At 73.9% G+C, this 56,461-nt stretch carries 56 protein-coding genes (1 of these 56 cut by a window edge); 22 read left to right on the top strand and 34 right to left on the bottom strand.

What is annotated here, in order from left to right:
• Window positions 1-712, top strand: the 3' portion of a protein-coding gene (locus tag GC722_RS03150; protein WP_156608756.1) for an aldo/keto reductase. The gene continues 239 nt to the left of window position 1, outside the view; 712 of the gene's 951 nt are visible here — the last part of the coding sequence; the start codon falls outside the window, past its left edge; the stop codon is at window positions 710-712.
• Between the two features lie 20 nt (window positions 713-732).
• Here the strand turns inward: GC722_RS03150 and GC722_RS03145 are convergent, their stop codons facing one another.
• Window positions 733-1,158: a VOC family protein gene (locus GC722_RS03145; RefSeq protein ID WP_197429732.1), complete on the bottom strand. Its 426-nt coding sequence runs from the start codon at window positions 1,156-1,158 to the stop codon at window positions 733-735.
• Between the two features lie 33 nt (window positions 1,159-1,191).
• On the opposite strand from GC722_RS03145, the gene GC722_RS03140 reads away from it, so the two are divergent.
• Entirely contained in the window at window positions 1,192-1,914 is a 723-nt protein-coding gene (locus tag GC722_RS03140; protein ID WP_156607920.1) for a helix-turn-helix domain-containing protein, read from the top strand.
• Window positions 1,915-2,063: 149 nt separating this feature from the next.
• Here the strand turns inward: GC722_RS03140 and erm are convergent, their stop codons facing one another.
• The 3 genes from erm to GC722_RS03125 form a co-directional block, all read right to left on the bottom strand.
• Entirely contained in the window at window positions 2,064-2,837 is a 774-nt protein-coding gene (gene erm, locus GC722_RS03135; RefSeq protein ID WP_156607918.1) for a 23S ribosomal RNA methyltransferase Erm, read from the bottom strand.
• Window positions 2,838-3,124: 287 nt separating this feature from the next.
• Window positions 3,125-3,964 carry a class I SAM-dependent methyltransferase gene (locus tag GC722_RS03130; protein ID WP_156607915.1) on the bottom strand — a complete coding sequence of 280 codons (840 nt, stop codon included), beginning with the start codon at window positions 3,962-3,964 and terminating at the stop codon, window positions 3,125-3,127.
• A 38-nt stretch (window positions 3,965-4,002) separates the two neighbouring features.
• The gene (locus GC722_RS03125) at window positions 4,003-5,022 is read right to left on the bottom strand and encodes an EamA family transporter (protein ID WP_156607913.1); all 1,020 of its coding nucleotides are present in this window, start codon (window positions 5,020-5,022) and stop codon (window positions 4,003-4,005) included.
• An 87-nt stretch (window positions 5,023-5,109) separates the two neighbouring features.
• Here GC722_RS03125 and GC722_RS03120 point away from each other — a divergent pair, with 87 nt between their 5' ends.
• From GC722_RS03120 to GC722_RS03110, 3 genes are all read left to right on the top strand, one after another.
• Window positions 5,110-5,655: a CGNR zinc finger domain-containing protein gene (locus GC722_RS03120; protein ID WP_331714338.1), complete on the top strand. Its 546-nt coding sequence runs from the start codon at window positions 5,110-5,112 to the stop codon at window positions 5,653-5,655.
• A 49-nt stretch (window positions 5,656-5,704) separates the two neighbouring features.
• On the top strand, window positions 5,705-6,607 hold the full coding sequence (locus tag GC722_RS03115) for a mechanosensitive ion channel family protein (protein WP_156607912.1): 903 nt from the start codon (window positions 5,705-5,707) through the stop codon (window positions 6,605-6,607).
• A 61-nt stretch (window positions 6,608-6,668) separates the two neighbouring features.
• Window positions 6,669-7,283 carry a malonic semialdehyde reductase gene (locus GC722_RS03110; RefSeq protein ID WP_156607910.1) on the top strand — a complete coding sequence of 205 codons (615 nt, stop codon included), beginning with the start codon at window positions 6,669-6,671 and terminating at the stop codon, window positions 7,281-7,283.
• 94 nt (window positions 7,284-7,377) lie between these two features.
• On the opposite strand, the gene GC722_RS03105 is transcribed toward GC722_RS03110, so the two are convergent.
• From GC722_RS03105 to GC722_RS03095, 3 genes are all read right to left on the bottom strand, one after another.
• Window positions 7,378-7,974 carry a mycothiol transferase gene (locus GC722_RS03105; RefSeq protein WP_197429731.1) on the bottom strand — a complete coding sequence of 199 codons (597 nt, stop codon included), beginning with the start codon at window positions 7,972-7,974 and terminating at the stop codon, window positions 7,378-7,380.
• Between the two features lie 75 nt (window positions 7,975-8,049).
• Window positions 8,050-9,006, bottom strand: coding sequence for a hypothetical protein (locus GC722_RS03100; RefSeq protein ID WP_156607906.1), 957 nt, complete (start codon window positions 9,004-9,006; stop codon window positions 8,050-8,052).
• A 25-nt stretch (window positions 9,007-9,031) separates the two neighbouring features.
• Window positions 9,032-9,586: a TetR/AcrR family transcriptional regulator gene (locus GC722_RS03095; RefSeq protein ID WP_197429730.1), complete on the bottom strand. Its 555-nt coding sequence runs from the start codon at window positions 9,584-9,586 to the stop codon at window positions 9,032-9,034.
• 118 nt (window positions 9,587-9,704) lie between these two features.
• Here GC722_RS03095 and GC722_RS03090 point away from each other — a divergent pair, with 118 nt between their 5' ends.
• From GC722_RS03090 to GC722_RS17545, 3 genes are all read left to right on the top strand, one after another.
• Complete coding sequence (locus tag GC722_RS03090) at window positions 9,705-10,271, top strand: hypothetical protein (RefSeq protein WP_156607902.1); 567 nt, start codon at window positions 9,705-9,707, stop codon at window positions 10,269-10,271.
• Entirely contained in the window at window positions 10,268-11,701 is a 1,434-nt protein-coding gene (locus GC722_RS03085; RefSeq protein WP_156607900.1) for a dihydrolipoyl dehydrogenase family protein, read from the top strand. The genes GC722_RS03090 and GC722_RS03085 overlap by 4 nt, the downstream gene beginning before the upstream one ends.
• Window positions 11,702-11,867: 166 nt before the next feature.
• Window positions 11,868-12,053: a hypothetical protein gene (locus tag GC722_RS17545; protein ID WP_197429729.1), complete on the top strand. Its 186-nt coding sequence runs from the start codon at window positions 11,868-11,870 to the stop codon at window positions 12,051-12,053.
• Window positions 12,054-12,063: 10 nt separating this feature from the next.
• On the opposite strand, the gene GC722_RS03075 is transcribed toward GC722_RS17545, so the two are convergent.
• From GC722_RS03075 to GC722_RS03030, 11 genes are all read right to left on the bottom strand, one after another.
• Complete coding sequence (locus GC722_RS03075; RefSeq protein WP_156607898.1) at window positions 12,064-13,401, bottom strand: serine hydrolase domain-containing protein; 1,338 nt, start codon at window positions 13,399-13,401, stop codon at window positions 12,064-12,066.
• 41 nt (window positions 13,402-13,442) lie between these two features.
• Window positions 13,443-16,526, bottom strand: coding sequence for a LysM peptidoglycan-binding domain-containing protein (locus GC722_RS18815; protein ID WP_156607896.1), 3,084 nt, complete (start codon window positions 16,524-16,526; stop codon window positions 13,443-13,445).
• Entirely contained in the window at window positions 16,526-16,957 is a 432-nt protein-coding gene (locus GC722_RS17540; protein ID WP_197429728.1) for a TadE/TadG family type IV pilus assembly protein, read from the bottom strand. Before GC722_RS17540 ends, GC722_RS18815 begins: the two co-directional genes overlap by 1 nt.
• Window positions 16,954-17,301 (bottom strand): TadE/TadG family type IV pilus assembly protein, encoded by a 348-nt coding sequence (locus GC722_RS03065; protein ID WP_156607894.1) that lies wholly within the window; start codon window positions 17,299-17,301, stop codon window positions 16,954-16,956. The genes GC722_RS17540 and GC722_RS03065 overlap by 4 nt, the downstream gene beginning before the upstream one ends.
• A 29-nt stretch (window positions 17,302-17,330) precedes the next feature.
• Complete coding sequence (locus GC722_RS03060; RefSeq protein WP_156607892.1) at window positions 17,331-17,513, bottom strand: hypothetical protein; 183 nt, start codon at window positions 17,511-17,513, stop codon at window positions 17,331-17,333.
• Window positions 17,514-17,593: 80 nt separating this feature from the next.
• Window positions 17,594-18,502: a hypothetical protein gene (locus GC722_RS03055; RefSeq protein WP_156607890.1), complete on the bottom strand. Its 909-nt coding sequence runs from the start codon at window positions 18,500-18,502 to the stop codon at window positions 17,594-17,596.
• A complete protein-coding gene (locus tag GC722_RS03050) occupies window positions 18,499-19,377 on the bottom strand; it encodes a type II secretion system F family protein (RefSeq protein WP_156607888.1) in 879 nt (292 codons plus the stop codon). Before GC722_RS03050 ends, GC722_RS03055 begins: the two co-directional genes overlap by 4 nt.
• Window positions 19,374-20,843, bottom strand: a complete 1,470-nt coding sequence (locus GC722_RS03045) for a CpaF family protein (RefSeq protein WP_331714337.1) — start codon at window positions 20,841-20,843, stop codon at window positions 19,374-19,376. Before GC722_RS03045 ends, GC722_RS03050 begins: the two co-directional genes overlap by 4 nt.
• On the bottom strand, window positions 20,840-21,625 hold the full coding sequence (locus GC722_RS03040; protein ID WP_156607887.1) for a hypothetical protein: 786 nt from the start codon (window positions 21,623-21,625) through the stop codon (window positions 20,840-20,842). Before GC722_RS03040 ends, GC722_RS03045 begins: the two co-directional genes overlap by 4 nt.
• Before the next feature lies 1 nt (window position 21,626).
• Complete coding sequence (locus GC722_RS03035) at window positions 21,627-22,337, bottom strand: SAF domain-containing protein (protein ID WP_197429727.1); 711 nt, start codon at window positions 22,335-22,337, stop codon at window positions 21,627-21,629.
• Window positions 22,338-22,668: 331 nt separating this feature from the next.
• Window positions 22,669-23,448: an exodeoxyribonuclease III gene (locus GC722_RS03030; RefSeq protein WP_331714336.1), complete on the bottom strand. Its 780-nt coding sequence runs from the start codon at window positions 23,446-23,448 to the stop codon at window positions 22,669-22,671.
• 98 nt (window positions 23,449-23,546) lie between these two features.
• On the opposite strand from GC722_RS03030, the gene GC722_RS03025 reads away from it, so the two are divergent.
• Window positions 23,547-25,385: a gamma-glutamyltransferase family protein gene (locus GC722_RS03025; RefSeq protein WP_156607883.1), complete on the top strand. Its 1,839-nt coding sequence runs from the start codon at window positions 23,547-23,549 to the stop codon at window positions 25,383-25,385.
• Window positions 25,386-25,387: 2 nt separating this feature from the next.
• On the opposite strand, the gene GC722_RS03020 is transcribed toward GC722_RS03025, so the two are convergent.
• From GC722_RS03020 to GC722_RS03010, 3 genes are read right to left on the bottom strand one after another with little or no spacing between them, the layout of a single operon-like run.
• Window positions 25,388-26,203 (bottom strand): ABC transporter permease, encoded by an 816-nt coding sequence (locus GC722_RS03020; protein WP_156607881.1) that lies wholly within the window; start codon window positions 26,201-26,203, stop codon window positions 25,388-25,390.
• A gap of 1 nt (window position 26,204) precedes the next feature.
• Window positions 26,205-27,071 carry an ABC transporter permease gene (locus GC722_RS03015; protein WP_156607879.1) on the bottom strand — a complete coding sequence of 289 codons (867 nt, stop codon included), beginning with the start codon at window positions 27,069-27,071 and terminating at the stop codon, window positions 26,205-26,207.
• Complete coding sequence (locus GC722_RS03010) at window positions 27,064-28,083, bottom strand: ABC transporter ATP-binding protein (RefSeq protein WP_156607876.1); 1,020 nt, start codon at window positions 28,081-28,083, stop codon at window positions 27,064-27,066. Before GC722_RS03010 ends, GC722_RS03015 begins: the two co-directional genes overlap by 8 nt.
• Before the next feature lie 212 nt (window positions 28,084-28,295).
• On the opposite strand from GC722_RS03010, the gene GC722_RS03005 reads away from it, so the two are divergent.
• The 3 genes from GC722_RS03005 (at window position 28,296) to GC722_RS18810 (ending at window position 32,635) form a co-directional block, all read left to right on the top strand.
• A complete protein-coding gene (locus GC722_RS03005; RefSeq protein WP_156607874.1) occupies window positions 28,296-30,023 on the top strand; it encodes an ABC transporter transmembrane domain-containing protein in 1,728 nt (575 codons plus the stop codon).
• On the top strand, window positions 30,020-31,852 hold the full coding sequence (locus tag GC722_RS03000; protein ID WP_156607872.1) for an ABC transporter ATP-binding protein: 1,833 nt from the start codon (window positions 30,020-30,022) through the stop codon (window positions 31,850-31,852). The genes GC722_RS03005 and GC722_RS03000 overlap by 4 nt, the downstream gene beginning before the upstream one ends.
• 429 nt (window positions 31,853-32,281) lie before the next feature.
• On the top strand, window positions 32,282-32,635 hold the full coding sequence (locus tag GC722_RS18810; protein ID WP_197429726.1) for a cupin domain-containing protein: 354 nt from the start codon (window positions 32,282-32,284) through the stop codon (window positions 32,633-32,635).
• 440 nt (window positions 32,636-33,075) lie between these two features.
• Here GC722_RS18810 and GC722_RS02990 read toward each other — a convergent pair whose 3' ends face one another.
• The 4 genes from GC722_RS02990 to GC722_RS02975 all read right to left on the bottom strand — a co-directional run bounded on the left by GC722_RS02990 (window position 33,076) and on the right by GC722_RS02975 (window position 36,270).
• Window positions 33,076-33,270, bottom strand: a complete 195-nt coding sequence (locus tag GC722_RS02990) for a hypothetical protein (protein WP_156607868.1) — start codon at window positions 33,268-33,270, stop codon at window positions 33,076-33,078.
• Window positions 33,271-33,452: 182 nt separating this feature from the next.
• Window positions 33,453-34,451, bottom strand: a complete 999-nt coding sequence (locus GC722_RS02985; protein WP_156607866.1) for a hypothetical protein — start codon at window positions 34,449-34,451, stop codon at window positions 33,453-33,455.
• Between the two features lie 39 nt (window positions 34,452-34,490).
• Window positions 34,491-35,336, bottom strand: coding sequence for an alpha/beta fold hydrolase (locus tag GC722_RS02980; RefSeq protein WP_156607864.1), 846 nt, complete (start codon window positions 35,334-35,336; stop codon window positions 34,491-34,493).
• 70 nt (window positions 35,337-35,406) lie between these two features.
• Window positions 35,407-36,270: an aminoglycoside phosphotransferase family protein gene (locus tag GC722_RS02975; protein WP_156607862.1), complete on the bottom strand. Its 864-nt coding sequence runs from the start codon at window positions 36,268-36,270 to the stop codon at window positions 35,407-35,409.
• Window positions 36,271-36,386: 116 nt separating this feature from the next.
• Here GC722_RS02975 and GC722_RS02970 point away from each other — a divergent pair, with 116 nt between their 5' ends.
• From GC722_RS02970 to GC722_RS02940, 7 genes are all read left to right on the top strand, one after another.
• Window positions 36,387-37,229, top strand: coding sequence for a carbon-nitrogen hydrolase family protein (locus GC722_RS02970; protein WP_156607860.1), 843 nt, complete (start codon window positions 36,387-36,389; stop codon window positions 37,227-37,229).
• 167 nt (window positions 37,230-37,396) lie between these two features.
• A complete protein-coding gene (gene bglX / locus GC722_RS02965) occupies window positions 37,397-39,652 on the top strand; it encodes a beta-glucosidase BglX (protein WP_156607858.1) in 2,256 nt (751 codons plus the stop codon).
• A gap of 106 nt (window positions 39,653-39,758) precedes the next feature.
• A complete protein-coding gene (locus tag GC722_RS02960; RefSeq protein ID WP_156607857.1) occupies window positions 39,759-40,808 on the top strand; it encodes a CPBP family intramembrane glutamic endopeptidase in 1,050 nt (349 codons plus the stop codon).
• Between the two features lie 9 nt (window positions 40,809-40,817).
• Window positions 40,818-42,266, top strand: coding sequence for a magnesium chelatase (locus GC722_RS02955; RefSeq protein WP_156607855.1), 1,449 nt, complete (start codon window positions 40,818-40,820; stop codon window positions 42,264-42,266).
• 11 nt (window positions 42,267-42,277) lie between these two features.
• Complete coding sequence (locus GC722_RS02950) at window positions 42,278-44,251, top strand: vWA domain-containing protein (protein ID WP_156607853.1); 1,974 nt, start codon at window positions 42,278-42,280, stop codon at window positions 44,249-44,251.
• A 58-nt stretch (window positions 44,252-44,309) separates the two neighbouring features.
• Window positions 44,310-45,599 (top strand): sensor histidine kinase, encoded by a 1,290-nt coding sequence (locus tag GC722_RS02945; RefSeq protein ID WP_197429725.1) that lies wholly within the window; start codon window positions 44,310-44,312, stop codon window positions 45,597-45,599.
• Complete coding sequence (locus GC722_RS02940; protein ID WP_156607849.1) at window positions 45,596-46,210, top strand: response regulator transcription factor; 615 nt, start codon at window positions 45,596-45,598, stop codon at window positions 46,208-46,210. The genes GC722_RS02945 and GC722_RS02940 overlap by 4 nt, the downstream gene beginning before the upstream one ends.
• Before the next feature lie 432 nt (window positions 46,211-46,642).
• Here GC722_RS02940 and GC722_RS02935 read toward each other — a convergent pair whose 3' ends face one another.
• Window positions 46,643-46,867: a hypothetical protein gene (locus GC722_RS02935; RefSeq protein WP_156607848.1), complete on the bottom strand. Its 225-nt coding sequence runs from the start codon at window positions 46,865-46,867 to the stop codon at window positions 46,643-46,645.
• A 1,127-nt stretch (window positions 46,868-47,994) separates the two neighbouring features.
• The gene (locus GC722_RS02930; protein ID WP_156607846.1) at window positions 47,995-48,231 is read right to left on the bottom strand and encodes a hypothetical protein; all 237 of its coding nucleotides are present in this window, start codon (window positions 48,229-48,231) and stop codon (window positions 47,995-47,997) included.
• A 25-nt stretch (window positions 48,232-48,256) separates the two neighbouring features.
• Here GC722_RS02930 and GC722_RS02925 point away from each other — a divergent pair, with 25 nt between their 5' ends.
• On the top strand, window positions 48,257-48,529 hold the full coding sequence (locus GC722_RS02925; RefSeq protein ID WP_156607844.1) for a VHS/ENTH/ANTH domain-containing protein: 273 nt from the start codon (window positions 48,257-48,259) through the stop codon (window positions 48,527-48,529).
• Here GC722_RS02925 and GC722_RS02920 read toward each other — a convergent pair.
• Window positions 48,526-49,053: a GNAT family N-acetyltransferase gene (locus GC722_RS02920; protein WP_197429724.1), complete on the bottom strand. Its 528-nt coding sequence runs from the start codon at window positions 49,051-49,053 to the stop codon at window positions 48,526-48,528. The genes GC722_RS02925 and GC722_RS02920 overlap by 4 nt on opposite strands.
• A 201-nt stretch (window positions 49,054-49,254) precedes the next feature.
• On the opposite strand from GC722_RS02920, the gene gdhA reads away from it, so the two are divergent.
• Complete coding sequence (gdhA, locus tag GC722_RS02915) at window positions 49,255-50,592, top strand: NADP-specific glutamate dehydrogenase (protein WP_331714335.1); 1,338 nt, start codon at window positions 49,255-49,257, stop codon at window positions 50,590-50,592.
• 72 nt (window positions 50,593-50,664) lie between these two features.
• Complete coding sequence (locus GC722_RS02910; RefSeq protein WP_156607842.1) at window positions 50,665-51,105, top strand: VOC family protein; 441 nt, start codon at window positions 50,665-50,667, stop codon at window positions 51,103-51,105.
• 42 nt (window positions 51,106-51,147) lie between these two features.
• Here the strand turns inward: GC722_RS02910 and GC722_RS02905 are convergent, their stop codons facing one another.
• From GC722_RS02905 to GC722_RS02880, 6 genes are all read right to left on the bottom strand, one after another.
• Window positions 51,148-52,170: a Gfo/Idh/MocA family protein gene (locus tag GC722_RS02905; RefSeq protein WP_156607840.1), complete on the bottom strand. Its 1,023-nt coding sequence runs from the start codon at window positions 52,168-52,170 to the stop codon at window positions 51,148-51,150.
• Window positions 52,167-53,057, bottom strand: a complete 891-nt coding sequence (locus GC722_RS18060) for an NAD(P)-dependent oxidoreductase (RefSeq protein ID WP_231747380.1) — start codon at window positions 53,055-53,057, stop codon at window positions 52,167-52,169. Before GC722_RS18060 ends, GC722_RS02905 begins: the two co-directional genes overlap by 4 nt.
• A complete protein-coding gene (locus tag GC722_RS02895) occupies window positions 53,054-53,809 on the bottom strand; it encodes an SDR family NAD(P)-dependent oxidoreductase (RefSeq protein ID WP_156607838.1) in 756 nt (251 codons plus the stop codon). Before GC722_RS02895 ends, GC722_RS18060 begins: the two co-directional genes overlap by 4 nt.
• Before the next feature lie 41 nt (window positions 53,810-53,850).
• The gene (locus GC722_RS02890) at window positions 53,851-54,723 is read right to left on the bottom strand and encodes a carbohydrate ABC transporter permease (RefSeq protein WP_156608744.1); all 873 of its coding nucleotides are present in this window, start codon (window positions 54,721-54,723) and stop codon (window positions 53,851-53,853) included.
• On the bottom strand, window positions 54,720-55,730 hold the full coding sequence (locus GC722_RS02885) for a carbohydrate ABC transporter permease (protein WP_156607836.1): 1,011 nt from the start codon (window positions 55,728-55,730) through the stop codon (window positions 54,720-54,722). Before GC722_RS02885 ends, GC722_RS02890 begins: the two co-directional genes overlap by 4 nt.
• A gap of 12 nt (window positions 55,731-55,742) precedes the next feature.
• A partial coding sequence (locus GC722_RS02880; protein ID WP_156608742.1) for an extracellular solute-binding protein occupies window positions 55,743-56,461 on the bottom strand: 719 nt, incomplete at its 5' end.

The raw sequence follows: 56,461 nt of genomic DNA, 5'->3' as shown, positions 1-56,461 counted from the left end.
GTTCGGGCTGGACATGCGCGGCGCCAACGGCGACGACCACGGCGTCCGCGGCTCGCGGCGCTACGTGCGCCGGGCCGTGGAGGCCAGCCTGCGCCGGCTCCGCACCGACCACATCGACCTGTACCAGCTGCACCGCCCCGACGACGTCACCCCGCTGGAGGAGACGCTGTCGGTGCTCAGCGACCTGGTGCACGAGGGCAAGGTCGGCTACATCGGCTGCTCCAACTTCGCCGGCTGGCAGCTGGCCGACGCCGACTGGACGTCGCGCACCGCCGGGCTGGAGCGCTTCGTCTCGGTGCAGAACCGCTACTCGCTGCTGGACCGCAGCATCGAGGCGGAGGTGGCCCCGGCGGCCGAGCGGTTCGGGCTGGGGATCCTGCCCTACTTCCCGCTGGAGTACGGCCTGCTGACCGGCAAGTACCGCCGCGGCCAGGCCGCCCCGCAGGGCTCGCGGGCCGCCGTCGACACCCGGGCCGACTGGCTGGCCGCGGCCGACTGGGACCGGATCGAGGCCGTCGAGGCCTACGCCCGCGAGCGCGACCTGTCCGTCCTCGACGTCGCGGTGGCGGGGCTGGCCGCGCAGCCGTGCGTGTCCTCGGTCATCTCGGGAGCCACCTCGGGCGAGCAGGTGCGGGCCAACGCGGCCGCGCTGCGCTGGCAGCCCAGCCGTGACGACCTCGCCGCCCTGGACGAGATCACCGCCGGCGCCTGAGCCGGCGGAGGCGTGCCACCTCAGGGGAGGAAGCAGACGACTTCCCACAGGTGACCGTCGGGATCGGCGAAGTAGCCCGAGTAGATCCCCCACGGCCGCTCGCCCACCCGTCCGACGACCGTGGCCCCAGCCGCCTGAGCCGCGGCGAGCAGCCGGTCGACGTCGCGCGGTGACGGCACGCGGTGGCCGAGGGAGAACCCGTGTCCGGACGTGTAGGAGCCGGGGACACCGGCGTCCTTGGCCAGCTCCCCGGCCGGGTACAACGACAGCGTGACGTCGCTGGCGAGCTGGAACATCGCCACCCGTCCGGCCGGTTCGGTCTCCGACCCGGGGAACTCGGTACCGACGATCCCGGCGGTTGGCAGACCGAGACCGTCACGGTAGAAAGCGACGGAGGCGTCGAGGTCCTCGACCGCCAGCGTGATGGCGAAGATGTGGGGCTCCACGAGAGCGTGACTCCTTCCGGACGGGGGTTGGGTGTGACCTACGACGAGGTGCGGGACCCGCGGACGGGGCTCGTGGCCTGGCGGGCGTCCCACGAGGGCCGGGCGACGGTGCTGCCCGACGCGGAGGCGGACCTGATGTGGTGGCGCGACGGCCTGTGGCTGGCCGGGATCGACACGACCGCGCACACGTTCGAGGAAGCCAGCGGCAGCCGTACCCACGGTGTCCGGCTGCCCGCCGGCACCATCCCGGCTGTGCTGCGCGACTCCGCCGCCGTCGCCGTGGACCAGCGCCTGGAGCTGAGCCAGGTGCTGACGCCGTCGACGGTGGCCCGGCTGACCGACGCGTTCCGCTCCTGGCCCGACGAACGCGGTGGGCTGCTGGTGGCGGTGTCCCGGCTGCTGCAGGAGGCGCCCGTCGACGGGGACGCGGTCCGCGCCTCCCGCCTGCTGGTGGCCGCCTCGGCCCGAGGGGTGCCTGTCGCCGAGACGGCCAGGGAGCTCGGGTGGTCGCCGCGGCGGCTGCACCGCTTCGCCGTGACGACGTTCGGGGTCTCGCCCGTGATGCTGCGTCAGCTGGTCCGCCTCCGCCGCGCACGACGCCTGCTCGCGTCCGGGAGGGCAGCAACTGAGGCCGCGACGATCGCCGGGTACAGCGACCAGGCGCACCTCACCCGTGAGGTGGTGCGCTTCACGGGCATGACCCCGGCTCGACTGCATGCCGGTCAGCGTGCCCCACGCACCCACCCGGGGTCTTGAACGGATCGGCGCGCGCCCGCGTGGCGGTCGGTGACGCCTGGAGTCAGAGCCGCACCGGGGGCGGCGGCAGCGACCAGGCAGACGGTCGCCGACCGGATGGTGAGCGCCGTAGCCGACAGCGTGCCGGAGCGGAAGGTGCCCAGGCGCGTTCAGTCCCGGAGCCGTCCGGTCCGCAGGACCCACAGCGCCGCCCACTGCGTCGGGGTGATCTGGCGGGGAAGACCCTCGGTCGGGATCCCGGCGCGCGCCAGGAGCCGCGCCGCGGTGCGGTGGTCGGTGCCGAGCACACCGGCGACGACGCGGTCCAGGCTCCTTCCGGGACCGGTGAACACCGCGCGGACGAAGCGCTCGTAGGAGGACCGTTCCTCCGACGGCACGAGCGGCGATCCGCGCCGCCTGATGCTGAGGACGCCGCCGTCGACGCTGGGTCGGGGGGTGAAGGCCCACGCCGGGACCCGCCCGTGCAGGTCGAAGTGGAACCACGGGGCGCTCTGGGCGCTCATCATCGTCCGTCCTCCCACGCCGGCACGCTTGCGCGCCACCTCCCACTGGGTGAGGAGGATGGCGTCCCGCCACCGGGAGGCGGCGAGCAGGCGGCGCAGGATCGGTGTGGTCAGGTGGAAGGGGACGTTGCTGACCACCACGTCCAGGCGGATCGGGTACGTCAGGGCGTCACCGTGCTCGACCCGCACGCCGGGCAGTCGCCGTCGCAGCCGCCGTACCCGGTGCTCGTCGAGGTCGATGGCGGTGAGGGGGCGCTCCAACGTCGCGAGCGCGGACGTCAGGGCGCCGTCACCGGCTCCGATCTCCAGCACGGACCCTTCGGTGGCGGCGACGAGGCCCATGATGCGGTCGATGGTCGGTCGGTGGTGCAGGAAGTTCTGGCCGAGCTCGTGACGGCCCCCGTGACGGGAACGAGGCATGGGTGTGCTCCAGGAGGTGACTGGGTGAGCACCCCGGCGGCAGCGGGCGGGGAAGGGCGGAGGCGACGCTGCCCTCCGAGGCGTGGGACGACATCTCGGAGGCGGCGGCTGAGCGTGCGAGGGTGCGCCTGAGGCGGCGGCAGCCGCACACGGGTCAGCTCGCCGGAGGGGCTGTCACATGGCGCGGACGCTAGCAGCAGGAGGTCGCGGGGGCAGCGTGGTTTACCGCGACCCCGCCGGCTGCGACGCGGTGGAGCTGGTTCGCACGAGGCGGTGAGAACCGCTCCTCAGAAGGCGTAGCGGAGCAGCCGGCCCATCCGCCGGAAGGCCGGGACGGCCAGCGCGGTCCGCAGCCGCAGCCGCAGCCGCGGCGACATCTGGTCGCGCAGGTCGGGGGTCAGCATCTGGCCGGCGTCCAGCTGCTCCAGCAGGCTGAGACCCAGCGCCTCGAGGGAGCGGGGGTCGTCCACGCCCCAGCCGAGCCGGGCGCCGCTGCGGCGCACCACCGGGTTGGCGCCCTGCAGCCGCACCCCCAGCGTCGAGTAGACGTCGAAGACCATCTCCCCGCCCGCGCCGGCACCGGCGCCGAACCGGTCGACCAGCCGACCCAGCAGGGCGCCCCCGGTCTCGGGCCGCAGGTACATCGTCAGCCCCTCGGCCACCACCAGCGTGGGCCGGCCGGCGGGGACGGCGTCCAGCCAGCCGCGGCTGGTGACGTCGGCGGCCACGGTGTGCTGGTGCTCACCGGCCGGCGGCAGCAGCTCCTGCCGCAGGGCCACCACCTCGGGGTGGTCGACCTCGTACCAGTCCACGCCCGCGCCGGGGGCCAGCCGCTGGTAGCGGGTGTCCAGCCCGCAGCCCAGGTGGAGCACCACGGCGTCGGCGTGCCGGTCGAGGAAGGCCCCGGCCCAGCGGTCGAGCAGCAGCGCCCGGGCCGCGACCGAGAGCGCGAGGTCCTCGTCGACGCCGGCCCACTCCAGGTCGGCCGGGTCGATCCGCTCCACCGCCGCCAGGGCGGCCCGGTCGGCCAGCAGCGGACGCGCGCGACGGGCGTCCACCGCCCGGCCGAGCAGCGTCCCGAGCATCGTCGCCTGGGTCCCTCGCAACCTCACCCGCTGGTGCGCCATGGCCACACGGTAGGACGCCGGCGGGCTGCCCGGGAGGGTCAGGAGAGGACGGGGACCGGTGGCGCGCTGCCGTCGAGGCGGCCGCGACGGGCGGCGCGGACCTCGTCGGCCTTGACCGCGACGACGCCCAGCAGGATCACCAGCCCGCCGACCAGCTGCCCCGAGGTGGGCAGCTGACCCACCAGCAGCCAGGCCCAGACCACCGCGACGACGACCTCGAGCAGACCCACGAACGAGGCCAGCGTGGCGCCGAGGCGGCGGCTGGCGGCGATGCCGGTCAGGTAGGCGAGGACGGCGGCGACCAGCGCGATGCCCAGCAGCGGCACCAGCGGGCTGACCTCGGCTCCGACCAGCACCACCGGGTCGGCGGACCAGGCCGTCGGCACCAGCCCGAGGGCCGCCACCACCCCGAGCACCACCGCCGCGCTGGCCAGCCCGCCGCCGGCCAGCACCAGCGGCGGCAGCTCGTCATCGGCCCGGGAGGACATCAGGAAGTAGGCGGCGCAGCAGACGGCCGAGGCCAGCCCGAAGGCGACGCCCACCGGGTCCAGCCGCATCCCGTCGGCCACGTCGAGCACCAGCGCGAGCCCGACCATCGCGACCCCCGCGCCGGCCAGCCGCAGCCAGCCGGGCCGGGTGCGGGTGCGCAGCCACACCAGCGCGACGATCAGCACCGGGGCGGTGTACTCCAGCAGCAGCGCCACCCCGACCGAGAGCCGGCTGACGGCGTAGAAGTAGCAGAGCTGGCAGGCGGCCATGGTGACCGCGCCGTAGGTGACGATCCGCAGGCCGTGACGGCGCAGCAGGTGCATCCGACCGCGGAGCTGCCACAGCGCCGGTGCGAGCAGCACCAGCGCGGCCAGGCTGAGACGGACGGTCACCAGCGCCGCCGGCGTCCACCCGGTGGCCAGCAGCGAGGCGGCGAAGGCCCCGGAGGTCGAGAACGCCGTGGCCGACAGCACCGCCAGCAGCAGGCCGGTGGCCGGGGCCGACGCCGCGCGCGACGGCCGGTCTCGCCGGAGCGGCGCGCTAACCTCGGGAACCGGAACAGCAGTCATGTGTCGCCTCTGGGGTGATGGACGGCTTGTCAGGACCGAAACCGGTCTACACCCATGACACTAGGACGCACCGCGTAAGGAGTCAACGTGATCTTCGCTGCTGACACGGAGGTGTCGCTGGCCAGTGCCGCGGCCCTCGTGGCCAGCGACGACCCCGACACCCTGCTGACCGTCGACGACCTGGTGCGCTTCGTCGAGCGGTGGCAGTTCACCGGCCGCTTCGACCGGAGCGAGCAGGAGCTCGCGGAGGTGCGGGCGCTGCGTCCGGTGCTGCGCCGGCTCTGGCAGGCCGAGGAGGTGGCGGCGGTGGAGCTGACCAACCAGCTGCTGGCCGAGTACCGCGCCACCCCGCAGCTGGTCCGCCACGACCACTGGGACTGGCACCTGCACGCCACCACCCCGGACGCGCCGCTGGCCGCCCGGATGGTGGTGGAGGCGGCGATGGCCTTCACCGACGTCATCCGCTCCGGCGAGCTCGACCGGCTGCGCACCTGCGCGGCCGAGGACTGCGACAACCCCGTGCTGGACCTGAGCAAGAACCGCTCCCGGCGCTACTGCGACGCCGGCTGCGGGAACCGCGCCAACGTCGCGGCCTACCGCGCCCGCCGCAGCGCCGGCCAGACCGCCTCCTGACCGCCCGCCCGCACCCGACCGCCCGTCCCCGTCCCCGAGGAGCTGACCCGTGCCGATCCCCCACCTGCCCGTCCCCCAGGCGCTGACCGTCGTCTGGCCGGACACCCTCATCACGATCGCCATCGTGGTGGTGGCGGCGGTGGTGCTGCGGCTGCTGCTGGCCCGGGCCATCACCCAGGTGGTCACCACCGCGGTGCGGCGCAGCGAGCGGCACAGCCAGGCGGGACGCGCGACCAAGCTGCTCAAGCACGCCACCGGGCTCGGCTCCGAGCGCTACCGGCAACGGGCGGAGACCCTCGGCTCGCTGCTGCGCAGCGTCACCACCGGCGCGATCGCGGTGATCGCCGTGCTGACCATCATGTCGGCCATCGGGCTGCCGCTGGGCCCGGTGCTGGCCTCGGCCGGCATCGGCGGCATCGCGCTCGGCTTCGGCGCCCAGGCCCTGGTGAAGGACGTCTTCGCCGGCATCTTCATGATCATCGAGGACCAGTACGGCGTGGGCGACCTGGTCGACACCGGCGAGGCCGTCGGCACGGTCGAGGAGGTCACCCTGCGGATCACCCGGCTGCGCGACGCCAGCGGCGTGGTCTGGTACGTCCGCAACGGCGAGATCGTCCGGGTCGGCAACCAGTCCCAGGGCTGGTCGACCGCGGTCGTCGACATCCCGGTCGCCGCCACCGAGGACCCGGCGAAGGTGATCGGGCTGCTGCAGAGCGTGGTGAGCGCGGTGGCCGCGGAGGAGGAGTTCGCCGAGAACATCATCGAGGACCCGACGGTGGTGGGCGTGGAGTCCATCGTCGGCAACACGATGACCATCCGCATCATCGGCAAGACCCAGACCAACACCCACTGGGGGCTGCAGCGCGAGATCCTGGAGCGGGCGACCACCGTGCTGCGGGCCAACGGGGTGCAGGGCCCGCCAGTCATGCCGGGCATCCCCGCCACCGCCTGACGTGACACGCACCACGTGGCCGGCGGGAATCCCGCCCCGGGTGGTTGACGCTTCAACCGTCATGAGCACCATGACGTCGACCGCCCTGCTGGCCCTGTCCGAGGAGGCCCAGGACCTGCTCTTCCGCGAGGCCCGGACCGCCAACGCCTTCACCGACGAGCCCGTCACCCCCGAGCAGGTCGAGGCCGTGCACGACCTGGTGAAGTGGGGTCCGACCGCCATGAACACCCAGCCGCTGCGGGTGGTGCAGGTGCGCTCCCGCGCCGCCCGCGAGGACCTGGTCGCCGCCATGGCCGAGGGCAACCGGGCCAAGACGCTCGCCGCCCCGCTCACCCTGCTGATGGGCGCCGACGAGCGCTACCACGAGCAGATGGCCACCCAGTTCCCGCACTTCCCGCGGGCGCTGGAGGTGCTGGAGCCGCAGCTGGAGCAGCGCCGCCGGACCGCCACGCTCAACGCCGCGCTGCAGATCGGCTACTGGATCACCGGCATCCGCGCCGCCGGGCTGGCCGCCGGGCCGATGACCGGCTTCGACGCCGCCCAGGTGGAGGCCCGCTTCTTCCCCGACGGCCACACCCGGGCCCTGGTGGTGGTCAACGTCGGCCACCCGGCGGCGGACGCCTTCCGGCCACGTGGACGTCGACTTGAGGTGAAAACGGCGTTGTCGACAGTCTGAACCTTTTCCTATACGCTGACGCACGTCGGATCCGCCTATCCCCCGAGGGCGGATCCGACCTTGCGTTTCCGGGCTTTCTCCGGCCCCGCTGCCCTCAGGACAGCGGCGTCCAGGGGGTCAGCCACTCGGTGGCGGGCCAGCCCTCGCGGGCGGCCATCAGCTCGTACATCGTGGCCCCGTCCAGGGACTCGCGGATGATGTCGGCGTGCCCGGCGTGCCGGGCCACCTCCTGCACCAGGTGCAGCAGCACCCAGCGCACCGACCAGCCGTCCACGCCGGCCGGCCACCACGGGGAGTCGTCGGGCACCGGGACGTGGGCGGTGAGGTCGAGCCCGGCGACCACGCTGCGGACCCGCCGGGCGAGGGCGTCCAGCCGGGCGTCCAGCGAGGCCACGGTGTCGGTGTCGCGGACGGTGAAGTCGTCGGCGTAGTTGGCCTGCCAGTCCTCGGCGGCCTCCTGGTCCGAAGCCGCCCGCCCGGGAGCGGCCTCGGCGCGGTCGAGCCAGCCGGAGGTGGTGTGGAGGGCGTGCACCATCAGCGCGCCGACGCTCAGCGCGGAGGCGGTGGGGGTGCGACGGAGCTGCTCCTCGGTGAGGCCGTGGGCAGCCCCGCGGATGCCGTCGAGCTGGGCGACGACGAACTCGGCGAGCAGGGTGTTCTCGGAGGTGCTGGGAGCGACGGTGCCAGGCATGGGGAGGGTCCTCTCGGTCGGTGGTGATCTCATTCCACCGGACCTTCCGGTCAGTTCCTGTCCGCTAGTCACCGGTCAGTACCCGCGCTGCACGATCTTCTCGAGCGCTCGCCGGGCCGCGGCGTCGAAGGCGGGGTCGCGCAGCGCCTCGGCGGCGACCTCGGCGACCGGGCGGCCCTCGTGGTCGGCCCGGATCCTCAGCCACCCCCGCAGCGCGGGGCCGTTGCCCGGCGTGTGCGCGTACCGGCCGGGGGTCAGCGCCAGCTGGCGGAGCAGCGGCAGCCGGGCGGGGTCGCCGAGCTCGGTCAGGAAGTGGGCCAGCCCGGCCTGGAACCTCCAGCCCCGGCGCGAGGCGCTGGTGGCGACGGCCTCCTCCAGCTGCGGCAGCCCGCGACGGTGCAGCACCCGCAGGAAGGCCCAGACCAGCACGTCCGCGGGAGCGGCGCCGTAGATCTGCGGCCAGCGGGCCAGCAGCACCTCCAGCGCCTCGTCGCTCAGCCGGTCGGGGTCGACGAGGTGGCGCACCACGTAGCCCTGGGCGGCCAGCTCGCCACCGACCAGGACCGCGTTGAGCCAGCTCCACTCGGCCTCGCTGCGCTCGGCGACCGGGCGGGCGGCGACCAGCTCCACCCGCGCCTTGACCGCTGCGGTGTCCTGCACGTCGGGGAAGGGTGCGGCGGCCCGCTCGCCGATGCGGGTGCTGGTGACCAGGAAGACGCCGTCGGGGCCGGTGCTGGTGACCTCGAAGGGCTCGGGGAGGCCGGCCAGGACCTCGGCGACCCGGGCGTGGTCACCGCCCCAGTTGATGCGCAGCGCCGACGTCAGCTGCCCGTCGGCGTCGAAGGCGGTGGCCGCCTGGCTGTGCCAGAACAGCCAGTGCGGCCGGGCGATGCCGCGACGTCGCGCCACCTCGCGGGCCTCGTCGTGCCCCTCGGACTGGTCGAGGCGGGCCGGGTCCGGCGGCAGCGCGACGACGTCTCCGACGTCCACCGACCGCAGGAAGCTGGTCAGCAGGGCACGTTCGCTGGGCACGCCGGCAGGCTACGACGCCCTGGGCTCAGCGGCCGGTGACGGCCCGGCAGCTGCGCAGGAAGGAGGCGGCGACGGCCTCACCGGCGTCCAGGTAGCCGGCGACCATGGCGCCGTCGCGGATCAGCATGAGGTCGTCGGCGACCCCGTCGGGGTCGGCCAGCTGCAGGGGTTCGACGATCCGGGCGAAGGCGGCCTTGCACCAGGCGCGGTGTGCGTCCACGGTCCTGCGGACGCTGCTGGTGGGTTCGGGGTACTCGGCGGCGGCGTTGATGAACGGGCAGCCGCGGAACCCTGGCTCGCAGGCCATCGTGCCCAGCGCCTCCGAGATCAGCTGGAACGCCCGGTCCGGGTCGCCGCCGGCGCGCTCGACAGCCGCGGTGATGCCCTCCCGCTCCTGCTCGGCACGGCGCTGCAGGTGGGCGACGACGAGGTCGTCCTTGCTCTTGAAGTGCCGGTAGAAGGTCACCTTCGTCGTCCGGGCCCGCTCGATCACCTTGTCCACACTCACGGCGCGGAGCCCGTCGGCGTAGAACAGCTCGGTCGCGGCGTCGACCAACCGGTCCCGCATCGACCCCGTCACGGCCCCGATCATAGGCGCTCCTCCCTCCCCGGCCTTGCGCATCGAACACCGCAGGGCTACCGTCCTGCTTAGTAGAGTGACTAGTCATTCTACCTCCGATCCGACTGACAGGACCTCCATGACCACCTCCACCGAGCAGCGTCCGGCGACGATCTCGACCGCGCTGCGCAACCTCTACCTCGTCCGCTTCGGCTTCGCCGTCGTCTGGGCGGCTCTGCTGGCCCTGACCGCCTCGCCCACCATCGGCGCGGTCACCACCGTGCTCCTGCTGCTGTACCCGACCTTCGACCTGGCCGCCGCGGTGGTCGACCACCGCGCCTCCCGCGCCAGCCGTCCGGCTCCCCTGCTGCTGGTCAACATGGGCCTCAGCCTGCTCACCGCCGTCGGTCTCGCCGTCGCGGTCGGCTCCGGGCTGCGCGGCGTGCTCGTCGTGTGGGGCGTGTGGGCCGTCACCGCCGGAGCCGTGCAGCTCGCCGTGGCCATCACCCGCCGCTCCCTCGGCGGGCAGTGGGCCATGATCCTCAGCGGCGGCATCTCCGTCCTCGCCGGCACCGGGTTCGTCCTGCAGTCGGGCGGACCCTCGGCCTCGCTCGTCGGCCTCGCCGGCTACGCGACCCTCGGCGGCGTGTTCTTCCTGGTCTCCGCCGTCCGCCTGCACCGCGTCTCGAAGGGCTCGGACCGATGAGCGAGTACGACGTCGTCGTCATCGGCGCCGGTCCGGTCGGGGAGAACGTCGCCGACCGGGTCGTGCAGGGCGGTCTCACCGCCGCGGTCGTCGAGTCCGAGCTGGTCGGCGGCGAGTGCTCCTACTGGGCGTGCATGCCCACCAAGGCGCTGCTCCGGGACGCCGCCGCCCTGCGCGCGGTCCGCCGGCTGCCGGCTGCCGCCGCGGCGGTGACCGGCGAGCTGGACCCCGCGGCCGTCCTGGCGCGACGGGACCGGTTCGCCTCCGGCTGGCAGGACGACGGCCAGGTGTCCTGGCTGGAGCAGGCCGGCATCACCCTGGTCCGCGGCCACGGCCGGATCGCCGGCCGCAGGGAGGTCGCCGTCACGGCCGCGGACGGCTCCACCGTCACCCTCACCGCCCGGCACGCCGTCGTGGTGGCCACCGGCAGCAGCCCGGCGCTGCCGCCGGTCCCCGGTCTGTCCGACGCCGCGGTGTGGACCAACCGGGAGGCGGTCTCGACCGACCACGTCCCGGCCCGGCTCGCCATCATCGGCGGCGGGGTGGTCGGCACGGAGATGGCGACTGCGTTCAACGCCCTCGGCTCCGACATCACCTTTCTCGCCCGCGACGGCGTCCTTCCCACCGTGGAGCCGTACGCGTCCGCCGCGGTCGTCGCCGCCCTCGAGGAGGCGGGGGTGCGGGTGATGATCGGCGCCACGCCGACCGCCGTGACCCGCGACCGCTCGGGCAGCGTGCACATCGCCCTCGCCGACGGGGAGACGGTCGTCGCGGACGAGGTCCTCGTCGCCACCGGCCGCAGGCCCAACAGCGACGACCTCGGGATGGAGGTCCTGGGCCTCACGCCCGGGGCCTGGCTGCCGGTCGACGACACCCTGCGCGTGGTGGACGCGGACGGCCGTCCGGTCGACGGCGGCTGGCTGTACGCCGCCGGCGACGTCAACCGGCGGGCGCTGGTCACCCACCAGGGCAAGTACCAGGCCCGCGCCGTCGGCGACGTCATCGTGGCCCGCGCGACCGGCGCCGCGGTGGAGGACGCCCCCTGGGGGCGCCACACGCCGACCGCCGACAGCCGGGCGGTCCCGCAGGTCGTCTTCACCGACCCCGAGATCGCCTCGGTCGGCCACACCGTGGCCAGCGCCGCGGCGGCCGGGCTCGCCGTCCGCGCGGTCGAGTACGACCTCGGCGCGGTGGCCGGCGCCGCCCTGCACGCCGACGGCTACACCGGCCGGGCCAGCATGCTCGTCGACGAGGACACGGACCGGCTCGTCGGGTTCACCGCCGTCGGACCCGACGTCGGCGAGCTGCTCCACGCCGCCACCATCGCCATCACGGCCGAGGTGCCCCTCGACCGGCTCTGGCACGCCGTCCCCGCCTACCCCACCGTCAGCGAGATCTGGCTGCGCCTGCTCGAGACCGCCGGCCGCTGACCAGACCCACGACCACCCACGACCACCAGCAGGAGGACACCATGACCACCAAGATCACGTTCATCGTCGACAACCCACCGACCCGGCGGCGTTCGAGGCCGCCTACGCCGGGGTCGCCGACCTCGCCGGGCAGCTCCCCCGGCTTCGGCGCCAGGAGGCGGCCAAGGTGTGGCCCAAGGAGGACGGCACCCCCACCCCGGCCTACCGGACGCTCGACCTGTACTTCGACACCTACGACGACGCCGCCGCGGCGGTCACCACGCCCGCGGCCGCGGAGCTGGTCGGCAGGCTCACCGCCACAGGCACGACCTTCACCGGCCTGTTCTCCGACGTGGAGCCCGCCGCCTCGTAGGCGGGCCGGCTCAGCCCCACTCCCCCGTGACGCCACCGGGCAGGTCGGCGTCGGGGTCGTAGGGGGTGCGGGTGAAGCGGAACGAGGCCAGGTCAAGGTGGTGGGGGACGCCGTCGCGGCGGACCACGGCCAGCGTCTCGCCGTCGTAGTAGCCGCTGGTGCCGACCCACCGGTCCGAGCCGGTCGGCCGGAACCTCGAGCCGCGGCCGAGCCCCACCGGGGACAGGTCGATCCAGCCGTCGGCCAGCGTGGACAGGTGGTAGGGCGCCGGGCCCCAGTACCAGGGCCCGGCCAGCTCCAGCAGCTCGGTCTGCGCGGGGTCGGCGTACCAGGGCTCGACCGGGACGGGCAGGTGCTCCTCGACCAGCTCCCACAGCGACGGCAGCAGCGTGGCGGACAGCCCGGCGGTGGTGTTGGTCATCACCAGCACCCCGCGGCCGGACTCGACGTCGACCCGCAGCGCGGCCAGGAAGCCCGGCATCGACCCGCCGTGGCCGATCCGGCGCCGCCCGGCCACGTTGGCCACCTCCAGCCCGAGCCCGTGGGCGGAGCCCCAGGGCTGCCCCGGCAGGTCGTGCAGACCGATCGGGCGCCGCATCTCGGCCAGCGTGTCGGCCGACAGCACGTCGGGGTGGCCGGAGCGCAGGAACTCCGACCAGGTGGCGAGGTCGGCCACGGTGGACCACAGCTGCCCGGCGGCGGCCATCGAGCCGTGGTGGTGCTCCGGCTCGGGCATCAGCAGGTCGGCGTGGGGGTGGCGGGCGCGGCCCTCGGCGTGCGGGGCCTCGGGACGGGCGGACGTCCGCGTCATCCCCAGCGGCTCGAGCAGCTCGGTGCGCACCGACTCGTCCCAGGACACCCCTCGGTGGCGGGCCACCACCTCGGCCAGCACGCCGAAGCCGACGTTGGAGTAGTGGTGGCGCGAGCCCGGCGGGTGCACCAGCCGCAGCTGCGGCACGAGCTCGTCGAAGGGGTAGCCGGCGCTCCGCTCCCACCACGGCGGCTCGGTCTCGGCCCGCAGCCCCGAGGTGTGGCTGAGCAGCTGGCCCAGCGTGACGGAGCCGATGGGTGTGCCGGGGACGTGGCGCTCCAGCGGGTCCTCGACGGCGAGCACGCCCTCGTCACGCAGCCGCATCACCAGCGCCGCGGTGAACGTCTTGGAGATGGAGCCGATCCGGTACTGGGTGTCGGCGTCGGCGGGCGGGCTGCCGCGCCGGCCGTCTCTCGACCCCGCACTGGCGCTGGCCACCACCTTCCCGTCGGCGACGAGCGCGGCCGTGACCGAGGGCGCGCGCTGCTCGCGCTGCGCCTGGGACACCAGGGTCTGCAGGTTCTGCTCCAGGTCCATCCGACCATCCTCTCCGACTTACGGGTCCGGCGTCTTCTGCGTCAGGCGTCGCGGGCACGCAGCCGCCCCTCCATCACCTGCTGCAGCACGAGCACCGTCTCCTCGTCCAGGTCCACGCCGAGCACCCGTGCGGAGCGGGTGATCCGGCGGGCCAGCCGCTCCACCTCGCCCCGGTTGCCCGCCTGGTGCTCCGTGCGGAGCCGCGCGGTGAGCAGCCGCTCGTCGTCGGGGCTGACGGTCAACCCGCGCGCCGCCGCCCACCGGGCCAGGTCGAGGTCACCGGCGGCCAGCGCGCGGTCGGCGACCACGAGGGCGATGTCGCGGACCGTGCAGAGCATCTCGACCCGCAGCTCCTCGGCCCATCCCCACTGCCCGGGGGCGGCGTCGGCCAGCGGGGCCCCGCGGACCAGGCGGAGCGCGGTGACCAGGGCCTCGGTGCGGGCGGTGGGCACCCCGCCGCCGACCAGGGCGCGGAGCTCGTCCCAGTCCGAGCCGACCCCGGGGTGCAGGGAGATGCGGCCGGAGTAGGCGTCGGGCAGGTAGGGCTCGCCGTCCTCGTCCGTCCCCAGCCAGCTGCGCAGCCGGCTCATGTTCGAGCGCCGGGTGCCCTCGGCCACCACCAGCGAGGCAGCCATGGCGGGGGCGGTCCGTCCGGGGTTCTCCAGCAGCCAGGCGCAGTACTCCACGCACTGCTTGACCGCCCGGCTCGGCGGCGTGCCGCGGGCGCCCACCAGCTCGACGGGGCCGAGCAGGAGCACCGTCGGCCCCGCGGCGGTCATCGCCGCGTGAGCGGGGGCGCTGCTCACGACCGGGACCTCCTCGGGGTGGGTGCTGGGCAGGCGGGACAGGGGCGCTGCTGCACCGGACTGGAGGCCGCCTGCCATGAGCTCGGGCGCGTCCGGTGCCGACCGGGCCGGCGGTGGTCCCGCCCCTCTGCGGGCGGCCACGTCGTCCTCGGCCGCCCACCAGGGCCCCGGCTGGGTGCTGTCGCTGCCGGTGACCCGGAGCAGCTCGGCCACCGCGGCACGCACCTCGGGCGCCACGAGCTGCGGGACCAGGACCAGCGGGGGGTGCCCCGGCCGCACCAGCTCGGCGCGGTCGCCGTCGCCCGCGAGCGCGAGCCGGGAGGTGGCTGCGCTCCGGGGACCGCCGGCCTCGGGCCCGCCGGTGGTGGCGACCACGACCCCCAGCGGGGCTCCCTCGTCCACCAGGCGCCGCAGCCGCGCCCACTGCGAGGGCTCCGGCGGCGTCGAGACCAGCAGCACCTCCGGCGCCCAGGCGGTGTCGGCCTCCGGGTGCAGCCGGCGCACGTCGGGATGACCCTGGGCCACCCGCTGTGCCTGCCAGCGCCGCTCGGCGGCCGAGAGCACCGGCTCAAGGTGGTCGTGGACGGTCAGCGAGGGCAGGTCGGCGGCGGCGGCCACGTCGCGTCCGGTGCGGCCCACCACGCCGACCCGGACCTGCCCCGCCCAGCCGCTGCAGCCGAGCTCGAGCAGCAGGGCGGCGACCGCCGACTCGACCACGCCGGCCGAGGGGCCGACGACCTCGGTCAGCCCCAGCCGGCGCAGGCAGACCAGCACCGTGGCGTCGTCCTGCACACCGAGGGACACCAACGCCGGCCAGGCGACGTCCTCGTCCTCCGCCGGCAGCCGGTCCCGCTGCTGCTGCCAGCGGACGGCGTCCAGCTCCCAGGTGGTGAGCAGGCGGGGGCCGTCCGGCCCGGGCACCAGCTCGGTCCGGGAGTCGAACCCGGGCGGCGCCGGCACAGGGGTGCTGGTGAGCAGCAGGCTGATGCGCTCGGCCTCCACCCGCACGTGGTCCAGCTCCGGCACCGGCGCGGCGGCCCGGCGGCAGTGCCCGGCCACCGCCCGCTGGACCCAGCCGAGGTGGGCGAGGGTGAGCGGCTCCTGGTGCTGCGCCAGCGCGGCGCGGACCCGCTGCGCGGCCGCTGCCGGGACGAGCGGGCGTCGTCCGGCCGGCCGGGTGGCGAGCTGGACCGAGCGGCGGTAGGCCAGGCCACCCACCACGGCCGCGGCCAGCAGCCCGCCGGTGCTGCCCACGATCCCGACGCGGGCCAACCGGTCCAGGTCGTCGTCGGACCGTCCGGGCCCGGCCTCCACCGGCGCAGGTGCCGTCCCGGGCTCCGGTGCCGGCCGGTCGGGGGCCGGGGTTGGCCTCGCCTCCGGGGTCGGCCTCGCCTCCGGGGTCGGCCTCGCCTCCGGGGTCGGGGTCGCTCCCGGGGTGCGGGGAGCCGTCGGGGTGCGAGGAGCCGTCCGGGTGCTGGGAGCCGTCGGGGTCGGCTGGGCGTCCGGCTGCTCCTCGACGGCGGGGGCGGCGGCCGCGTCGGGGAGCCGGAGCACCAGCCCGACGGGCAGCAGGTCCGGGTCGTCCAGCACCTCGCGGTTGGCGGCGGCGAGCTCGGGCCACCGCCCGGGGTCACCCAGGTGCTGCCGGGCCAGCCCGCTGAGCGTGTCACCGGCGGCCACGGTGACGGTCCCGGCCGCCGGACGGGCGGCCCCTGGCACCACGAGCCGCCAGCCGGGTTCGAGGTGGTCGGCGCCGCCGGTCAGCAGGGTGGGGTTGGCCTCCGCGATGCGGCGCCACCGGGACCCGTCGCCGTAGTACTGCTCCGCCAGGCTCCACAGGTCGTCGCCGGCCACGACCTGGTGCACGGTCTCGCCGGGACGGCTGCTCTCCGCCGGCGGGTCCACCGGCCGCGAGGGTCCGGCGAGGACCGGGTCCGGACCCGGCGGCGGGCCCGTCACGGGGGTCGCCGCCGACGAGCTGGCCGAGGGGCTCAGCGCCAGCCCGAGGACCGCCACCAGCAGCGGCCGCACCAGCTGCTGGGGAAGGGCCAGTCCGGGCAGCCGCACCCGGTGGCCGCGGGTCAGCGCCACCAGCTCCGCCCCGGTCGAGGCCAGCAGCGCGCACCACGCCAGCCACCCGAGGACGGTGAGGACGCCCAGCACCCAGGAGCCGTCGTCGACGGCCGTCAGCGACTGCCGCAGCGAGGACCAACCGGTCGGGACCTCGGGGAGCCGTCCGCCGGCGAGCAGCAGCGCCGGGGCGCCGACCAGCAGCGCCAGCAGCGCCGTCAGGGCGGCCAGACCGCGCAGCAGCCTCATCACCGGCTCCGGAAGGTGTCGAGCGCCGACTCGCCGTCCGCGCTGAGGGTCATGGCGCCGGGCAGCCCGGGGACGGCCACGTCGGACAGCGAGATCCGGCAGGTGACCGTCGTGGTCACCGACGCCGGCACCCCGGGCGCGACGGCGAAGCCGGACGTGTCGACGTCCAGCACCATCGGGGCGCAGGTCATCCCGGCCGTGGTCACGTTGGCCTGCACGGACTCCTCGGCCAGCTGCCGGGCCGAGGCGGCGCTGCGCGCCAGCGAGGCGGCGCGCGCCCCGCCGGCGGCGGCCTCCTCCAGCGACTGCCGCGCCAGCCAGATCCGCCCGCCGGCCACCAGCAGGCCGACCACCACGACCAGGGACGGCACCAGCAGCACCAGCTCGGTGGCCACGGCACCGCGCTCGCCGCGGTGGGTCGCGGCCGTCACGAGACCCGCTCCCGGGGTGCGGCGGCCTGGGCCGAGACCGAGCCCAGCCCCAGGTCGACGACCAGGGCCACGTCCCCGGTGACGGCCACCTCCACCCGGTCGGGATGGCTGCGGACCACGACCTGCACCGCGTCCAGGCCGCCGGCCGCCGCCACCTGCTCGGCCACCCGGGACGCCTCCGCGCCGGCGGCACCACCGGTGGACACGGCCGCCGCCTCGGCGGCGGCGGCCGCCGCGTGCCGCACGGTGTTGCGTCCGTGCACCCAGGTGGCGACCTGGACGGCGCCGAGCAGGGTCGCCAGCACGACGGGGACGACCAGAGCCCACTGCACGGACTCGGTCATGCCCCGCTCGTCGCGGCGACCCGGGCCGGTCACTCGCCGCCCGGCATCCTGGCGCGCACGTAGAGCGTCACCGCGGTGACCACGATGGTGGCCACCGCGATGGCGCCCGCGAGCAGGATGGCGTTCTCGGTCGACTGGGAGAGCCCTCGCTCGTCGCGGCGCGGGCCGGGCTCCAGCCAGAACCCGACCACCAGGGCCAACAGCTTCTGCATCTGCTTCCTCCTCGAGCTCGAAGTCTGCACGGGTCGACGGGGCGGCAGGGCGCCCCGGGGGAGTTGTCCACAGGCGGATGTCACGGGCCCACCAGCCGCAGCAGCGGGGGCACCAGGAAGATCAGCCCGAAGACCATGGCCGGCACCACCATCACCACCGACATCCGCTCCGAGACCTCCTGCGCGGCGATGGTGACGTCGTTGCGGTGGGCGTCGCGCAGCTCGCGGACGCGGGCCCGCAGCGTCGCCGCGAGCGGCGCGCCGGTCTCGTCCAGGCTCATCACGTCGGCCAGGTCGGCCAGCTGCGGCAGGTCGAGCTGCTCGGCCAGCCGGGACAGCCCCGGCCAGGGCGGACGCTGCTCGAGCCTCGCCCGCTCCAGCGCGGCCTGGATCCGCAGGAACAGCGGGCTGCTCGACATGGCGGCGGCCGCCTGCAGGGCCTGGGTGGCCGAGCGGTTCGCCAGCCGCTCCAGCACCACCAGGTCGAAGTAGGCGAAGAGCGCCTCGCTGGCCGCGGTGCGGGCCGCCCGCTCGCCGCGGTGCAGCCCCAGGTCGGGCACGAACCAGCCCGCCACCGCCCCGGCCAGGGTCGCCAGCACGGGGACCGCCAGGGACACGTCGACCAGCAGCATCAGGCAGGCGCTCACCAGCAGCGGCAGCAGCGCACCGACCACCGCCATCAGCAGCTTCTCGGTGAAGAAGGCCGTCAGCGTCTGGCCCCGCAGGTCGAGCAGCTGGAGCTGACGCGCGGTCACCGGCTGCGGCGAGTGCCGGTGCAGCCAGGCGCCCAGCCGCTCGCCGCGACCGCGCGGCGCGGCCGAGGGGTCGGGCTCCACCCGGGCGGTGGGCCCGGTCTCCACGGCGAGCAGCTCCAGCGCGTCGGCCAGCCGCGGCGTCGCCGGGACCAGGGCCCGCAGCAGCAGCACCAGCCCACCCGCGAGCAGGGCGCCGGTCAGCACCACCAGGAGGGTGCTCAGGTGCGCCGTCACCGCAGCGGCTCCGCGGTCAGGATGCGTTCACGGCGGGGCGGCACGGTCAGCCGGCGCAGCCACACCAGGGACGCGGCGTAGGCCGCCAGCAGCGCGGCGAGCAGGGCCTGGCCCAGCGGCGTGGCGTAGGGGCTGAAGAAGTCGCGGACGACGACGAGGGCCACGCCCAGCACCACCACGGTGATGACGGTGACCTGGCGGACGACGATGCGGGGTTTCGCCCGCTCCACCTCGACCTCGCGCATCGAGCGGAGCCGGTCCTGGCTGGCCTCGGAGAGCTCGCGCAGCGTGGTGGCGACGCCGGTGCCGCCCCGCTCCGAGGCCAGCACCAGCGCGGCCAGCACGGTGTCGGCGTCCGGGCTGTCGAGCGAGTCGGCCATGGCCAGCAGCGCTTCGCGGACGGTCCAGCGGTCGTCCAGGCGTGCCGCGACCAGCCGGAGGTCGTCGGCGAGCAGGTCCGGTGCCTGCCGGACGGAGGCCCGCAGCGCGTCCGGCACCGACTGCCCCGTCTGCAGCGTCGCGGTCATCGTGCGGACCCAGCGGTCCAGGGCCCGCAGCAGCTCCAGGTCGCGGTTGACCGGCTCGGCCAGCAGCCAGGGCAGCCCCACCACCGCCGCCGGCACCAGCAGCAGGGTCAGCGGGATCCCGGTCACCAGGTAGCCGACGGCTCCCAGCGCCACGCCGGCGAGGAGCAGCAGGTCGCGGCGGCGCCCGGCACGGCCCGGTGGGCGGCGGGTCAGCCGGGCCCAGCGGGTCCGGAGACCCAGCCGCGGCCGGACGGCCTCGCCGTGCGGGCGGCGCCGGAGGCCGTGGGCCAGGGCGAGCGCGCCCCCCGCGAGCAGCGAACCGGTGAGCAGGGCGAGCAGCTCGCTCACCGTCGGGCTCCCGCGTCGGCCCGCCAGGTCGAGGCGTAGGGCTGCAGGTCGGCCAGGAACTGCGGGTCGGGGCTGAACCAGGCACCGCCCGGGCCGTCGGCGTAGACGAGGTGGGTGCTGGGACGTCCGTTCTCGACCGCCCCGGTGAGCTGGCGGATCTCGCTGACCCGCCGGGTGCGGGGCCCGCCGCGCCAGGTGTCGTCGACCAGGCTGACGTGCACCAGCAGGTCGATGTTGTGGGCGATCTGGCGGTAGGCCTCCTCCATCGTCAGCACCCCGCCCTGGGCCACCCGCGAGGCCAGCCGGTCGACGGTGCTGGCGGCCGAGCGGGAGTGCGTGGTCGACAGCGAGCCGGGGCCGGCCTGCATGGCCTCGAACATGGCCGCGGCCTCGCTGCCGCGGACCTCGCCGATCACCAGCCGGGTGAGGTTCTGCCGCAGCGCCTCCGGCAGCAGGTCCGAGACGTTGAACTCGCCCAGGCGGCGGCCGTCGACGACCTCGCCGAGCCCCACCCGGGCCTGCAGGGCGACCACGTTGCCGCGACCGGGCAGCAGGTGCGTCAGCAGCTCGTAGTCGGTCTCGATGGTCCCGAAGCGCTCGGTCAGCGGGATGGCCGCCACCAGCGCGCGGAGCAGCGTCGTCTTGCCCGCCCCCTGGTCGCCGGAGATCACCACCGACTTGCGGGCCAGCACGGCGGCGTGGAGGAAGGCCGCCACGTCGTCGGGGAGCAGACCGGTGTCGGCCAGGTCGGCGAGGGTGACGTCGGTCAGCAGGTGCTGACGGATGGTGACCGAGGGCCGGTGCGAGAGCCCGAAGCCGATGGCGTGGAGCCGGAACCGGTCGCCCAGGGCGAGGGTCATGGTCGGGTGGGCGTCGTCAAAGGGCCGGCTGGGGCTGGCCATCTCGCCGAGGAAGCGGATCGCCTCCACCAGCTCGGCGTCGCTGTCGGCCACCGGCGGGTGCGCCACCCGGCGGCCGTCGCCGTGCTGGACGGTGACGGTGTCGCAGCCGTGGATCTCGATGTTCTCGGCGGTGGGCAGGTCGAACAGCGGCTGCAGCCGCCCGTAGCCGAAGACGGCGTCCTCGACCGCGGCGGCGTAGCGGCGCTCCACCTCGATCGGCCACAGCTCGTGCCCGAGCGCGCTGAGCTGCTCGGCGTGGCGGCGCACCACCGAGCGGATGGTGGCCCGCCCCATCAGCCGGCGGTCGACGTCGGGCATGGCCCGGCCGTGCTCCTCCTGGTACTGCCGGGTGGAGGCGGAGATCTCCGAGGAAGCCTGCCGCCGCAGCACCACCACCAGGCCCCAGTCCACGCCGCCGCCGGGGAGCTGGTGGGTCCCGGCCACCTCTGCGGCGGTGAAGGTGGTGCGCGGGCCGTCCGCGGGTGGGGCGGGCGGGGCGGGCGCGTCACCGGGGACGGGGGGCTGCTGGAACAGCGGCACGGCGCCGAGCGGGGAGTGGGTCACCGCGCGACCCCGGTGACGAGCTGGCGTGAGCGGGCGACGAGCTCGGAGAGGGTCTGCGCGGTCTGCCGCAGCGACCGGGCGTACGCCGACTGCCCGAAGCGGCGCGGGTGGGGCGCGCCCTCCGACAGCACCGCGGCTCCGGCCGGGTCGTCGTCCAGCACCGACCACACCGGGAGGCCGAACTGGCCGCTGATCTCGGCGCGGGAGTACGGCTGCCCCTCGCCGACCAGCAGCAGCCCCAGCTGGCCTCGGGTCAGCCCCACCGTCTGCTGCAGGTCGGGCAGGTACAGCCGGGTGGCGGCCAGGGCCCGCAGCGAGGAGCGGGTGACCACCGCCACGGCATCGGCGACGGACAGCAGCTCCCGCGGCAGTCCTCCGGCGCCGATCCGCCCGGCGTCGACCACGACGTCGAACCCGGCCGTGTCGAGGCTCTGCAGCGCGCGGCCGAGGTCGCCCCAGACCCGGGCGAACAGCAGGGCGGTGCCGGGTCGGGTGAAGCCGGGCAGGAAGAGCCGGCGGCGGGCTCCGTCCTCGGCCAGCGGGAGGGTGTGGTGCAGCACCTCGCGCTCGAGCGGACGGCCCTCCCGGTGGGCGCGGGCGAGCTCGACCAGGCCGCGGCCCCGGCCGTCGGAGCCCTGCAGGAAGCCGGCCAGCACCGCCTGGGCGGGGTCGCGGTCGGCGTCGACGAGCAGCACGTCCCGCGGCCAGACCAGGGAGAGCCCGACGCAGGTGGCGGTCACGCCGGGCGAGCCGGGCGCGGCGGCCAGCACGAGCAGCGCCACCTCAGGACACCCGCGCGAGGACGAGGCGCTCGGTGGCGGCCAGCCGGGCGACCAGCTCGGCGTCGCGGGCGCGCAGTGTGACGTCGACGAGGGTGGAGACGCCGTCCGGCGCGACGGTGGGTCGTCCGTCGACCACCGCGGCGACGGCCCGCTCGCCCGGCGCCGCCGCGGTGTCGTCGGGCGCGGGCACGGGGATGAGCAGGACGTCCTGGCCCGGTGTGAGCGGCCCGGACGGGACGCGCCCGGGGGCGAGCGACAGCCCCATCCGGACGGTCCCCTCCGCCAGGTCGGGGGCGCCGATGCCGCCCGCGGGGACGAGGCTGCCCGCGGCCAGGTCGACCAGGGCGTGCTGGCCGACCAGCTCGTCGAGCTGACCGGCGGGGACCACCGACACCCCGGGGACCGACCCCACGGTGACGGCGCCGAGATCACCGGGCTCGACGACCTCGCCGCGGGCCACCGGCGTGTTGACCCGCAGCACCTGCTGGGAGCTGACGGCGCCGTCCCAGAGCAGGACCGCGCCGATCCCGCCGAGGGAGATGGCGAGCACCCCGGCCGCGATCCAGCGGGGTGAGCGTCGGGCCCGCAGCCGGTTCCCCTGCTCCAGGGCGCTGAGGTCGGGCCGGCCCGGAGGAGTGGGCGGGGGCGCAGCCGCGGCGCCGGGCGGGCGGGGGTCAGGGCGAGGGCGGGTGCTCCTGGCAGTGCTGCTCACAGCCCTCCTCGTCGCCGGCGACGGCCCGCGGCGGCCGTCCTCGGTGACGAGCCCACCAGACGACGGGCTCATTGGCCAGAGGATCTGACCAATCTGTGAACAACTTTTCGGGCGGGGCCGGAGAGCTCCGGGTCAGCCGGCGTTGAAGTAGAAGATCAGGCCGAGCAGCACCACGATGGCCACGATGCCGATCGGGAAGACCACGATCCACCAGCTCCGACTGTTCACGGCTCGCTCCTCAGCTCGGCAGGTCGCACCCGGACGGGTGGACTTCCTCTCCCGCTCCTTACCCGCGCGGCGGGCGCGACAACGCCCCGGCGGGAGCAGGGGCTCAGAGGTCGACGTCGACGACCACCGGCGCGTGGTCGGAGGCCCCGGTGCCGGCGCGCTCGTCGGTGTCGATCCAGGCGTGCGTCACCCGCTCGGCCAGCGGCGGGGAGCCGAGCACGAAGTCGATCCGCATGCCGCGGTTGCGCTCGAACCGCTGCCGGTAGTAGTCCCAGTAGGTGTAGACGTTCGGCCCCGGCGCGTGCGGGCGGACGACGTCGGCCCAGCCGTCGTCGAGGAAGGCCCGGAAGGCGGCCCGCTCGGCCGGGGTGACGTGGGTGGAGCGGGCGAACTGGGCGATGTCGAAGACGTCGTCGTCGGTGGGGGCGATGTTCCAGTCCCCCACCAGGGCGGTGGGGACGTCGCGCCAGCTCGTGGCGGCGTCCCGCAGCCGAGCCAGCCAGTCCAGCTTGTAGACGTAGTGCGGGTCGTCGGGCTTGCGGCCGTTGGGCACGTACAGCGACCAGACCCGCACCCCGCCGCAGGTGACCCCGATCGCCCGGGACTCCTGCACCAGCGGATCGCCCCAGCCGGGCATGCCCGGGAAGCCGACCTCGACGTCGGCGATGCCGACCCGGCTGATCACCGCCACGCCGTTCCACTGGTTGACCCCGGCGGCGGCCACCTCGTAGCCCATCGACTCCAGGCCGAGCAGCGGCAGCTGGTCCTCGCGCGCCTTGGTCTCCTGCAGCGCGAGCACGTCGACGTCGTGGCGGGTGAGGAAGTCCTCGACCCGCGCGATCCGGGAGCGGATGGAGTTGACGTTCCAGGTAGCGAGGCGCACTCCCGAAGCCTACGGGCGTGCTCGCCCGCCAGCGGCGCCCGATCCGCTGCGACTGCGCAGCCGATCGGGCGCCGGGAGACGGCGTAGGGTCGGTGACCATGGCCTTCACCACCCGTCCGACCCTGCAGGGCACCTTCGGCATGGTGGGCAGCACCCACTGGCTGGCCTCGGCCACCGCGATGTCGGTGCTGGAGCGCGGCGGGCGTGCCGCGGACGCCGCCGTGGCCGCGGCCTTCGTGCTGCACGTCGTGGAGCCGCACCTCAACGGTCCGGCCGGCGAGGTGCCGCTGATCATCAGCGTCGAGGGCGGTGAGCCCCAGGTGCTGTGCGGGCAGGGCGTCGCCCCGGCCGGCGCCACCGCCGGGCGCTACCGCGAGCTCGGGCTCGACATCGTTCCCGGCACCGGGCCGCTGGCCGCGCCGGTGCCCGGTGCCGTGGACGCGTGGCTGCTGCTGCTCCGCGACCACGGCACCTGGACGCTGCGCGACGTCCTCGAGCACGCCATCGGCCTCGCCGAGCACGGCCACTCCCCCGTCCCGCAGGTGGCGGCCACGGTGGCCAGCGTGCGCGACCTCTTCGCCGAGCACTGGACCAGCTCCGCCGAGCTGTACCTCGGCGCCGACGGGCCCACCCCGGGCCGGCTGTTCCGCAACCGCGACCTGGCCCGCACCTGGCAGCGGCTCGTCGCCGAGGCCGAGGCCGCCGGTCCGGACCGCGAGACCCAGATCGAGGCCGCCCGGCGCACCTGGCGCGAGGGCTTCGTGGCCGAGGCGCTGGTCGCCGCGGCCGCCACCGAGACCCAGGACTCCTCGGGCACGCCGCACGCGGGGTACCTCAGCGGCGACGACCTGGCGGGCTGGGAGGCGACCTGGGAGCAGCCCGTCACCTTCCAGCTCGGCGACTGGACGGTGGCCAAGGCCGGCGCCTGGAGCCAGGGCCCGGTGATGCTGCAGCAGCTGGCGCTGCTCGGCGACGTCGACCTGGCCGGCCTCGACGTGGACGACCCCGCCACCCTGCACCGGCTGGTGGAGGGCACCAAGCTGGCGATGGCCGACCGCGACGCCTGGTACGGCGACGCCGCACCGGTCGACCTGGATGCGCTGCTGTCCACCGGCTACGCCGAGCAGCGCCGCGCCCTGATCAGCGAGCACGCCTCCACCGAGTGGCGGCCCGGCGCCCCGTCGGGGCAGCAGGCCCGGGTGGCCGAGCACATCCGCCGGGTGGTCGCCGGCGAGGTCAGCCGCGAGCTCGCCGGTGGCGTCGGTGAGCCGACCACCCAGCACTCCGACGGCCCGGACCCGGTCGCCCCGCCGGTCGACGCCGACGGCACCACCCGCGGCGACACCTGCCACCTCGACGTGGTGGACCGCTGGGGCACCATGATCTCGGCCACCCCCAGCGGCGGCTGGCTGCAGTCCAACCCGGTCGTGCCCGGGCTCGGCTTCCCGCTGGGCAACCGGCTGCAGATGGCCTGGCTCGACGACGGGCTGCCCAACACCCTCACCCCCGGGCGGCGGCCGCGCACCACCCTGACCCCGAGCCTGGCCTCCTACCAGGGCCGCCCCACCATCGCCTTCGGCACCCCGGGCGGGGACCAGCAGGACCAGTGGAGCACCCACCTGCTGCTGCGGCTGCTGGCCGGCTTCGCCCGCGACCGCAGCCTCGACCTGCAGGGCGCCATCGACGCCCCGAACTGGCACACCAACCACCTGGTCAACTCCTTCTACCCCCGCGGCTACGAGCCGGCCTCGCTGGTGCTGGAGTCCCGGGTGCCCGAGGCCACGGTCGCCGAGCTGCGGCGCCGCGGCCACCAGGTCGCCGTGGGCGGGGCGTGGTCGGAGGGCCGGCTCAGCGCCGTCGCCCGCCACCCCGACACCGGCATCCTGCTGGCGGCGGCCAACCCGCGCGGCATGCAGGGCTACGCCGCCGGCCGCTGACCTCAGGCCGAGGCGCCGGTGTAGCGGCGCAGCGCGAAGAACCAGAACCAGCGGGCGGCGGCGAAGAAGACCGCCGCCAGAGCGACCGCGCCCAGGGTGGTGGCCAGGTCCAGCCGCCCGGTCAGCGCCTCCGAGGGCACGGTGACCGCGAAGGCCAGCGGCACGGCGAAGGTGAGCAGCAGCCGCAGCCAGCCGGGGAAGATGGTCACCGGCCAGCGGCCGGCCTGGCCGAACAGCGACTGGAAGATGGCCAGCACGTTGTCCAGCCGCACGAACCAGAAGGCCATCGTGCTGAGGGCCAGCACGAAGCTGTAGATGGTGACCGTGCCGCAGAGCAGGGTGAGCAGGAACAGCGCCACGTCGCCGGCGGACAGCGCACCGCCGCGTCCCCCGACCCCCCAGACGACCACCCCCACCCCGATGGCCACGTCGACCAGCGCCGGTGGGCGGACGACCTGGACGCTGGCCAGCAGCTGGGAGTCGGCGGGCTTGACCAGGGTGAAGTCGAAGGTGCCGAGCCGGATCCCCTCCATCATCGTCTCCATCGAGGGTCGGATCACCAGCCCGATCAGCCCGCCGATGAGGAAGTGCACCCCGACCAGGACGAGCAGGTCGTGCCGGCTCCAGCCGCCCAGCTCCGACGTCTGGCCGAACACCACCGCCAGCGCCAGCAGCTGGGTGACCAGGGTGATCAGCCCGTTGACCACCGCCAGCACGAAGTCGGAGCGGTACTGCACCAGGTTGACCACGCCCAGGGAGATGTAGGTGGCGACGATCCTCGCGTCGTGGCCGACGCGGTCGAGCAGCGGGCCCGCCACCTCAGGCCCCCACCGCGGAGTAGCGCCGCACGGCCCGGCGCCACACCAGCCGCAGCAGCAGCAGCGCGAGCCCCAGCCAGAGCAGCTGGACGCCGTAGCCGACGAGCACGTCGGCCCCGCTCCGCCGGCCCATCGCCACCTCGACCGGGAAGGCCAGCATCCACGGGAAGGGCGAGACCAGCGCCACCGCGCGCACCGCCTCCGGCAGCACCGCCAGCGGGGCGAAGGAGCCGCCGAGGAAGAGGAAGACCGAGAAGTACAGATTGTTCAGCGCGGAGATCTTGGTCAGCCAGAACGCCGACAGCGCCAGCACCCACTCGAGCACGAACCGCAGCGCCATGGCCAGCAGCAGCGCCAGCAGGAAGGCCAGCACCTGCGCCACCCCGATGTCGGACACGTCCCCGCCGAAGCCGACGACCAGCAGCACCATGGCCGGCACCACCCCCAGCAGACCGATCACCTTGTAGGAGAGGTTGTCGCAGACGTCCTTGTGGATGGGGTGGATCGGGCGCAGCAGCAGCGGCGACATCGAGCCGGTGCGGATGCGGTACTCGAACTCCCACATCAGCCAGATGAAGGTCAGGTGCTCCACCAGCATGGTGATGGCGAAGTAGGTGACGAACTCGGCGCTGCTGTAGCCGCTGACCTGCCCGCCGGGACCGGCGACCGTCCGCCACACCACGATGGACACCAGCGGCTGGATCACGGTGGTCACCACCCAGATCGCCACCGCGCCGCGGTAGGCCAGGTTGTTCGCCGTGGCGGCGCTGAACTCACCGCGGTAGTAGCGGGCCAGCGCCGGCCACGACACCCGGGAGAAGTCCGGACGGCCCGCGGTCGTCGGGCCGGCCACGGCCTGCTCAGCCACCGGTGACCTCCTGCCCGCTCGGCTGCTCCTCGGGCGCGTCGAAGACCTGCTCGATCACCGACTCGATCGGCGGCTCCTCGACCACCAGGTCGACCACCGGCAGCTCGGCCAGCAGCCGCGCGGCCACCCGGGCGGTCTCGGCCTTGGGCACCCGGACGCTGATCCCGGTGGCCGAGCGCTCCAGCGGGTGCCCGCCCACCAGCCGGGCCAGGTCGGCGTCGTCGGCGCGGGACTCCTCGAGCTCGACGGTGATCGTCTTCTCGGCGGCGAAGCGGTGCACCAGGTCGGTCAGGCCGCCGTCGAACAGCAGCCGGCCGTGGTGGATCACGATCACCCGCCGGCACAGCGCCTCGACGTCGGCCATGTAGTGGCTGGTGAGCATCACGCAGGCGCCGGTGCGCCGGTTGTAGTCGGCCACGAAGGAGCGGATCCGCCGCTGCATGGCCACGTCGAGGCCGATGGTCGGCTCGTCGAGGAAGAGCACCTGCGGGGCGTGCAGCAGCGAGCCGGCGATCTCGCACTTCATCCGCTCCCCCAGCGACAGGTTGCGCACCGGCTTGCGCAGCAGCGCCTGCAGCTCGAGCAGCTCGGTGAGCTCGTCCAGCCGGGAGCGGAACTGCGCGTCGGGGATGCGGAACACCGCCTGGTTGAGCCGGTAGGAGTCCAGCACCGGGATGTCCCACTGCAGCTGGTTGCGCTGGCCCATGATCAGCGCCATCCGCGACAGGTAGGACCGCTCCCGCTGCCACGGCGTGCTGCCCAGCACCCGCGCCTCGCCCGAGGTGGGGTGCAGCAGCCCGGCCAGCATCTTCAGCGTGGTGGTCTTGCCCGCGCCGTTGGGGCCGAGGAAGCCGACCACCTCGCCGTGGTCGATCTCGAAGCTGACCTCGGCCACGGCCCGCACCTGCCGGGTCCGGCGGCGCACCAGGCTGCCGACGGCAGCGCGCAGACCGCCCTCGCGCTCGGGGACGGTGTAGGTCTTGTGCAGCCGGTCGACGGTGATCGCGGTCATCGCACCTCCTGGCCGAACGCTATCGCCGGGGGCCGACACTTCCCGCCCTCTTTCCCGAGGCTCACGCGGCGCTCCGCACGACCGCACGCCCCGGCGGAAAGCCGGGGTGGCGGCGACGACGACCGGATACGCTCCCAGGGCCCACCGACCGGCGCCGACCACGCGTCGCGACCCCGCCCCTGGCCCGGGCACGCGGTCCCGAGGAGGATGCAGTGAACCGCCGCACGCCGCGTGCCGCCGCGACCGGGCGATCCCCGCTGTGGCGTCCGATGTTCCGCCGCCACCGCCGCCAGCTCGCCCTGGGCTACCTGCTGGCCACCACGCACCAGGTCTGCGAGGCGCTGGTGCCGGTGGCCGCCGGCTACGTGATCGGGCTCGCGGTCGCCTCCTCCAGCGTCCCCGCGATCCTGGTCGGGGTCGGCGCGATCCTGGTGCTGTTCGCGGTGCTGGCGTCCGCGGCGGCCTACGGCTACTACCTCATCGGCAAGGCGGCGGTCACCGAGGCGCACCTGCAGCGGGTGGCGGTCGTCCGGCGGATCCTGACCGACCCGTCCGTCGGCCGGGACCGCCAGGCCGGTGAGCTGCTGTCCATCACCAGCTCCGACACCCAGGGCGCCACCCAGGTCATGGAGACCGTCGGCAGCCTGGTGGCGGCCACGGTGGGGCTCACGGTCGCCGCCGTGGTGCTGCTGCGCATCGACCTCGTCCTCGGGCTCGGCGTCCTCGTCATGCTGACGGTCCTCGTCGGCGGCGTCCGGCTGCTCTCGCCCTACCTCGAACGCCGGCTCAGCGCCCGCCAGCAGGCCGTCGGGCTCTCGGCGGCGGTCGCCTCCGACCTGCTGACCGGCCTGCGCTCGCTGCGCGGGTTCGGCGGGGTCGCCGAGGCCGTCCGGCGCTACCGCACGGCCAGCCGGCTGTCGCTGGAGGCGACCGTCCGCGCCACCACCTCCAACGCGGTCGTGGGCACCACGAGCCGGCTCGCCACCGGCGCCCTCGTCGTGCTGACGGCGGCCGTGGCCGCGGGCTACGCGGTCGAGGGACGGATCAGCCTCGCCGAGCTGGTGACCGTCATCGGCATGGCGACCTTCCTGCTCGACCCGATCAGCGGCATCACCCGCTCGGTCCAGGACCTGGCGGTGAGCTGGGCCAGCGGGCGCCGGGTGGCCGAGCTGCTCACCTCCTCCGCTCCCCCGACGGCGCCGAGCCACGGGCGAGCCGACGGCCCGCTCCGGCTCACCGACGTGGTCGAGGACGGGCTGGGACCGCTGTCGCTGGAGCTGGCGCCGGGGGAGCTGCTGGGTGTCGTGACGCCCGACGTCGCCACCGCCGACACGCTGAGCGAGCTGCTCGCCGGTTCCCGGGCGCCGGCAGCCGGCACGGTCCTCCTCGGGGACGTCCCGGTCGCCGACCTCGACCCCGGGAGCGTCCGCTCCCGGCTGCTGGTCGAGCCGCACGCGGTGCACCTGCTGGGCGGCTCCCTCGCCGCCGCCCTCGACACGGGCGCCGGCGACGGCCAGGTCGACCTGCCGGCGGCGCTCGACGCCGCCGCCCTGCGGGTGGACGACCTGACCGGCCACACCGGCCCCGCCGGCTCCGGCCCGCCGGCGCTCAGCGACATCGCCCTGCTCGACCACGGCGCGAACCTGTCCGGCGGCCAGCGGCAGCGGGTGGCGCTCGCCCGCGCCCTGCTGGCCGACCGGGACCTCCTGGTGCTCCGCGACCCCACCTCCGCCGTGGACGCGGTCACCGAGGACGCGATCGCCGACGGCCTCCGGCGGGTCCGCGCCGGCCGCCGCGGCACCGTCGTCTTCACCACCTCCCCGCTGCTGCTGAGCCGCTGCGACCGGGTGCTCTTCGTCGGAGCCGACGGCTCGTCCACCACCGGGCCGCACGGCGACCTGCTGGCCCTCGACGCCTACCGCTCGGTGGTGCTGCGATGACCGCGCGGGGGCAGGACGCCGTGGCCGGGCCGTCGCGGGACCAGCAGCTGCCGGTGGCCAGCGGCCGGGTGACCGCGGCGGCCGTCGGTCGTGCGGCGATGGCCCTGCCGGGTCTGGTGGCCTCCAGCACCGCGGCCGCCGTGGTGGGCAGCATCGCCACCATCGCCACCCCGGTGCTGCTGGGCCGGGTCGTCGACGTGGTGATCGCGGCCCTGGACCGGCGCACCGACGTCCAGGCCGCGCTGACGCCGCTGCTGGCCGCGGTGGCCGTGGCGGTGGTGGTGGGTGCGGTGCTCACCAGCCTGGCGCTGCGGGAGGCGGAGCGGCTCGGCGCCTCCATCGCGGCGGACCTGCGTGAGCGGGTGGTCGACCGGTCGCTGCGGATGGCGCCGCAGACGCTGGAGCGGGCCGGCGTGGGCGACGTCAGCACGCGGGTGACCGAGGACGTCGAGGTGTTCACCCGGTCCGTGCCCACCATCTCGGCGGTGATCAACTCACTGATCACCGTGGGGGTGTCGGTGGTCGCCTTCGTCACGCTGGACTGGCGGATCGCCCTGGCCTTCTTCACCGTCGTGCCGGTGTACGTGCTGTCGCTGCGCTCCTACCTGCCCAAGGCCGCGGTGCTGTACGCCGAGGAGCGGTCACGGGCCTCCACCCGCTCCCGGGTGCTGCTGGAGTCGGTGCACGGCAGCCGGACGGTGCACGCCTACGGCATGGGTGAGCTGCAGGCCGACCGGGTGCGCGGGGCGTCCGAGGCCGGGCTGGCCGCGGCGCTGCGGGCCCGGCGGGCCTTCGCCGCCTTCGCCTGGACCATGAACGCCGCCGAGGCGGTCGGGCTCAGCGCGGTGATCGCCACCGGCTTCCTGCTCGTCCGCGCCGACCTGGTGTCGGTGGGCGACGTCACCGCCGCCGCCCTGCTGTTCCACCGCCTGTTCGGCCCGCTGGGCATCCTGCTGACGTCCTTCGACGACGTGCAGCGGGCGGCCGCGGCGCTGGCCCGGATCGTCGGCGTGGCGCAGATGGACCCGCCGACCTCGCGGGTGCGGCCGCCGCGGCTGGCGACCGCGACGGTGCGGCTGACCGGCATCCGGCACGCCTACGACGACGGCCACGAGGTGCTGCACGGGATCGACCTGGTCGTGCCGGCCGGCACCTCGCTGGCGGTCGTCGGCGAGAGCGGCGCGGGCAAGACCACGCTGGCCGCCATCGCCGCCGGCGTCTTCCCGCCGTCGGCCGGGACCGTCGAGCTGGTCGACGGCGAGGACCCCGCCACGGCGGTCGACCTGGCCGACCTCGACCAGATCGACCTGCGCTCGCTGGTGGGCATGGTCAGCCAGGAGAGCCACGTCTTCGCCGGGACGCTGCGCGAGGACCTGCAGCTGGTGCGGCCCGGGTGCGGGGACGAGGAGCTGTGGGCGGCGCTGGACGGCACGGGAGCCGCGGCGTGGGCGCGGGCGCTGCCTGACGGCCTCGACACGGTGGTGGGAGCCGGTGGCCACCCGCTCACCGCGGCGCAGGAGCAGCACCTGGCGCTGACCCGGCTGTACCTTCGCGACCCACCCGTGGTGGTGCTGGACGAGGCCACCGCCGAGGCCAGCAGCGCCGGCGCCCGCGAGCTCGAACGGGTGGCCGACGACCTGCTGACCGGCCGGACGGCCGTCGTCGTCGCGCACCGGCTGACCCAGGCGCGGGCCTGCGACCGCATCCTCGTCATGGCCGACGGGCGTGCGGTCGAGCTCGGCCACCACGACGAGCTGGTCGCGGCCGGCGGGATGTACGCCCGGCTGTGGCGCACCTGGACCACCTCCGGCCGGGACGCCACCGCGTGACGTCGCCACCCGCAGTCGGCTCGATCGAGATGATCAGGCTGCCATGCGCGAGCGCCGGTACTCCTGCACGACGACGCCGGAGCTGAACGCCCGGGTGCGCTCGTGCCCGAACTGCACCGGGCGGTACGGCGCATGTCCGAAGAGCGGGATGCCGCTGCCGAAGGCGAGGGGGTTGCGCTTCTGGACGCCAACGGCCGGGACTCCTGGTGAGCGGCCTGCTGGCCCGCAACAGCCCGCCCCCGGGGACCACCGCCCATGGGAGGAGGTCGTGCCCGTGCACTGACCCGCCCACGTCTGATGTCGTCGTGGCGGCAGCTCTCCCGGCTCGCCGACGACGTAGAACTGTGTCATCCCTGCCACCGCGCAGCGTCACTGCTGGCTGGCACAGGAACCACCGACGACCAGAAGGGAACCCACATGAGCTCTCAGGTGAGGAACATCGACGATGCCCTGGCGACGATCACCGAGCACTGGCAACCACACCGCCTCGCGAGCGTCAACGACTACGACGTCAAGGTGGTCAAGATCCAGGGCGAGTTCGTGTGGCACACCCACCCCGACACCGATGAGCTCTTCATGGTGCTCAGCGGAGAGCTGACGATCCAGCTGCGCGATCGTGATGTCACGCTCGGCCCCGACGACGTCTTCGTCGTACCGAAGGGCGTCCAGCACTGTCCGAAAGCCACCGCGGAGGTGCACGCCCTCCTGTTCGAACCCAAAGGCACGGTGAACACCGGCGACGCCGGCGGCGAGATGACCTCACAGCTGCATGAGCTCGCCTGACGGGTCCGGCCGATGATGGGCTGACCCGTGACAGCCCGGGTGGCAGTGGGTGGAAGGGTTCGGACCAGCCGAGGGCGAACCTCCGGTGGAGAAGGCCTACAGCGACGCCTCCGCCGGCACCGCCCTCGAGCAGACCCTGACCGATCCCGGCGTGGCCGAGACCATCCGGTCGAGACGTCGAGCGAGCAGTGCATCCGGTGCCCCATGCACAGCGCCGTGGGCGGTGGTGGTCAGCTACCTGGACTCCATCGCCTCGTCCGGCATGGAGTGGCCGGGCCGGCGAGCCCGTTCCGTGAGCCCGGGAGCTGTCGGCTTCTGATGCGCAGGCGCGTGGTCCCTCATCGGCATCCCGTGATCGCCCGTCCGTGCCGGGAGGGGCACGAGCACTGGCGGTGCGGCGGCTCGGTCGAGCGCCAGACGGTGCGCGAGGCCTGGCTCAATCAGTCGTCGTCACCCTCGTCACCCTCGTCTCCCTCGTCGTCACCGCCCTGGTTGCTGCCGTCCTCGTCCCCGTCCTCGGCCGGCTGCTGCTGGCCTGGCACGGGCGCCTCTGCGCCGCAGTTGCTGACCGCGGTGGTCATCAGCACGAGGGCCAGTGCAGCCAGGGCCGCGCGGAGGATCAGGGAGAGGGACATCGAAGCTCCTTGGAGGTCGCGTGGGCGCTCCCGACGCTAGCAGCCGGGACCTCCGCCCGGAGGGCTCACAGAGCCTCCCGCTGCTCGGGGACCGTCGTCACGGTCAGGCCCGAGGCGGTACACCGTGCGTGTCTGGGGCCCAGCTGCGCGCCGACCGCCCGTGCACCGGCACTCCGCCCCGGTCAGTGGGCCGCTCGGCTGCTGGACCCGCGGAGCCGGCGCAGCAGCAGGCCGGCGAGGCCGACGACGAGGGCCACCACGACCAGCTGCCACGAGACGCCGGCGGGAGTGAGCGCGGCGGCGAACACCTGCAGCCCGGCGGCCACCGCCTCGGCCGGCTGCCCCAGCAGCACCCGTGACCCGGTGGCGTAGGACACCGCGGTCAGCCCCGCGGGCACCACCCACAGCAGCAGCAGGTCGACCACCCAGGCGACCACCCGACCGACGCCGTGGACCCCGCACCAGGCCAGCACCGCGCCGACCAGCACCGCCGGCACCCAGCGGGCCCCGCCCAGCAGGGTGGTCTGCCAGTCCGACCCGATGCTGCCGAAGGGCACGACCAGGGCGTCCAGCCAGACCCCGGCGGCCAGCGCCCCAAACGCGCCGCCGATGGACGCCCCGGCCGGCGAGGCGAGGGCGATCAGGGCCAGCACGACCATCCCGAGCACGATGGCCACGCCCGTGGTGGCGAGCAGCGCCGTCAGGTAGAGGTCGGCCCGCGGGTCGTCGGCGAGACCGCGAGAGACGGTCTCGCCGGTCTGGCCCGCCGCGAAGACGGCGGCGACGAACCAGCCGACGCCGGCCAGCAGCGCCACCCGGGGACGTCCGCCGCGGCCGAGCCGGGCGACGAGCCCGACGGCCGCCGCCCCGCTGACCACCAGGCCGAGGATCAGCGTCAGGGCGTACTGGCTGAACGGCAGCAGCACCCGCGGCATCTGCTCCGGCAGCACCTCCACCGCCCACAGGTTCTGCAGCGGGAGCCGCAGCCCGGTCACCAGCCAGGGCAGCAGCCCGAGGGCGAACCCGGCCACGCCCGCCAGCACGTAGAGCGGGGCGGGCAGAACAGGGACCACGGAGCCGCGCCGCGGCGCGCGGCCCTCGCCGTCGCGGGACACGGTGGGACGGAACAGGCCGGGACGGCCCGAGGCGGTGGCGCCCCGATCGGGGATCGTGCTGCTCACGGCGGCGACCCTACGGCGCAGGAGGTCCCGACGACCTGCTCAGCGCTCGAGCGGGTGCGCGCCCAGGTGCTCGAGCAGCAGACCGGCCAGCTCGTCAGGTCGCTCCTCTGGCACCCAGTGCGAGACGCCGGGCAGCACCACGAACCGGTACGGGCCGTCGACGAACGCGGCGGTGCCCTCGGCCGCGCGCCGGCCGAGGGCGGTGTCTCGGTCGCTCCACACGTACAGGGTGGGCACCCGGATCCTGCCGGCGCGCAGCCGGCCGGGTACCCGGAGGGCCCGGTACCAGTTGACGGCCCCGGTCGCCGTGGCCGGGTCGGCGAGCAGCCGCACCGCCGCCTCCGGCTCCGGCATGCCGGTGCGAGCCAGCATCCGCCGGACGACCGCACCACCACGCGCCCGGAACGCCCGCTCGGCCAGACCGGGCACCTGGAAGGCCAGCACGTACCAGGAGCGCAGCGCCTGGCTGCCGAGGAAGGAGCGGGACAACGCCGCGGGGTGCGGGACGGACACCGCGCAGAGGGTGGCCACCCGGTCGGCGTGCCGGCCCGCGAGCGCCCAGCCGACCGCGGCCCCCCAGTCGTGACCCACCAGGTGGAAGCGGTCCGCGCCGGCCGCGTCGGCCAGGGCCAGCACGTCGGCCACCACCCGGGCCAGGTCGTAGGAGGCGACGTCGGCCGGTCGGGCGCCGGGTGAGTAGCCGCGCTGGTCCGGCGCCAGCACCCGGCAGCCGGCGGCGACCAGGGGTGGCACGACCCCGGACCAGCTGGCGGAGGTCTGCGGGAAACCGTGCAGGGCGATCACGACCGGGCCGTCGAGCGGGCCCTCGTCGCGGACGTCGAAGGTGAGGCCGTCGGAGGTGAAGCTCGTGAGCCGTCCAGACATGCGACCAGTCTGGCGCCTTCTGCGGCGGGCGCACGGCTGCTCGTGCCGCGCCCGATCTGCTGACCCTCGTTCACGCCCAACCGGAGCTGAGGTCGTCCAGCAGCAGGTGGACGCGCTCGCACACCCCCTCGAACTGGGTCACGGACCGGTTGACGGCCCACCAGGCGAGGTTGTTGTAGCTGACGGCGACGGCGCAGGTGGCGAACACCGCCGGCCCTGCGACGGCACAGGCCTCCGCGCGCAGGGTCTCCACCGCTGCGGCGGAGGCGCCTGGGTAGATGAAGCACTGCCGGTAGAGGTCGGCCAGGTCCCGGACCCGGGTGCCGCGGGCGACCGTCTCGAAGTCGATGAACCGCACCGCGCCGTCCGGGGTCAGGATCAGGTTGGAGCTGCTGTAGTCGCCGTGGGTGAGGTCGGTGACGGGCAGCGCCACGGGTCCGAGGCGCCTCACCACACCATCACCACGACGCACCAGAGCGGCACCCGCCGGCGTGCGCTCCTGCACCAGGGCCCGCCACGGGTGCTGACCGGAGAGCACCGACCCCAGCTGCGCGGAGTCGTCCTCCGCCCCCGCCACGGCCAGCCCCGCCTGCCGGGAGTTCGCGTCCACGACGGCGCGCACCGTCGTCTCGTCCAGCTGGGAGATCGGGCGGCCGGGCACGAGCTCCTGCAGCAGGAACGCCGTTCCGTCCGCGAGCGTGCCGACATGCAGCCACTCAGCTCCCGGCCACCCGCGGGCCACCCCGTGACGGGCCACCGGAGCCGCCGCGAGCAGCCGCCGGGCCCGTGCCGCATCCGGTTGCAGCTTGAGCACGAGGGGTTGGTCGTGGGCCGCGACGAGATGCGCCCCGCCCTGCTCACCTCCAGGCAGACGGCGGACCACCCTCAGCTCCAGTCCGGTCTGCTCCTGGATCTCCGTCAGGGGCAGACTCATACGGCCAACCTAGGGCGCACGATCGGCGTGGTCACACCCCGCCGGTGGCCGGGCCGATCGCAGGCACCGTCGTGGCGGACCACGGATACGACTCCGTCACCGACCATCCTGGTCGGGTGACGGTGCTCAGGGTGGCGGTCGGGCAGGGAATCGGGTCCGAGGTGCCGGACGCGGCCGTCGTGCGGGGGAACGGGGCAGCCATCCGGGCGGTGATGCGCGAGGCGCGCGAGGCCGGTGCGCGGCTCGCCGTCTTCACCGAGGGAGCCCTGTCCAGCTACCCGGGCAAGCGTCGGATGTCGTCCGACCCGGACCGCCTGGCCGAGGCGGACTGGAGCAGGATGCCGTGGTCGGTGGTCGACGAGGAGCTCGCCCTCATCCGCCGCCTCGCGGCCGAGCTCCGGCTGTGGGTGGTGGTCGGGTCGGTGTGGCGGGTGGCGGAGGTGGGCCGGCCCACCAACAGCCTCCTCGTCGTCGACGACCGGGGCGGGCTCGCCGCCCGTTACGACAAGCGCTACCTCTCCCGCACCGAGTCCTCGTTCCTGTACCGCGCCGGTCAGCACCCGGTCGTGGTGGAGGTGGACGGGTTCCGGATCGGCCTCCTGCTCTGCATCGAGGCGCTGCTGCCGGATGCGGTGATCGAGTACGAGGAGCTGGACGTCGACGCCGTCGTCATCTCGACCTTCACCGACCAGCCGCCCGCACAGGCCCAGGACGACCAGCGTGCCCTGGCCCACGCCACGATGATCGACGGCTGGACGGTCCTCGCCGTCCCCTCCACCGCGACCGGCAACATGGTGTCGGGCGTGGCCGCGGCCGGCTTCCGCTGGCTCGCGCAGGGCCGCCCCGACGGCAGCGTGCAGACGGTCGTCGCCGACCTCGACCGGAACGACCCGAGGATCCGGTTCGGTCGCGAGCGCGGTCGCACCTGGCGTCAGCAGCAGCGACGGCCCGCGAGGTGAGCCGGCGAGGTGAGTGGACTGAGCGGCACGTCCTGAGCACAGCGGCGGCCCCGTCGCCCTGAGGGCCCGGTCCCTGCTTCACTGATGATCACCGTGGGCGGGGACGACACAGCCGGAGCCTCCGCTCGTCGCGACCGACCAGCCGCCACCACTCGACGAGGAGTGCCATGACCGACCCGACCAGCACCAGCGACGACGGCGTCGCCAGCCGGGTGGAGGCCCTGCTGGCCGACATGACCCTGGCCGAGAAGGCGGGGCAGCTGACCCAGTTCTTCTACTTCGACCTGCCGCCGGCGGAGGAGATCGAGGAGACGCTGAACGCCGACTTCGCCCGGCAGCCCGCCATGGTCGAGGCCGAGCTGAGCCAGGGCCGCGTCGGCTCGCTGCTGTTCGTCACCGACCCGGCCGAGGTCAACCGGCTGCAGCGGATGGCGGTCGCGGGCAACCGGCACGGCATCCCGGTGCTGTTCGGCTTCGACGTCATCCACGGCCTGCGCACGATCTTCCCCGTCCCGATCGCGATGGCCGCCTCGTGGGACCTGCGGACCGTCGAGCAGGGGCAGGCGGTGGCCGCCCGGGAGGCCCGCGCGGTGGGCATCCACTGGGCCTTCGCGCCGATGGTCGACATCGCCCGCGACCCGCGCTGGGGCCGGATCGTCGAGGGCGCCGGCGAGGACCCCTACCTCGGCAGCGCGGTCGCCGCGGCCCAGGTCCGCGGCTTCCAGGGCGCGTCGCTCGGCGAGCAGGATCGGATCATCGCCGGCCCCAAGCACTTCGCCGGCTACGGCGCCGCGCTCGGCGGCCGCGACTACGACGAGGTGGACCTCTCCGACGCCCAGCTGTGGAACGTCTACCTGCCGCCGTTCGAGGCCGCCGTCGCGGCCGGTGCGGGCAACATCATGACCGCTTACATGCCCCTCAACGGCATCCCGGCGACCGCCAACCGCTGGCTGCTGGAGGACGTGCTGCGCCGGCAGTGGGGCTTCGAGGGTTTCGTGGTCAGCGACGCCCAGGCGGTGCACAACCTGCGCACCCACGGCTTCGCCGCCGACCAGGTCGACGCCGCGGCCCGCGCGGTCGCCGCCGGGCTGGACCTGGAGATGGCCATCGCCGACCCTGCCTACACCCACCTGCCCGAGGCGGTGGAGCAGGGGCTCGTGGACGAGGCGGCCCTGGACGCGGCCGTCCGGCGGGTGCTGACGGCCAAGGTGCGGATGGGGCTGCTCGACGACCCCTACGTGGACGAGGCGCGGGCCCGGGAGGTCCTCGCCGACCCGGCCCACCGCGACGTCGCCCGCGCCGCCGCCCGCCGCGCGGCGGTGCTGCTCCGCAACGAGGGCGACCTGCTCCCCCTCGACCGTCCGGCCTCGCTGGCGGTGGTCGGCCCGCTGGCCGACTCACCGCGCGACACCCTCGGCCCCTGGGTCTTCGACTACGACTCGTCCGAGACGGTGACGGTGCTGCAGGGCATCCGGGAGCGGGCCGGCCAGCACACCGAGGTCTCCTACGCCCCCGGCATCCGTCCCGCCCAGCGCACCTTCCCGTCGATGTTCGACATGTGGGGGGACAACGCCCCGGTCGACCCGGCCGGCTTCGACGACGCCGCCGAGCTGGACCGCGCCGTCACGCTGGCCCGGGAGGCCGACGTCGCCGTCGTCGTGCTCGGCGAGTGGCAGAACATGATCGGCGAGGCCGCGTCCCGCTCCAGCCTCGAGCTGCCCGGCGACCAGCTGGCCCTGCTGCAGGCCGTGGTGGCCACCGGCACCCCGGTGGTGCTGCTGGTGATGAACGGACGTCCCCTCGACCTGCGCTGGGCCGCCGAGCACGTGCCCGCCGTCCTCGACATCTGGTACCCCGGCACGCAGGGCGGTGCCGCCGTCGCCGACCTGCTCTTCGGCGACGCCGCACCCGGTGGGAAGCTGCCCTTCACCTGGCCCCGCACCGTCGGCCAGGTCCCGATGGTCTACAGCCACACGCGCTCCCACGAGCCGGCCAACCAGGGCCGGCGGTACTGGGACGAGGCCAGCACCCCGCTGTTCCCGTTCGGGCACGGGCTGTCCTACGGCCGCTTCGAGTACAGCGACCTGTCGCTGGACCGCGACACCCTCCGGCGCGGCGAGACCGTCACCGTCACGGTCACGGTCACCAACACCGGTCCCCGCCCGGGTGAGGAGGTGGTGCAGGTCTACCTATCCCAGCGCTCCGGCACGGCGGCACGCCCGGTACGTGAGCTCAAGGGGTTCGAGCGCGTCGGCCTGGCCGTCGGCGAGTCGCGGACCCTGCGGTTCCCGCTCGGTCCCGACGAGCTGCGCTACTGGAACGCCGCCGCCCGGGACTGGGTGGTCGACGCCGCCACCTTCGACGTGCACGTCGGCGGCGACTCCACCGCGAGCACCAGCACCAGCTTCGCCGTCAGCGGATGACCTCCGACGCGTCGTGACACCTGTCACCGCGGCCCCGGGAAGGGGCCACCGGAAGCGGTGAGCGACGGCCCTGCCCGGGCGGCGCGGCGGCGGCGAGGCTGGGGGCATGACCTCGACACCTCCGGGCGGCCAGCCGCCGGCACCGCTGCGACGCCCGCTCCGCGACGTCCCCACCGTCGACGAGACGCCCGCACCTCCGCCGGCCCCCGCCGGGCCGGTGCGCCCCAGCCCGCTGCCGGTCGGTCCCACCGAGTACCACCACTTCCTGCGCACCCCGCGCAGCGCCTGGTGGCGGGGCGCGCTCGCGGTCGTGCTGACCTGCGTGCTGTTCCTGGTGGTGCAGGTGGTGCTGCTGGTGCCGCTCACCCTGGTCCAGGCGCTGACCGGCACCGAGCTGCTGCGCTTCCAGGGCACGACCATGGTCCTCACCCCGACGCTGCTGGCCGTCACCAACGTCTCGATCGCGGCGATGATCCCGATCTCGATGCTGCTGCAGCGCTCGCTGTTCGGTCAGCCGGCGCGCTGGCTGCACTCGGTGCACGGCCGCTTCCGGTGGCGCTTCGCCGCCCGGCTGACCGCCGTCCTGCTGCCGGTGTGGCTGGTCTACGCCGGGCTGCTGATCTGGCTCTTCCCCGAGGCGGCCGGCGCGGGTGGGGCCGCTCCGACCCTGGCCAGCACCCTGCTCATGCTGGCGGTCGTCGTGGTCAGCACCCCCTTCCAGGCCGCCGGTGAGGAGTACGCCGCCCGCGGGCTGCTGGCCCGCAGCTTCGGCTCCTGGTTCGCCTCGCCCCGCCTCGCCCTGATCGCGGCGCTGGTGGGGCCCAACCTGCTGTTCATGGTGGCCCACGGTGCCGGGGACTGGACGCTCGCGCTGTACTACCTGTTCTTCGGGCTGGCCTGCACCGTGCTGGTCTGGCGCACCGGTGGTCTGGAGGCCGCGGTGGTGCTGCACGCGGTCAACAACACGACGCTGTTCGGGCTCTCGGCGTTCGTGACCAGCGAGGTGGTGATCGACCGCAGCGCCGGCTCGGGCGGGGCCATGATGCTGATCCCGGCCGCCATGATCGCCCTCACCACGGCCGCCCTCTGGTGGTGGTCGCACCGCGCGGGGACGGCCCGGGCCGCCGACCCGCAGGCTGTCGGGACCGCGGCGTAGATTCGGTCCATGACAGCCAGCACACCACCCGCCGCCACCACCCTGGGCGAGCTGCGGGCGTCCGGCCACCGGCACCGCAGCGTCAAGGCCGAGCTCCGCGACAACCTGCTCGAGCGGCTCCGCGCCGGCGCCCCCTCGCTCCCCGGGCTGGTGGGGCTGGACGACACCGTGCTGCCCGAGGTCGAGCGGGCCCTGCTCGCCGGGCACGACTTCGTGCTGCTCGGCGAGCGGGGCCAGGGCAAGACCCGGCTGATGCGGACGCTGGCCGGGCTGCTGGACGAGTGGACCCCCTACATCACCGGCTCGGAGCTGCACGAGCACCCCTACGACCCGATCACGGTGGGCAGCCGGCAGCGGGCCGCCGAGCTGGGTGACGACCTCCCGGTCAGCTGGTGGCACCGCGACGAGCGCTACACCGAGAAGCTGGCCACCCCCGACACCAGCATCGGCGACCTGATCGGCGACGTCGACCCGACCCGGCTGGCGGAGGGGCGCTCGCTGGGCGACCCCGAGACGGTCCACTACGGGCTGCTGCCGCGGGGGCACCGCGGCGTCTTCGGCATCAACGAGCTGCCCGACCTGGCCGAGCGGATCCAGGTGGGGCTGTTCAACGTGCTCGAGGAGCGCGACATCCAGGTCCGCGGGTACGCGCTGCGGCTGCCGCTCGACCTGCTGGTGGTGGCCTCGGCCAACCCCGAGGACTACACCAACCGCGGCCGAATCATCACCCCGCTCAAGGACCGCTTCGGCGCCGAGATCCGCACCCACTACCCCACCGAGATCGAGCACGAGGTCGCCCTGGTGCGCCAGGAGGCCGAGCTGGCCGTCGGCCGGCTGCCCGACGGCACCGAGGTCGTCGGTGCGGTGCCGGAGCACCTGCTGCGGGTGGTGGCCGAGCTGACCGACGAGCTGCGAGGCTCCAGCGCCATCGACCAGGCATCCGGGGTCTCGGCCCGCTTCGCGGTGGCGGCGGTCGAGCAGCTGTCGGGGGCGGCGCTGCGACGGGCCGCCATCACCGGCGACCCGCACCCGGTGGCCCGCATCGGCGACCTCGCGGCGGTGCTTCCCACCCTGCGCGGCAAGCTCGAGTTCGAGATGGGCGAGGAGGGCCGTGAGGACGACGTGGTCGAGCACCTGCTGCGGATGGCCACCGCGACCGTCTTCCGCGACCTGCTGGCCGGTGTCGACCTGACCGGCTTCACCGACCTGTTCGCCGAGGACGCCACCGTCGAGACCGGCCCGCTGGTCACCTCCACCGAGCTGCTGGCCCAGTTCGAGCGGGTGCCCGGCCTGTCCACCGTGATGGCGGCGCTGCGGGTGCACGAGGACACCGTCTCCCCCGGTCAGGCCGCCGCCGCGATCGAGCTGGTCTGCGAGGGGCTGTACCTCACCCGCCGGCTCTCCAAGGCGACGGTGGACGAGCACCGTCGCGGCCAGCGCACCGTCTACGGCAGCTGAGGAGGACGCCGATGAGCACCCGCCGAGGACGCTGGTCCTATCGCGCCTGGCACGACGGCCCCGACCCGCTGGCGCCGCCGTTCGACCTGCGCCGGGTCGTCGACGAGGTCGGGGAGCGGGTGCTGGCCGGCGAGAGCCTGCGCGACGTGCTCGACGAGCTGCGCCGCCACGGCACCCGCCAGACCCCCGGGGTGGACGCGCTGCGCCGCCGGCTGGCGGAACGGCGCCGCGAGCTGCGCCGCCGGGGCAACCTCGGCGGGGTGCTGGACCAGGTCCGGGCGGCGCTGGACCAGGCCCTGGCCGCCGAGCGCGACGCCCTCGCCGAGGACCCGGGCGAGGAGGCCCGCTGGGCCGAGATGGAGCTGGACACCCTGCCGGACTCCACCGCGGCGGCCGTCCGCGGGCTGGCCGACTACGAGTGGCGCTCGGAGGAGGCGCGGCAGACCTACCAGCAGATCACGCAGATGCTCCGCGAGCAGGTGCTGGACCAGCAGTTCGCGGGGATGAAGCAGGCCCTGTCGGGGCAGGACCCGGAGTCGTCGCAGCGGCTGCGCGACATGCTGGCCGACCTCAACTCGCTGCTCGCCTCCCACGCCCGCGGCGAGGACACCACCCAGGCCTTCGCCGACTTCATGGCCGCCCACGGCGACTTCTTCCCCGAGCAGCCGGCCGACACCGACGAGCTGATCGAGCTGCTCGCCCGCCGGCAGGCCGACGCAGAGCGGCTGATGCGCTCCCTCAGCGCGGAGCAGCGCGCCGAGCTGGCCGACCTGATGCAGCAGGCCCTGGGCGGCGACCCCGACCTGGCCAGCCAGCTCTCCCAGCTGCGGGACAACCTGAGCGCGCTGCGGCCGGGGATGATGAACGGCCGCGGCTTCGACGTCGACGGGCAGGAGCAGCTCGGCTACGGCGAGGCCGTCGGGGTGGTCTCCGACCTGGCCGACGTCGAGTCGCTGCAGCGCCAGCTGGGCCAGGACTACGCCGGCGCCGGTCTGGACGACGTGGACGTCGAGGCGGTGGAGCGCCAGCTGGGCGGTGAGGCGGTGCGCGACCTGGAGCAGCTGCGCCGGCTGGAGCGCGAGCTCGAGCGCCAGGGGTGGCTGCAGCGCGACGCCGAGGGTCTCAGCCTGAGCCCCAAGGCGCTGCGCCGGCTGGGCGAGACGACGCTGCGGCAGATCTTCGCCAGCCTGGAGGCCCCCCGCACCGGCAGCCACGACGACCAGCGCACCGGCGCCGCCGACGAGCGCACCGGCGCCTTCCTGCCCTGGGAGCTCGGCGGGGAGAAGCCGGTCGACGCCGTCCGCACGGTGATCAACGCCGTGGCCCGCCAGCCCCGCCCCGAGCCCGGGCAGCGGCTGCGGCTGGCGCCGGAGGACTTCGTGGTGGCCGAGACCGAGCGGCGCACCAGCGCCGCGGTGGCGCTGTGCGTGGACCTGTCGTTCTCGATGATCCAGGCCGACCGGTGGGGCCCGATGAAGCAGACGTCGCTGGCGCTGGCGCACCTCATCGGCACCCGGTTCCGCTCCGACGCCCTGCAGATCATCGGCTTCGACCTGATGGCCCGGCGGCTGTCCCCGGTCGAGCTGGCCGCCGTGGAGCCGGCGTGGGTGCAGGGCACCAACCTGGCGCACGCGCTCTCGCTGGCCGGACGGCACCTGCACCGCCACCCGGAGGCGGAGCCGGTGGTGCTGGTGGTCACCGACGGCGAGCCGACGGCGCACCTGCTGCCCGACGGCAGCCCGCACTTCGCCTGGCCCACCGAGCGCGAGACGCTGCGGGCCACCCTGCAGCAGGTGGACCGGCTCACCCGCGCCCGGGCCACCCTCAACTTCTTCCGGCTCGGCGACGACCCCGGGCTGGAGCGGTTCCTCGACGCCGTGGCCCGGCGTGCGGGCGGACGCGTCTTCAGCCCCCAGCTCGGCCGGCTCGGCGAGTACGTGGTCAGCGACTACCTGCGCTCGCGCCGCGGCCGTCGGGCGGCCTGATGCCGGTGGACGAGGCACGCCGGATGGGAGGATGTGCGCCGATGGGAGGATCGAGGCCATGAGCCCCAGCCCCGGTGACCTGCGGCGCAGCACCGGCCGCTTCGTGCTGTACGTGCACTGGTCGCTGTACGTGCTGCTGCTCGTCGAGCTGAGCGCGGCCGTCCTGGTGGCCGCCGCCACCGACGACGGCGCGCCCCCCGGCCCGGCCCTCGCCCTGGCCGTCGCGGTGGTGCTGCACACCGCCGGCAACCTCGCCTGGATGCGCTGGTCGCTGCACACGGTGCGGCACCCCGTCCCGGTGCCGCGCCGGCTCCGTCCGCTGCTGGCGCTGTGGGTGCTCTTCACCCTCGCCACGGTGCTGCTGTCCCCGGTGGCCCTGGGCGGTCTGGCCACCGGCTGGCCGAGCGTGGCCGTCATCGTGACCAGCCTGAGCATGGCCGCCTTCGCACCCCGGCTGCCGTGGTGGCTGGTCACCGCGACGCCGGTGGTGACCGCGGCCCTCGTGACGGCGGTGCTCGCGCCGGTGCTGGGGAACGAGCTGCCCACCGTCGCCGGCCAGATGGTGGCCGTCTCGCTGATCTACGCCTTCTTCGTGGCCAGCTTCTGGCTGTCGGGGTGGATGCTGCGGGTGATGTACGCCCTGGACGACGCCCGTGGCCAGTCGGCCCAGCTGGCCATCGCCGAGGAGCGGCTGCGGATCTCCCGCGACCTGCACGACGTCTTCGGCCGGACCCTGGCCACCGTGGCGGTCAAGAGCGAGCTGGCCGCGGAGCTGGCCCGTCGCGGGCGTCCGGAGCGGGCGGCGGACGAGATGGCCCAGGTGCGCCGGATCGCCGACGAGGCCGGCAAGGAGGTGCGCCGGGTGGTGGCCGGGGTGCGGGGCTCCGACCTGCCGCAGGAGCTGGTGGGCGCCCGGTCGCTGCTGTCCTCGGCCGGCATCGAGTGCGTGCTGTCCAACCAGCTGCCCGAGGGCCGGGTGGCCCCCGAGGTCGGTGCGGTGCTCGGTGCCGTGGTGCGGGAGGCGGTCACCAACGTGATCCGCCACAGCCGGGCGCGCAGCGCCCGGATCACCCTCCGGCTCCTCGACGGCCCCACCCCGGCGGTCGAGCTGGTGGTGGTGAACGACGGGCTGCGCGAGCCCGAGCACGACGACGGCAGCCGCGGCAACGGCCTGCTGGGGATGACGGAGCGGCTGGCCGCCGTGGGGGGCGGCCTGAGCCACCGGATCGACCCGGACGCCGACACGTTCACCCTGACCGCCGTGGCCCCGCTGGCCACCGCCGACGCCGGCGCCGCACCCGCCGCGCCGCCGGCGGGCTCCCCCACCCTCGCCGAAGGAGTTCGATGAGCGACCCGATCCGCGTCCTGCTGGCCGACGACGAGGGGCTGATCCGCGACGCGCTGTGCAGCCTGCTCGAGCTGGAGGACGACATCGAGGTGGTGGGGCGGGCCGCCCACGGCGAGGAGGCCGTGGTGGTGGCGGCCAAGGTCCGTCCCGACGTCGCGGTCCTCGACCTGCAGATGCCCAAGCTGGACGGCATCCAGGTGGCCGAGCGGCTGGCCGGCGACCTGCCCGGCTGCCGGTGCATCATCGTCACCTCGCACGGACGTCCGGGCTACCTGAAGAACGCGCTGGCGGTCGGGGTGCGCGGCTTCCTGCCCAAGACGGTGAGCGCCAGCACGCTCGCCTCGGTGGTGCGGACGGTGGCCGGCGGGGGCCGCTACGTCGACCCCGAGCTGGCCGCGGACGCCATCAGCGCCGGCGACTCCCCGCTCTCGCCCCGCGAGGCCGACGTGCTCGCGCTGGCCGCCGAGGGCAACCCGATCGACGAGATCGCCCAGCGGGCCTCGCTGTCGGTGGGCACCGTCCGCAACTACCTGTCCGCCGTGGTGGGCAAGCTCGGCGTCGCCAACCGCCACGAGGCCGTCCACCTGGCCCGCCGCAACGGCTGGATCTGACTCCGCGAGTCTCAGGCGTCTGGCCCGGGACTGGAGCCGCGGACTCCGAGGCCCTTGCGCTGCAGCTCGTTGATGACGCCGTGCAGCGTGCGCCTCTTTCGACCGCGCACAACTCAGGCCGTCAAACCCAAGACAACCAGCGCAGTACTGCGGAGCCGCCACCTCATGGTAGGTACCGAAGAGCGCGGTCGGAAGGATGCATCCACATCCGTCCAGATGTTCGCATCCGTCATTTCTTGACTGCCCCTCGAATCATCAGGAACCCTTCATGATGGTCAGTGGTCCAGTACGCCGAGCCATCAGATTCGGTCACAATCTGTATGGCGAACAGGCGAACTCATCGAACTACCCCTCGGGATAGCTCAAGCCGCTGGCATCGCGAAGCAGGGCCTATGCGGATACTGCCAAGTGCTAATCAGACACTTCAGACGCTCATACGTCCCATGGGAGCGGGAGTGGCTCTAGCAACACAGCACGCCCCCAATCTGGGGAATCCTCGATGGGGATGCCGTAGTCCGCCAGATACTGGCACAACACCTCAGGCGTGAGGCGCTTCTTAATGAGGCGTGCCTTGTACCGCTCCAGTTGTTCGAACTCGAACGGCTCACCGAATCCGCTGAACGACCAGCGCGAGCCGTCGCGGGCCACGGTTACCACGCGACGACTGTAAGAATGGTCCCGCGCCGTGCTGGCTTCGTGCACTGCAAGTGAACGGGCCGGATACTCATGGCCGTCTTCGACACAGAGTGCCGCGACGACCCGAGAGCAAACGCCGTCACCTATCGTGGCAATAGGCAGAACTCCCAGATCGGTCCCGTTTTGAGCGTTGTTCAGCATGACTGTCCAGCGACCGAGGGGGATTAGCGCATGGTGAGTGCGAAATGGGGAAGCCACTGAGCGTAGGGAAGCCACTGCGTCGTCCATACCCCGCCAGAAGTGCCCGGCTCGCCGCAAAGGTCTCTCAACTGTGTGCAACTCGGGTGCGGGGTCGTTGCCTGCACGCCAGGGCCCCCGCTCACCCCGAAGCTCCGGTCCAGGCGCGAGGAGGACCGTGGCAGTCAGAGACTGAGTAAGCCAATCCGCTAGGTCCGGAACCGGCGCGTCGAAGTAACCAATTGTGGACAGCACGCTGCTTCGCGTTGCACTTGGCACGATCCCTGCCTGTGGCGACGATGACGTCATCGTTTGCCTAATCTATCAAGTGGAGCTCGGAGTGCCCCGACGGATCGTTACTCAACATTCACTGTTCATGCTGAGCGCCGCGCGGATTTCTCATTGGCTCAATCAATGGGCACCGTCTTTCTAGGTGCCTTGTACGCCTTCCTGGCCTGGGGCGTCGATACTACTGGGCCGACTCGGCCGTCGGCGCTCAGTTGGGAATCGGCCGGTCGCGGGGTCGTAGTCCCGGGCGCCGATGCCCACGAGTCCGAGGGTGGGAGCGTCCAGGCCGCCGACGAAGCCGTTCCAGGGTCACCCACTCCGGGTTCCCTGCCGCAGCCACCATGTCGGCGAACGTCAGCAAGACCAGATGGCTCTCCCCATCACGCAACTCCACCTGCCCGCCGGGCCGCCACACCTGCTCCTCCTCGCCATGGAACATCCATCCCCCGTTGACCACAGTCATCGACTCCGGAGCTTCCATCTCCGCCTTCAGGGTCGGGCGTTCCCGCTGACGACAAAGCCCGCTCGATCGACTCACCCCCATGAGGCACGGGACCATCAACGGCGCACTCAGGCCGCAGGCGCCGCGGGAGCACCACTTCCGACTACTCGCGCAGCAGTCCCTACTTGGGCCGGTGTGCCGTTCGCAGGACCTCGCTGAGCCCGTCCCGCAGCGCCCGAGCTTGGTCGGACGTAACGCCGAGCCTGGTGCCGAACTCCCACTCCTCGACAGCCTCAAGCGCCTCGTTGATGGCTGCGGCCATGGTCGCCAGCTCCTCCCGGGTCGTCGCGATGATCAACGTGTCGTCGGCGGATTCATCGTCACCGGACCAACGCGAGTCGTGACTCAAGATCTTCATCGCGCGCCTCACTGCAGATCAGGAAGTGATCGTCGTCGCCGGTGCCGTCTGGACGCTGGACATCTCGCTCATCCTGCACGACGAGCACGCCGACGTCGCGGCGTGGCACCGCGAGCTGAGGGCCCGGCTCACCCCGGGGCAGCGACGCACGATCCTGGCGGTCAAGACCGCTCTCCGCGAGGGGCCCGACTACCCCGGTGGCCTCGCCGTGTACACCGCGGTGCTGGAGGAGGGCGTGGCCTCGGTCGAGGAGCTCAGCCGGCGGCAGGCCCCGTCCGGAGGTGACGGCGCGCGCTAGCCGCCCGCCGCACCGGACGGACGCTGGACGGCACGGGCCCGCCACACGACGTCCCGGGCGGGATCGCCGCTCGGGCTGCGTTCGACGCGCTCGACCCGGAAGCCCTCACGCTCGTAGAACGCCCCGGCGCGCTCGTTGGCCGCGAAGTGCTCGATGGCGACCCGGTCGACGTCGGGCGGCAGCTGGGCGACGAGGGCGTCGACCAGGCGGGGGCCGAGGCCTGCGCCGCGGTGGTCGGGGGCGACGTACAGCTTGTAGATGACGTGGTCCTCACCGCTGCGGCCGCGCTGCCCGACACCCACGACCTCCCCGTCGGCGACGGCGACGGCGACGACCACCTGCCCCGCTGCCACGGCGGCGCCGATGTGGGACTCCTCCCACCAGGTCCGCACCTGCTCGGCGGCCGCCTCCTCGCCGATCAACGGGGCGTAGTGGGCGACGACGTGCGTCTCGCCGAACCCGCACACCGCCGCCACGTCGTCGGGCACCGCGGTCCGCACGAACCACCGGTCGACCGTCGCCACTCCGGCACCTCCTGAGGACGCTTCTCGGCACCAGCAGGGTAGGACCCCTGCCCCGCGCCGCGGCACCCCGCACCGGCTGCCGTCTCAGCGGGTAGGCAGGTCGGCTGCCGCCGCGGCGACATCAAGCAGGATGTCGGGGGTACTTCCTGCGGGACCACGCCGGCAGACCCGCGACACACGCTCGACGACGAGAGGCAACCCGTGCCCCACCCGACGCTGACCGCTCTGTACGACGAGGTGCTGCGCCGCAACCCTGGCGAGGACGAGTTCCACCAGGCCGTCCGTGAGGTGTTCTCCAGCCTCGGCCCGGTGCTGGAGAAGCACCCCGAGTACGCCGACGCGGCCGTGCTGCAGCGGCTCTGCGAGCCGGAGCGGCAGATCATCTTCCGGGTCCCCTGGCACGACGACCGCGGCACCATGCAGATCAACCGCGGCTTCCGGGTGGAGTTCAACTCCGCCCTGGGCCCCTACAAGGGCGGGCTGCGCTTCCACCCGTCGGTCTACCTGGGGATCGTGAAGTTCCTCGGCTTCGAGCAGATCTTCAAGAACGCGCTGACCGGGATGCCGATCGGTGGCGCCAAGGGCGGGTCGGACTTCGACCCCCGCGGCCGCTCCGACGGCGAGGTGATGCGCTTCTGCCAGTCCTTCATGACCGAGCTGTACCGCTACCTCGGCGAGTACACCGACGTGCCGGCCGGCGACATCGGCGTCGGCAGCCGCGAGATCGGCTACCTGTTCGGCCAGTACAAGCGGATCACCAACCGCTACGAGTCCGGGGTGCTCACCGGCAAGGGCCTGACGTGGGGCGGCTCGCGGGTGCGCACCGAGGCCACCGGCTACGGCACCGTGCTGTTCACCCAGGAGATGCTGCGCACCCGGGGCCAGGACCTCGAGGGCAGGCGCGCGGTCGTCTCCGGCTCCGGCAACGTGGCCATCTACGCCATCGCCAAGCTGCAGCAGCTCGGCGCCACCGTGGTGGCCTGCTCCGACTCCGACGGCTACGTGGTCGAGGAGGGCGGGATCGACCTCGAGGCCCTGCGCGAGGTCAAGGAGGTCCGACGGGGACGGCTGTCGGACTACGCCCAGGGCCGTGACGCCACCTACTCGACCAACGGCAGCATCTGGGACGTCCCCTGCGAGATCGCGCTGCCCTGCGCCACCCAGAACGAGCTGGGCGTCGACCACGCCCGGACGCTCGTCGGCTCGGGCGTGCTGGCGGTCGCCGAGGGGGCCAACATGCCCTGCACGCCCGACGCGGTGCGGGTGCTGACCGAGGCCGGGGTGCTCTTCGGCCCCGGCAAGGCGGCCAACGCCGGTGGTGTGGCCACCAGCGCGCTGGAGATGCAGCAGAACGCCAGCCGCGACTCCTGGACTTTCGAGCACGCCGAGGAGCGGCTGACCGAGATCATGGTGGGCGTCCACCAGCGGTGCGCCGAGACCGCGGAGGAGTACGGCGAGCCCGGCAACTACGCGCTCGGTGCCAACGTCGCGGGCTTCAAGCGCGTCGCCGACGCGATGATGGCCCTGGGCACCATCTGAGCGGGTCACCCCGGGCCGGATGCGTGCGCGAGGGGGCTGCCGCCGCGGCCTGCCGACCGGCATGATCGGCTCATGGACCCTGCACCCCGCACCCTCCAGGTCGTCGTCGACACCGCCGACGCCCTGACCCTGGCCGACTGGTGGGCCGAGACCCTGCAGTGGACGGTCGAGCCGACCGACGAGGAGTTCGTGCGTCGGATGGTCGACCAGGGCTACGCCACCGAGGCCGACACCACCACCCACCACGGCCGGCTGGTGTGGCGCGGGGCGGCCGCCATCACCCCCGACCCAGAGGCCGGCCGTGACCGGCTGCGCGTGCTCTTCCAGGACGTGCCGGAGCCGAAGACGGTCAAGAACCGGCTCCACCTGGACGTCCGCACCGGCGACAAGGACGCCGCCCGGGCCGAGCTGGAGGCCCGCGGCGCCAGGTACGTGGCCACGCACAGCCAGGGCCCGATGTCGTGGCACGTCATGCTCGACCCCGAGGGCAACGAGTTCTGCGTCAACGACTGACGGCAGAGCTCCCGGCACGGGATGCGCCCGGTCGCACCCCCGTCACGGTGCCACGGTCACGCCGCCGGAGGCAGCCGACCGGTGGGCCGCCTCGAGCACCCGGACCACCGCCGCCGCCTCCTGCGGATCGACGGGGACCGGGCCGTCGCCGTGGACGGCGCGCGCCAGCGACTCGTAGAACTCGTCGCAGGCCTGCAACGGGGCCAGCCCGTCGAACCGCACCACGTCCCGTCCCGGTCGCACCAGCCGGAGGGCGTCGAAGTCGTCGGCCACGATCGTCCCGGCGCTCCCGAAGACCGCCCACTTCGGCAGGTCGACGTCGCACTCACGGAAGACCTCGATACGGGCCACGACGCCGTCCCCGTAGTGCAGCCGGACGTCACCGTGGTGCTCGACCTCATCCCCCTCGTAGCGGTGCATCGTGGCCGAGACGCACTCCGGGAGCCCGCCGTGCAGGAGCAGCTGGTGGTCCACGAGGTGCGGGGCGATCAGGTTGACGACTCCGCCACCGCCGGCGGTGCTGTGGGCCCAGGCAGCCGGCTCGGTCCCGGCGTGCGCGCGCTCGCTCCCGGAGACGGTGTACCTGCCCCGGTGCATCCGGCGTTCCTCGCTGCGCCACACCTGCCCGATCGCTCCCTCGGCCAGGAGCTGGCGGATGATCTGGAACGACGGTTCCCAGCGGCGGTTCTGGAAGACGGTGAGGATGCGCCCGCTCCGCTGTGCCGCCGCCATCATCGCCTCGGCCTCCGCCCGGGTCGAGGCCATCGGCTTCTCCACCACGACGTGCTTCCCGGCCTCGAGGGAGGCGATGGTCATCGGCGCGTGCTGGTCGTGCGGTGTCGCCACGACGACCAGGTCGACGCGCTCGTCGTGCACGAGGTCGAGCCAGGTGGCGTGACCCGTCGCCCCGAAGCGTCGCGCTGCTTCCGCCGTGCGCTCCGGCCGGCGGGCGCTGACGGCGACGACGTCGTAGTCCGGGGAGTGCTCCAGCGTTCCCTCGGCGTGGTAGAACCAGCCGCTGTTCCCGAGCCCGATGATGCCGACACCGATCGGTCGCCTGCTCATCGCCCGCCCTCCTCCGCGGTCGGCTGCGCCGCCACTCCGTCACTCAGGTACCACTCGACCAGAGCGGTCTGCGTCCAACGCCGGTCCCCTGCCGCCAGGACGTCCTCGAAGACCTCCCGCAGCGCGGCGGTGAACGGCACCCGAGCCCCGATCTCCGCGGCTGTCTGCAGCACGTAACCCATGTCCTTCGAGTGCAGCGCCATGGTGCCCGACGTCCCGTAGCGTCGCTCGACCATCGCTGGTAGCACCCGCTCGAGCATCCCCGAACGCGCACCGGTCCAGCTCAGCGCCTCGGGCAGCCGCGCGAGATCGACACCGGCGTGCTCGGCGAAGCCCAGCACCTCACCGATGACGCCCATGAAGACGCCGTTGAGCGTGTTCTGCACCAGCTTGACGTACTGGCCGTGCCCGGGTGGCCCCATGTGGAAGGCGCGTACTGTCACGGCGTCGAGCCAGGTCCGCACGCGTCGGACGTCCTCCTCCGTGCCCCCCACGAAGGAGACCAGTCCCTCCGGCCCGTAGCTCACCGGCGCGTCGACCATCGCCACCTGCCGACGGCGGCCGAGCTCGACGAGCGCGAGCGTGCGCGCCGGCAGGTTGGTGCTCATGTCGACGCAGACCGATCCCCCAGCCATGGACTCGAGCACCCCGCCCCCCAGCAGGACCGCGTCGACGACGTCGGCGTTCGGCAGCGACAGCACGACCACGTCGACCGCAGCCGCCAGGGACCGCGGGTCCTCGTGGACGACCGCGCCCGCCTCGCGCGCCCGCGCACGGGCGTCTGCGTCGATGTCGTGGCCATGGACCTGCAGCCCGGACGCCCGGGCGGAGGTCACGAGGTCGTGGCCCACGTTCCCGAGCCCGATGAGACCGAAGGACGTGCTCATCGGCTTCCTGCCCCTCCCCCGTCGACGGGGATCGTGGTTCCGGTGATGAAGCTGGCGTCGTCGCTGGCCGCGAAGGCGATCGCGGCAGCGATCTCCTCCGGCTCCGCGAGCCGGCGGAGGAGGTTGGAGCCCTCGGCCGCTCGCATCCGCTCGCGTGCGGCCTCGGGGTCGGCGTGGTCTTGCAGGTGCATCTCGGTGATCGTGCCGCCGGGAGCGATGCCGACGACACGGACCCCCTGCGGAGCGAGGGCAGCGGCCATGGAACGGGTGACCGAGACCAGGGCCGCCTTGGTGGCGTCGTAGATCCAGCGACCAGCTCTGGACCGGTAGGCCGCCTCGGAGGAGACCGTCACCACCACTCCGCGGGTGGCCACCAGCGCCGGCACCAGCTCGTGGACGAGCTGCGCCATGCCGCGGACGTTGACCGCGAAGAGTAGGTCCCAGCCGGCCAGCCCCCGTTCCAGGAAGGGGTTCTCCTGCGAGCCGTCCACGTGCACCAGGCCTGCGCAACCGATCAGGCCGTGGATCCGCGGGTGCTCGGCACGGAGAGCGGCCGCGGCCTCCGAGACCGAGCCCTCCGAGGCGAGGTCGAGCACCTGCGCCGTGGCGGTGCCGCCGGAGCCGGTGATGGAAGCTGCTGTCGCCACCGCGCCGGCGTGGTCCCGGTCCAGGAGCACGACGTGCGCGCCCTCGGCCGCCAGCAGGACGGCGGTGGCGCGGCCGATGCCGGAGGCGGCACCGGTGACCAGCATGACTCGGTCGGTGAAGCGGTCGAGGGGTCGATGTCGTGGAGTCACTTCATTCCTGTCGTCGAGATGCCGTCCAGCAGCAGTCGCTGGAAGGCGAGGAAAAAGCCGATGACCGGCAGCAGGGAGAGCAGCGACATCGCGAAGAGGCCGCCGTAGTTGGAGGTGCCCGAGGCGTCGACGAAGAGGGCCAACCCGATGGGCACGGTGTAGTTGGCCTGGCTCGTGAGGTAGATGAGGGGGTTGAGGAAGTCGTTCCAGGACCAGATGAAGGAGAACGCCGCGGTGGTCGCCAGGGCCGGGACGGCGAGCGGCACCATGATCTGGGCGAAGATCCGGGCATGCCCGCAGCCGTCGATGCGAGCGGCGTCGACGAGGTCCTTCGGCACGAGCCGGAAGAACTGGACGAGCAGGAACACGAAGAACGCCTCGGTGGCCAGGAAGCGCGGCACCACGAGCGGCAGGAACGTGTCCACCCAGCCGAGTGAGTTGAACAGCAGGTACTGCGGGATGAGCAGCACGTGGTACGGCAGCATGATCGTGCCGATCATGAGGGCGAACCAGATCTTCCTCCCGCGGAACGGCAGCCGCGCGAAGGCGTAGGCGGCCAGGGCGCACGAGGTCACGTTGCCCACCACGGCGAGCACCGAGATGATGAGCGAGTTCGCGAAGAACGTCCCGAAGCTCGTCTGCGCCACGCTGGTCCATCCGTGCACGAAGTTCTCCAGCGTCGGGTTCGACACCCACAGGCTGTCCTCGATGAGGACCTGCTCCGACGGCCGGAAGGCCGACGTCGTCATCCACAGCAGGGGGTACGACATGACGAACGCCGCGGAGACCAGCGCGACGTGGATCAGGGTGCGCTGGGCGGCGTGGCCCGCCGTGCTCCGGGGCCGCCGGGCCGAGGTGGCACTGCTCATCGCTCCTCCCCCTCCCCGTAGTGGACCCAGAAGCGACCGCTGGCGAAGACGACCGCGGTCACCGCCGCGATGGCGGCCAGCAGGACCCATGCCATCGCAGACGCGTAGCCGAACCGCAGCTCCGTGAACGCTCGTTGGTAGAGCAGCAGCGTGTAGAAGAGTGTCGAACCTGCTGGCCCTCCGGTGCCGCCGCTGACCACGTACACCTGGGTGAACGCCTGGAAGCCGCCGATGATCGCGAGGATGCCGTTGAACAGCACCACCGGCGAGATCGACGGCATGGTGACGTACCAGAACCGTGCCCGGCGACCGGCTCCGTCGAGGGCAGCGGCCTCGTAGAGGCTGACCGGCACCTGCCGCAGGCCGGCGAGGAAGATGATCATGGGCGACCCGAACGTCCACACGTTGAGGACCATGATCGTGATGAGCGCGGTGTCGGGGTTGCCGATCCAGCTGCGGCCCTCGACGCCGACCAGCGACAGGACCCCGTTGAGGAGTCCGGACTCGCCCCACACGAAGCGCCACAGCACCGCGATGGCCACGCTGCCGCCGAGCAGCGAGGGGATGTAGAAGACGGTCCGGTAGAGCCCCAGGGCCCGGATCCCCTTGTTGAGCAGCGCCGCGACCGCGAGGGCGAAGGCGAGCATCACCGGCACCGACACGAGCACGTACAGCAACGTCACGCGGACCGAGCCCCAGTACGCCGGGTCGACGGTGAACATGATCCGGTAGTTGTCCAGCCCGACCCACTCCATCCGGGCGAAGGAACCCGAGAAGTTGGTGAACGAGAGCACCAGCGAGGCCAGCATGGGCAGGACGGTGATCCCGAAGAAGCCGAGCAGCCACGGCGACAGGAAGACGTAGGCCGCCGCGGTCGTACGAGCGGATTCGTTCCACCAGGCTCGGGTGGGGGCCTCGACGCCCGGCGGCCGGGCGGGGTTGTTGTCGGGTGCTTCGGGTTGCGTCCGCTCGACCCGTCGCGACGCGCCTCTCTCCGTGACGACCATCGGGGCCTCCGGTCAGAACCCGGAGAGGGCGGTCTCGACCTGGGCGATGAAGGCGTCCGCGGCGGCCTCGGGAGTCGACTGCCCGAACGCGACCTCCTCCCACTGGGTGGTGAACTGGGTCACCAGCTGCTGGGTGCCGTCGGGCCACACGTCCACCGTCGCGCCCCGGGCCAGCAGCTCCTCGTAGAGCGCGATCCGCTCCTTGATCGACGGCGCGACCTCGTCGGAGGCCACGAGCTCCTGGGCGATGCTGGTCACCGGCGGGAGGCCGGTCTGCGTGTCGAGGGTGACCGCGGCCTCGGAGGAGTTGATGAAGTAGTCGATGAAGGCGGCGGCTGCTGCCACGTTCGTGCAGTTCTCCGCGATCGACCAGGAGTTGGCGCCGACCACCTGCGGCGCCCCGCCGGTCGGCGCGGGTGCCATCGAGACCGCACCGCGGCCGTTCTGGTCGAGGGAGATCTGCATGTCGGAGGTGTTGTTGTCCCCCGTGGCGCTGACCAGGGTGAGCCCGACAGCCATCATGCCCTGGTTGGTGGGCACACCTGCGTACTCCGAGGCGACGTCGGCGGAGGGTGTGACGCCGTCCTCCATCGCACCGAGCCACAGCTCGAACCACTCGACGAGCGTCTCCCGCGAGAACCCTGCCGAGGTCTCGGCGAAGAGGTCCTCCTGCCGGCTCAGCGCCCACATCTGGAACTGGGTGATGCTGCCACCCTGCGAGGCGAGGGCGT

It is taken from the genome of Auraticoccus cholistanensis, from assembly GCF_009742705.1.
GTDB lineage: Bacteria > Actinomycetota > Actinomycetes > Propionibacteriales > Propionibacteriaceae > Auraticoccus > Auraticoccus cholistanensis.
The sequence above is the reverse complement of the archived record's forward strand: the minus strand, read 5'-3'. Positions and strand labels throughout refer to the sequence as shown.

Bases quoted from the DNA above. Each gene is read 5' to 3' on its own strand.
- erm (WP_156607918.1), bottom strand. From the start codon at position 2,837: ATGCCTCGTTCCCGTCACGGGGGCCGTCACGAGCTCGGCCAGAACTTC.
- GC722_RS03125 (WP_156607913.1), bottom strand. From the start codon at position 5,022: ATGACTGCTGTTCCGGTTCCCGAGGTTAGCGCGCCGCTCCGGCGAGAC.
- GC722_RS03110 (WP_156607910.1), top strand. From the start codon at position 6,669: ATGAGCACCATGACGTCGACCGCCCTGCTGGCCCTGTCCGAGGAGGCC.
- GC722_RS02930 (WP_156607846.1), bottom strand. From the start codon at position 48,231: ATGAAGATCTTGAGTCACGACTCGCGTTGGTCCGGTGACGATGAATCC.
- GC722_RS03065 (WP_156607894.1), bottom strand. From the start codon at position 17,301: ATGACCGAGTCCGTGCAGTGGGCTCTGGTCGTCCCCGTCGTGCTGGCG.
- GC722_RS02890 (WP_156608744.1), bottom strand. From the start codon at position 54,723: ATGAGCAGTGCCACCTCGGCCCGGCGGCCCCGGAGCACGGCGGGCCAC.
- GC722_RS02955 (WP_156607855.1), top strand. From the start codon at position 40,818: ATGACAGCCAGCACACCACCCGCCGCCACCACCCTGGGCGAGCTGCGG.
- GC722_RS03025 (WP_156607883.1), top strand. From the start codon at position 23,547: ATGGCCTTCACCACCCGTCCGACCCTGCAGGGCACCTTCGGCATGGTG.
- GC722_RS03085 (WP_156607900.1), top strand. From the start codon at position 10,268: ATGAGCGAGTACGACGTCGTCGTCATCGGCGCCGGTCCGGTCGGGGAG.
- GC722_RS18815 (WP_156607896.1), bottom strand. From the start codon at position 16,526: ATGAGGCTGCTGCGCGGTCTGGCCGCCCTGACGGCGCTGCTGGCGCTG.
- GC722_RS02990 (WP_156607868.1), bottom strand. From the start codon at position 33,270: ATGTCCCTCTCCCTGATCCTCCGCGCGGCCCTGGCTGCACTGGCCCTC.
- GC722_RS03075 (WP_156607898.1), bottom strand. From the start codon at position 13,401: ATGGACCTGGAGCAGAACCTGCAGACCCTGGTGTCCCAGGCGCAGCGC.
- GC722_RS02960 (WP_156607857.1), top strand. From the start codon at position 39,759: ATGACCTCGACACCTCCGGGCGGCCAGCCGCCGGCACCGCTGCGACGC.
- GC722_RS03130 (WP_156607915.1), bottom strand. From the start codon at position 3,964: ATGGCGCACCAGCGGGTGAGGTTGCGAGGGACCCAGGCGACGATGCTC.
- GC722_RS03105 (WP_197429731.1), bottom strand. From the start codon at position 7,974: ATGCCTGGCACCGTCGCTCCCAGCACCTCCGAGAACACCCTGCTCGCC.
- GC722_RS02905 (WP_156607840.1), bottom strand. From the start codon at position 52,170: ATGAGCAGGCGACCGATCGGTGTCGGCATCATCGGGCTCGGGAACAGC.
- GC722_RS03000 (WP_156607872.1), top strand. From the start codon at position 30,020: ATGACCGCGCGGGGGCAGGACGCCGTGGCCGGGCCGTCGCGGGACCAG.
- GC722_RS02895 (WP_156607838.1), bottom strand. From the start codon at position 53,809: ATGCTGGTCACCGGTGCCGCCTCCGGCATCGGCCGCGCCACCGCCGTC.
- GC722_RS03090 (WP_156607902.1), top strand. From the start codon at position 9,705: ATGACCACCTCCACCGAGCAGCGTCCGGCGACGATCTCGACCGCGCTG.
- GC722_RS02980 (WP_156607864.1), bottom strand. From the start codon at position 35,336: ATGTCTGGACGGCTCACGAGCTTCACCTCCGACGGCCTCACCTTCGAC.
- GC722_RS02910 (WP_156607842.1), top strand. From the start codon at position 50,665: ATGGACCCTGCACCCCGCACCCTCCAGGTCGTCGTCGACACCGCCGAC.
- GC722_RS18060 (WP_231747380.1), bottom strand. From the start codon at position 53,057: ATGAGCACGTCCTTCGGTCTCATCGGGCTCGGGAACGTGGGCCACGAC.
- GC722_RS02950 (WP_156607853.1), top strand. From the start codon at position 42,278: ATGAGCACCCGCCGAGGACGCTGGTCCTATCGCGCCTGGCACGACGGC.
- bglX (WP_156607858.1), top strand. From the start codon at position 37,397: ATGACCGACCCGACCAGCACCAGCGACGACGGCGTCGCCAGCCGGGTG.
- GC722_RS02885 (WP_156607836.1), bottom strand. From the start codon at position 55,730: ATGGTCGTCACGGAGAGAGGCGCGTCGCGACGGGTCGAGCGGACGCAA.
- GC722_RS03010 (WP_156607876.1), bottom strand. From the start codon at position 28,083: ATGACCGCGATCACCGTCGACCGGCTGCACAAGACCTACACCGTCCCC.
- GC722_RS02945 (WP_197429725.1), top strand. From the start codon at position 44,310: ATGAGCCCCAGCCCCGGTGACCTGCGGCGCAGCACCGGCCGCTTCGTG.
- GC722_RS02975 (WP_156607862.1), bottom strand. From the start codon at position 36,270: ATGAGTCTGCCCCTGACGGAGATCCAGGAGCAGACCGGACTGGAGCTG.
- GC722_RS03060 (WP_156607892.1), bottom strand. From the start codon at position 17,513: ATGCAGAAGCTGTTGGCCCTGGTGGTCGGGTTCTGGCTGGAGCCCGGC.
- GC722_RS02940 (WP_156607849.1), top strand. From the start codon at position 45,596: ATGAGCGACCCGATCCGCGTCCTGCTGGCCGACGACGAGGGGCTGATC.